The organism is Frigoribacterium sp. ME-P-080 (genome assembly GCF_030209595.1).
In the GTDB taxonomy this organism is placed as follows: Bacteria; Actinomycetota; Actinomycetes; order Actinomycetales; family Microbacteriaceae; genus Frigoribacterium.
In genome coordinates, this window is record NZ_JARVRR010000002.1 from 568,764 (window position 1) to 625,171 (window position 56,408).

Consider the following 56,408-nt stretch of genomic DNA (forward strand, 5'->3'; position numbering starts at 1 on the left):
CGTCGTCGACGACGCCCTGCGCGTGACGACCCTGCCCGACGAACCCACCCACCTCGTGGCGAACCTGCCGTACAACGTCAGCGTGCCGGTGCTCCTGCACTTCCTCGAGCACTTCGGCGGGCTCGAGCACGGGCTCGTCATGGTGCAGTCCGAGGTCGGTCTGCGCCTGGCCGCCGAGCCCGGCTCGAAGGTCTACGGCGGCCCGAGCATCAAGGCGGCGTGGTACGGCGAGTTCCGGGCCGCGGGCCAGGTCAGCCGCCAGGTGTTCTGGCCCGTGCCGAACGTCGACAGCATCCTCGTCGCGTTCGACCGCAAGCCGGCCCGCGGCAGCGAGCTCGAGCGTCGGGCGACCTTCGCCCTCGTCGATGCCGCGTTCCAGCAGCGACGCAAGATGCTGCGCCAGTCGCTGTCCTCCCTCTACGGGTCGTCCGCCGCCGCCTCCGAGGCCCTCGAGCGTGCCGGACTCGCCCCGACCCAGCGGGGAGAGCAGCTCACCGTCGACGACTTCCTCGCCGTGGCCCGGGTCAGCGACGTCGACGCCCTCGCCGGGGCGTCCGTCGCCGCCGTGCTGCACGCCGACGAGGGCGAGGCCGGCTGAGCCGTGCCCCGACGCAAGAACGGCCCCGACGGCGCGCCGTCCGGCAGGGCCAGGGGCAGGGACGGTGGCGGTGACGAGCGCGGGCACGGTGAGCAGCGGCTCAGTGACGCCCGGCTCGGGTCGGGCACCGGACGCGGTGCGGCCGAGTGGTTCGCACGGCTCGACGCCGCGGGGGCGGCGCGACTGTCCCACGAGCAGATCTCGCGCCTCCTGGTCGACGAGTTCGAGGTCGTGCCGTGGTGGGCCGAAGGGATCACGGTGCGCTACGAACAAGAACGCGGCGTCGAGCCGCCGGGGCGTCAGCCCGACGGCAGCTACGCGGTCACCGTCGGCCGCAGCCTGAGGGGTGCACCGCTCGAACTGTTCGACCTCGCCGTCGACCGGTTCGCCCGGTACGCCGGCGGTCCGCCCGAGGTCGTCGCCCGGTCCGCGACGCGTCCGACCGCCGACTGGACCCTCGCGCACGGGGACACGCTGCGCCTCCAGGTGGTGTCGACCGCCGGTCCGAAGTGCTCGGTGTCGTTGACGCAGGGCAGCCTGCGCCTGCCCGAACGGGCGCAGCCCGTGAAAGAGGGGTTGACGCGGGCGTTCGGCGTCATGAGTGATCGCCAGAACTGACTAGGTTGGACGCATGACGTCCGTGGCCGCCCCGACCGTGGTCCACACGCGTGCGCCGGGCAAGATCAACGTCTTCCTCGCCGTCGGTGACCTGCAGGACGACGGTTACCACGACCTCGCGACCGCCTACCAGGCCGTCTCCCTCTACGAGGACGTGCGCGCGCGTCGCGCCGACGACTTCACGGTCAGCGTCACGGGTGGCCCGTCCATCGACGTGTCGGGCGTGCCGACCGACGGGTCCAACCTGGCGATCAAGGCCGCCCGCCTGCTGGCCGAGACGACCGGCTACACGGGCGGCGTCGCCCTGACCGTCGACAAGGCGGTGCCCGTGGCCGGCGGCATGGGGGGCGGATCGGCCGACGCCGCCGCGACGCTGCTCGCGTGCGACACGCTCTGGGGAACCGGCGTCGGTCGTGACGAACTCCTGCGGCTCTCGGCCCGACTCGGTGCCGACGTCCCGTTCGCCTTCGCCGGGGGCACCGCGATCGGTACCGGTCGCGGCGACGAGCTCAGCCCGGCCCTGGCGAAGGGGCAGTTCCAGTGGGTCCTGGCCGTGGCCGACGTCGGCCTCTCGACGCCGCGCGTCTACGACGAACTCGACGCGCACCGTCTGCGGCACCAGGGCGAGATCCGCTCGGTGCGGCACCCCGTCGTCGACGCCGGCGTCCTGCAGGCACTCCGGGCGGGCGACCCGGGCATGCTCGCGGACGCCATGCACAACGACCTCCAGGCGCCCGCCCTGCACCTCCAGCCGGGCCTGGCCGACGTCCTCGAGCTCGGTGAGGGCAACGGGGCCCTCGCGGGCATCGTGTCGGGCTCCGGCCCGACGGTGGCGTTCCTCGCACCCGACCTCGACGGCGCTCTCGAGCTGCAGATCGCGCTGAGCGCAGCCCGTCTCACGGTCGTCCGCGCCACGGGCCCGGTCCACGGCGCCCGCGTCGTCACCGACTAGGCCCGGGCCCCAGGGCGTCGCCGAGCCCCCCCCGCGCGCGCAGGGGGGCTCGGCGACGCCCCGGGGTCTCGCGGGCTCAGCGCTCGTACTTGAGCACGTTCGTGCGGGTGAGGTGCCACTCGTCGGCGACGTGGAAGCCCTTGGCGGCGAGGTTCGCGGTGACCCGGGGCCTCCAGTCCTGCTTGTCGCTCGTGATCAGCCAGACGACGTCGAGGTCGTCGGTGCGGTCGATGACGTCCTCGAGCGGGTGCTGGACCTCCCACAGCCCGCCGGTCTCGGCCGCGGGGGTCTCGAGCGTGAAGTCCGACATCCCTTCGAACGCCGCGGGGTACGTGTTCTCGATGATGCGCGACGTGGCCTTCGGGTGTCGACGCACGGGGCCGAAGACGACGCCCTCGGCCGTCCCGGCCGGTTCGAGGGCCCGTTGCTCGCTGACGAGGTCGGCGACCTGGTTCCACGCGGCCGAGTCCTTCGCCTCGGGCTGACGCTGACGTTCGTAGGTCGGGGCGGTGAGCACCACGGCGACCAGCAGGACGAGGGCGATCACCCGCCGCCAAGGGATGGCGGCCACGGCGACGGCCATCATGATCGCGACGGCCGGGGTGCCGAAGGTCAGGTAGCGGGGCGAGTAGAGCGGCTCGGTCACGAGCGAGACGCCCACGAGGCCGACGGTGGGCACGATCATCCAGGGCAGGACGACCTCGGCCAGTCCCCGGGCACGGGGCACGAGACCGGCGACCACGACGACCAGGCTGGCGAGCACCAGCATCCAGCCGAAGACGGCGAAACGGTCGTTCTGGTAGAACCACTGCGTCGTCAGCACCTGGTCGATCGTCGCGAAGCTCGGCCGGTCGAGCCAGCCGACCTGGCCGCTCTGCTCGGACGTGAAGTACACGACGGGCAGGCTCGCGAGTCCGGCGACGGCCGCACCGGCGAACCAGCCGAGGAACGAACCGCGTGCTCCGTGCGGTGCGCCGACGAGCGGGGTCGACGCCACGGCGTCCTGCGACGTCGCCACCGACCCCGAGGAGGCGCGGAGCCGGCGCTCGCGTCGCCACTGCACCAGCATGGTGACGCCGTGCCCCACCACGACGAAGGCGACGTACAGGAAGAAGAGAACCGAGACGACGGCGAGCACGGCGTAGGCGACCCACCAGCGGACGGCCGAGGCCCGGGTGCGGGTCTCGCCGACCTGGGCGGTCCGGCGCGAGGCGGTGACGAGGACGAGGGTCAGGGCGACGGCGAACATCGCCGAGAAGGCGTACGAACGGCCCTCGCCGCCCATCCAGGTCACGCGGGGGATCAGGCAGAACAGCAGGCCCGCCACGACGGCCGTCCGGCGGTCGGCCAGGGTGCGGGCGAGCACGACCGTGAACGCGGCGGCGAGCCCCGTGACGATCGTGCTGGGCACCCGGAGCGAGATCGGCGAGTACGGGAAGACGTCGAACCACAGGTGCATGAACGCGTAGTACGTGGCGTGCACCAGGTCGACGGTCTGGACCATCTGCCAGAGCTGGCCCCAGCTGCGCGTCGCCGAGATGACCGTCGCGGCCTCGTCGTACCAGACGGACGGCACCCAGAGGAAGGCGCCCGACAGCAACGCGGCGAGCAGGCCGACGAGCACGGCGTCGAGATGACGCCAGTGCCGGAGGCGCGTGAGGGCTGTGCTGCGGCCGGTCCCGGGCGTCGTGGATACAGTGGGCGCGGTCGATCGACCGTCGGCCGGATGCAGGAGGTTCGTCATGTCGTCTCTTCCCCCTCTCGGAGGATCTCGCGTGCGACACGGGGGTGACGCGCGCGGGGCGGCCGTGCACGACGGTGGCGTGCACGGTGCCGGCGTGCGCGACGGTGGACACGGCGGCGACCCCGTCGAGGGCGAACGCTACTCGCGAAGCGTGCGCCTGCCGGGGTTCGGTCTGGGCTCCCAGGGGCGCCTGGCGGCGTCGAGGGTGCTGGTGGTCGGGGCCGGCGGGCTGGGCGCGCCGGTCATCCAATATCTCGCAGCCTCGGGTGTGGGAACCCTGGGAATCGTCGACGACGACGCCGTCGATCTGTCGAACCTACAACGGCAGGTGCTCTTCCGCCCCGACCAGCTGGGCTTCCCGAAGGCCCGCGCCGCCGCCGACTGGGTGCGTGCCGCCAACCCGGACGTGACCGTCGTCGCCCACCCCGTCCGACTGAGCGACCGCACCGCCGACCTGCTCGACGACTACGACCTCGTGGTGGACGGCAGCGACTCGTTCGACACCTGCTACCTGGTGGCCGACGCCGCGGCCGAGCGCGGTCTACCGGTCGTCTGGGGCAGCGTCAACCGCTGGGACGGACAGTTCAGCGTCTTCTGGGACGACGCCCCGGACGCCCGGGCGGTCGACTACCGCGACCTGCACCCTGCCCCGCCCGCCTCGGGCTGGGACGAGTCCTGCGCCGACGTCGGCGTGCTGGGGCCGCTGTGCGGGACGGTGGGCGCGGGCATGGCCGGAGAGGTCGTCAAGCTGCTGACCGGTCTCGGCGATCCGCTGCTCGGCCGGGTCGTGACCGTCGACGCCCTGGGCGGCACCTGGCGGGAGAGCCGGTTGGCCCGCGCCCCGCACCGGGCCGAGGCCCGGGCGACGGTGAACGACGCGCGCCGCGCCTCCTCGTCCTCGGCCTCCGAGGCGCAGGCGACCACCGCCGACGCGCCCCCGGCCCGTGGTCGCCGCGTCGGCCCCGACGTCGACGCGGCCGAGCTGACGACCCTGCTCGGGGCGCGAGCGACGGGCGACGCCGACTTCACGCTGCTCGACGTGCGCGAGGTCGACGAGCACGACTTCGCCCACATCTCCGGTGACGTGCAGGCTCCCGGGTACGGCACGCGCACCCGCCAGCGGCCCGAGCTCGATCCGGCGCAGCGGGTGGTCGTCTACTGCGCCCGAGGGCCGCGGGCCCGCGCCGCGGCCGACCTGCTGGCGGGCGAGGGCTTCGACGTGTCGGTGCTGCACGGCGGCATGCTCGGGTGGCAGCTCGCGCAGGGGGCACCCACGCGGCCGTAGGCGGGCGTTCAGCCGCCGGCGAACGGCGGCATGACGTCGATGACCGCGCCGTCGGGGACGAGCTGCTCGCGGTCCCGCGTGGTCAGGCCGTCGACGAGGAACGAGCAGCGCAGCAGCACGTCGCGGAAGTCCGCGGCCGACACGCCCTCGACCGGGCGGACCTCGGTGAGCAGGCGCCCGATGGTCGGGCGTTCGCCCGCGGGCACCTCGACGCGCTGGTCGTCGCGGCCCACGGCGGTGCGGGCGGCGGCGAAGAACCGCAGCGTCGACGAGACGGGGGCCGGGGTGGCTCCGTCGACGGTGGGGGCGGGGTTCGTGGTCGTCATCTCAGCCTCCGATGGCGCTCATGGTGCGTTCCGGCTGCACGAAGTCCGGGTCGTCGATGCCGTGGCCCGAGGGCTTGGCCCACATGGCACCGCGCCAGGCGTCGGCCAGTTCGAGGTCGCTCGCCCCGCTGCGCAGCAGGTCGCGCAGGCCGGTCTCGCCGCCGCTGAAGAGGCAGCTGCGGATGCCGCCCTCGGCGGTCATCCGGGTGCGCCGGCAGTCGGCGCAGAACGGTTCGCTGACCGAGGCGATGATGCCGACCCGCCCGGCCAGTCCGGCGTCGTCGCCGCGGCCGACGGCGTCGAACAGCTCGGCGGGTGCTCCGTCGCGCTCGACGTCGGCGGGGCTGAGGTCGAAGCGCGTCGCGATCAGCGAGTGGATGTCGCGTGACGTGACGAAGGAGGCGCGGTCCCAGCTGCGGTCGGCGTCCAACGGCATCTGCTCGATGAACCGCAGCTCGTGGCCGCCGCGCAGCGCCCAGGCGAGCAGGTCGGGCGCCTCGTGGTCGTTGATGCCGGGCAGCAGGACGGCGTTGATCTTGACCGGGGTGAGGCCGGCCGCCGCCGCGGCGTCGACGCCGGCGAGCACCTTGTCGAGGAACGGACGACGCGAGACCTTCATGAACGTCTCGGCGTGCAGCGAGTCGAGCGACACGTTGACCCGGTCGAGCCCGGCGTCGGCCAGGGCCTGGGCGCGGTGCGCCAGGCCGATGGCGTTCGTCGTCAGCGACACCTCGGGCCGCGGGTCGATCGCGGCGACCCGTCGCACGATGTCGATGAGGTCGGCACGCAGCAGTGGCTCGCCCCCGGTGAACCGCACCTGCCGGACGCCGAGGTCGCGCACGCCGATGCCGACCAGGCGCACGATCTCGTCGGCGTCGAGCGCCTGTTCACGGGGGAGGGCCGGCAGGCCCTCGGCCGGCATGCAGTAGGTGCAGCGCAGGTTGCACTTGTCGGTCAGCGAGACCCGCAGGTCGGTCGCGGTCCGACCGAAGCGGTCGAGCAGTCCCGGAGCGGCGTCGCTCGACGGCCGCGCGGGCAGCAGGTCGTCGGCGGGGGCCCGGCCGGGCATGGTGGGCAGTCCGAGCGAGACGGTCATCCGTCGAGGTTAAGCCCGCGGGGCCGAACGTGGGGTGTCCATGGGAGGCGACCCGCGCCTCCTTTCGCTCCGCCGTGCACGACGCCCCGCCCCGCAGGCTCGTCCGGGGCCACTCGCTGCGGCTGCGCGACCGCGCATTCGGAACTAGGCTCGCGTCCATGACGCAGATACGGATCAAGGACGCGGCGGCGTTCCTCGGCGTGAGTGACGACACCGTGCGACGCTGGATCGACCTCGGCCTGCTCGAGAGCGAGAAAGACGATGCCGGGCGCGGCGTGGTCGACGGGCTCGCGCTCGCGACGCTCGCCCGGAAGAACGCCGTGCTGCCCGCCGACCCGTCCGAGGTGGGGCGGTCGGCACGCAACCGCCTGGTGGGCGTCGTGACCGAGATCACCGCCGACCGGGTCATGGCCCAGGTCGAGCTGCAGTGCGGCCCCCACCGCATCGTCTCGCTGATGAGCAGCGAAGCCGTCCGAGAGCTGGGCCTCGAACCCGGTTCGGTGGCCATCGCGGTCGTGAAGGCCACGACGGTCATCATCGAGACGCCCGGCGGGAAGGCCTGACCATGAGACGGACCCCCCGCGTCGTCACGGCGCTCGTCGGAGCCCTCGCGGTGGCGACGGCCCTCGCCCTGACGGGGTGCTCGGGCGCGACCGTCGACACGGCGACCAGCGCGACACCGACGGCCTCCGACCCGACCCTCGAGGGGTCGATCACCGTCTACGCCGCCGCCTCGTTGACGACGACGTTCACCGAGCTCGCCGACGAGTTCGAGAAGGCGAACCCGGGCACGACCGTCGACCTGACCTTCGCGGGCTCGTCCGACCTGGTGACGCAGATCACCGAGGGAGCCCCGGCCGACGTCTTCGCCTCGGCCGACGAGAAGAACATGGCGAAGCTGACCGACGCCGGACTCGTCGACCCGTCGGCCTCGGAGGACTTCGCCACGAACGTCCTCACCATCGCCGTGCCGCCGTCGAACCCCGCCGACGTCACGGGCTTCGCCGACCTCGGTAAGTCCGACGTGACGACCGTGGTCTGCGCGGCCCAGGTGCCCTGCGGTGCGGCGACGGTCGCGGTCGAGCGGGCCACCGGCGTCACGATCTCGCCGGTCAGCGAGGAGTCCTCGGTCACCGACGTGCTGGGCAAGGTCACCTCGGGGGAGGCCGACGCCGGGCTGGTCTACGTCACGGACGTCGAGGCCGCCGGCAACAGCGTGACAGGCATCGAGTTCCCCGAGGCCGACCAGGCCGTCAACACCTATCCCATCGCCCCTGTGGCCGACACGGCGAACCCGGCGGTGGCCGAGGCGTTCGTCGCCTTCGTCACCGGCGAGGTCGGGCAGGGCGTGCTGCGGGACGCCGGCTTCGGCGCGCCGTGACGCCCGCCCCGCACCGTGCCTACGCCGGCGTCCCGGTGTGGATCGCGGTCGTCGCGGCCCTGGGGGCGGCCTTCGTCCTGCTGCCCCTCGTCGCCATGGTGTCGAGGGTCGACTGGGCCGAGTTCGTGCCGCTGGTCACCTCCGAGTCGTCGGTCGCCGCGTTCTGGCTCAGCCTGCGCACGTCGGTCACGGCGACCCTCCTCTGCGTCGTGCTCGGCGTCCCGATGGCGGTCGTGCTGGCCCGCACCGGGTTCCGGGGCCAAAGGGTGCTGCGGTCGCTCGTGCTGCTGCCGTTGGTGCTCCCGCCCGTCGTCGGAGGCATCGCGTTGCTCTACACCTTCGGGCGCCGCGGCCTGCTCGGTCAGGCGTTCGACGCGCTCGGCGTGACGATCGCGTTCTCGACCACGGCGGTCGTGCTGGCCCAGACCTTCGTCGCCCTGCCCTTCCTGGTGCTGAGCCTCGAGGGCGCCCTCCGCACGGTGGGCACGCGCTACGAGGCCGTCGCGGCGACCCTGGGTGCCCGGCCCACGACCGTGCTGCGGCGGGTCACGCTGCCGCTCGTGCTGCCCGCCCTCGTCTCGGGCGCCGTGTTGTCGTTCGCGCGGGCCCTCGGCGAGTTCGGCGCGACGCTGACCTTCGCGGGCTCCTTGCAGGGCGTCACGCGGACCCTTCCGCTCGAGATCTACCTGCAACGCGAGACCGATCCCGACGCCGCCGTGGCGCTGTCGCTCGTGCTCGTCCTCGTGGCGGTCGTCGTCGTCGCCCTGGCCCATCGGGCGGGCGGGCCGTCCGGCGTCGCCACCCGGAGGCGCGGGTCGTGACGCTCGAGTTCGCGGCGGTCGTCGAGGACCGCGGCTTCGACGTCGAGCTGGAGGTGGCCGACGGAGAGACGGTGGCCGTCCTCGGCCCGAACGGGGCCGGCAAGTCGACGCTGCTGTCCCTGGTCGCCGGCCTCCTGCGACCCGACCACGGCACGGCCCGCCTGGGCGACCGCGTGCTGTTCGACGTCGACGGCCGCGGGCGCGGACCCTCGCTGCGCCCGCACGAGCGCGGCGTCTCGATGCTCGCCCAGGACGCCCTGCTCTTCCCGCACCTCAGTGCGCTCGACAACGTCGCCTTCGGCCCGCGCAGCACCGGGGTGCCTCGACGCGAGGCCGGCCGCCGAGCCCGCGACTGGCTCGACCGGGTCGACGCCACGGGGCTCGCCGAGCGGCGTCCGGCGCAGCTCTCGGGTGGACAGGCGCAGCGGATCGCCGTCGCCCGTGCCCTGGCCGCCGACCCCTGCCTGTTGCTGCTCGACGAGCCGATGGCGGCTCTCGACGTGTCGGTCGCGCCCGCCCTGCGACGGACCCTGCGCGACGTCCTCGCCGACCGCACGGCGGTGATCGTTACGCACGACGTCCTCGACGCCTACACGCTGGCCGACCGGGTCGTCGTGCTCGACGGCGGCCGGGTCGTCGACGCCGGCCCCACGCGCGCCGTCCTCGACCGTCCGACCACGCCGTTCGCCGCGGGGCTCGCGGGGCTCGACCTGCTGACCGGCACGGCCCGCGGGGGAGGCGTCCGGTTGGAGGACGGCACCCTGCTGACCGCCCGGTCCGCCGACGGGCTCCCGGCGGGCGCCGCGGCCGCGGTGGCCGTGCGGCCGAGCGCCGTGCGCGTGACGACCGGTACCCCCTCGGGTCCGACGTCGTCCGAGAACGTCCTCGACGTCGTCGTCACGGACCTCGAACCCCGCGGGGACGTCGTCCGGATCCGGGCCGGCGACGTGTCGGCCGACGTCCCGCCCGGCGTGGTCGCCGGCCTCGACCTCGTGCCGGGCAGCGTCGTCCGGTTCTCCTTCGACGCCGGAGACGCCGTCGCCTACCTGGTCTGAGCGGGCCCGGGGCTCGACGAGGGGGCGGACCGTCGGCGGCCGACGACCCGACGCAACCGGTCGACGTCGCCCCCGACGGCGTCGAGCAACCGGTCCGTGAACCCGGGGCCGGCCCGCCAGAGCGTCACGAGCAGGATGACGAGCACGGCCGAGGCGAGCGACGCCCGCTGCAGCGCCATGCCCGGCTCGAGCTGGCGCACGAGCAGCGCGAGCGGGATCGCCAGCCACTCGACCCGCCCGGTCAGCGCGACGAACGGCACCAGCAGCAGGGCGTACCAGGGGTAGCGGGGGCTCACCGCCACGAGCGTCACGCCGATCATCACGAGCTGGCCGAGCCACGGGTCGTGAGCCGGGGTCTTCACCCACACGAGCACCGCCGTGACACCGACGATCAGCACGGCGACCGGTGTCGTCCACGCGTCCGGCATGAAGGCCGACAGGAACACGAAGCGCGAGCCGTCCTCGTAGCCCTCTTCGGTCAGGTAGCCCGGCAGGTACCCGAGCACGCCCCACCCGGTCATCGCGACGTAGGGCACGTAGAGCACGGCGAAGGTGACGACGGAGGCGCTGATCACCTTCCAGGGCTGCCCGCGCAGCAGGGCGGGTGCCGCGATCACCGGGATCAACTTGGTCGCGATGGCGGCCCCGAGGGCGATGCCGCCGCGGAAGCGCCGACCGGTGGCGACGAGCAACGACGCGGCGACCACGAGCACGGCACCCAGGAGGTCGACGTGCGAGTTCGTGACGCCCTCGCCGACCACGAGCGGGCACCAGCCCCACAGCGCGGCCCAGCGGGGGTCGAGACCCCGCCGGCACAGGGTCGCCAGCAGGGCGACGGTCGTGCCCAGCACGAGCACGAAGCCCATCGCCTGCAGCGGGAAGAACCCGGCGTCGGGGCCGACCACGGCGGACACCGCCCAGAAGTACAGTTCGGCCATCGGCGGGTAGATGGTCGGCACGTCGGGCCGGTTGATCAGCGTGCAGACGACGTCGCCCGTCTGGCTGTCGTAGGCACGGTGGACCTGGCGGTCGGGTTCGCCGCAGCGCTCGCCGATCGTGCCGTCGTCGCGGGTGAACGGCGTCGACTCGGGGAAGATCCAGGCCGGCCGCAGGTCGCGCAGCTCGCCCGCGTCGGGCGTGTACTCGTACGGCGAGACGCCGGCGGTCTGCACGATGCCGTCCCAGGCGTAGCGCGCCGGGTCGGTGCTCGTGTTGGGCACGCCGGTCAGGCCCGCCCCGCCGACCAGGGCCGTGCCCGCCACGACGAGAGCGGTGACGTGGCGCACGGGCACCCGGCGCAGCAGCAGGACCGCCAGGGCGAACAACGCCCAGCACACGGCGGTCCAGACGACGAAGTCGGTCCGCAGGTCTTTCATGAGGAATCCGACGTTCACGACGCCCCAGGCGATCGCCCCGGCCAATCCGAGGACGGCCACGGCCGCGAACACAGTACGCACGCCCCCAGTCTGGCCGAATCGGCCCTGGGAGTCGTGCACATCGGAGATGATGAGCCACATGAGACGACCGACACCATGAGGCGCCTGCTGTACGAGGCGCGCCGCGCCGCCTCGTCGCCGAACCGCAACGCCCGGTCGGCGACCGTCTTCGGTCGCCTCCTCGGCGCCGCGTTCGTCATCTGCCTGCTGACCGGGCTCTACAGCCACTTCCTGCAGGAGCCGCTCGACGGGATGCGGTTCCCGACGAGTCCCGTCTGGCTCTACCAGGTGAGCCAGGGCGTCCACATCACCGCGGGCATCGCCTGCATCCCCCTGCTGCTGGTCAAGCTGCACTCGGTGTTCCCGCAGCTCTTCCAGCACCCGCCGATCAAGCACCCGGTCGACGTGCTCGAGCGCGCCTCCATCGCCCTGTTCGTGGCGACGTCGATCCTCCAGCTCGTCACCGGCCTGCTGAACACGTACCAGTACTACCCGTGGCCGTTCCCGTTCAAGCAGGTGCACTTCGCCCTGTCGTTCGTCATCATCGGCTCGCTCGCGATCCACATCGCCGTCAAGCTGCCGCTCATCACCCGCTACTGGCGGGCGCGGGACAGCTACGACGCCGAGGGGCGCTTCGTAGAGCCGTCGTCCGAGCTCGACGAGGCCCGCGCCGCGTTCGTGGCCGAGAGCGAGGCGACCGCCGAGCTCGCCCGGTTCCGTGCCGTGCGCGACGCCGACGGGACGCGACGCGACCGTGATCCGCACGCCGCGCCTCCTGCGCCCGCCCGCGGCCTCACCGGACGCGTCCTCCGCTGGATCGACTCCGCACACGAGGTCGACCGCGAACCGGGCCGCGCCCGGGTGTCCCGCCGCGGCTTCTTCACCGCCGCCGGCGTCGCCACCGGGGGAGTCGTCGCGCTCACGGCCGGGCAGTCCTTCGCCCCGCTGTCACCGCTCAACGCCTTCGGCCCGCGGCAGCGCGGGCTCGGCCCGAACGACCTGCCGATCAACCGCACGGCCGCCGCCGCCCGGGTGCTCGAGACGGCCATGGACCCCGACTGGCGGCTCGACGTCCTGGTGGGCGGCGTCGCGACCTCGTTCACGCTCGACGCGCTGCGCGGGTTCGACGGGGCCGACGAACGCCTGCCGATCGCCTGCGTCGAGGGCTGGAGCCAGACCGGCTCCTGGCGCGGCGTCCGCCTCGTCGACCTGCTGGCGGCTGCCGGCGCCCCGACCGACCAGCGCCTCCGGCTCACCAGCCTCGAAGAGAAGGGTGGCTACCGCGTGACCGAGATGGGCCCCGAGTACGCCTCCGACCCGCGCACCCTGGTCGCCCTCGAGCTGAACGGCGAGCCGCTCAGCATCGACCACGGCTACCCGGCGCGCATGATCGCCCCGGGCCGACCCGGCGTGTTGCAGACCAAGTGGCTCAGCTCGATCGAGGTGCTCTCGTGAGCGCCCGGGTGCCCTCGGCCGCGTCGAGTGCAGGAGGCGCGGGCACGTCGCGCACCGTCCGCGTCGTGCGCGGGGTGCTGATCGCCCTCGGCGTGGCCCTCGTCGGCCTCGGCGGCTGGGTGCTCACCGACACCGTCTCCCCGAACCGGTACGGCGGACTGCTGCTCTGGCTGGCCGGTTCGGTCGTCGTGCACGACGCCGTGCTCGCCCCCGTGGTCGCCGCGGTCTCGCTGCTCGTGCGGCGGACCGGTCGCCGCGTCCGGCCCGCGGTCCTCTGGATCGTGCAGGGCGCGGTCGTCGTCGGGGTGATCTTCTCGCTCGTCGTCGTGCCCGAGATCGTGGCGAAGGCGAAGGGGCCGAAGAACGACACCGTGCTGCCGTTCGATTACGGTCTCCGCCTGGCCGTGCTGTGGCTCGTCATCGCGGCGCTGACGGCCGCTGTGGTCGCGCTCTACCTGGCGCGCAGGCGGCAGAAGGTGCGTCCGTCGACGGACCAGGTCTGAGCGACCCGCAGGCCCGCGCGTCGGGCGTGGCGGTGCAGGGCCTCGCGGCCGACCTCCGCCCAGGGGAAGGTCGCGCTGGCGTGACCCTGGTCGTCGACCACGTGGGCCTCGTAGCTGTCGTCGAGCGACGCCTCGGGGGCGGTCTCGACGACGACCGAACCGGTCGCGGTGAGGATCTCGGCGCAGCGGGTCAGCAGCGCCGTCGGGTCGCCGCCGATGCCGACGTTGCCGTCCAGCAGCAGCGCGAGGTTCCACTGGCCCTCGCGGGGCAGCGGGTCGAAGACCGACCCGCCGGCCACGGGCAGACCGGCCTCGCGGGCCATCGCGACGGCCGTGGGCGAGACGTCCAGACCCAGGACGGTCAGGCCGCGGTCCACGGCGGCGCGCACCATGCGGGCCGGCCCGCAGCCGATGTCGAGCACGGGGCCGGTCTCGCCGTCGAGGGTGGTGAGGTCGGCCGCGTCGGCGTCGGCGCTCCAGCGCGCGACGTCGAACGCCTCGTCGTCGCCGGCCTCGGGGGGCGACGCCGGGCGTCCGGCACCGCCGGCCGCGCGGACGAGTTGCAGGAGCCCCTCGTGACGCAGGGCGCGCGCGTACGGCTCCGCGCCTCCTGATCCGAAGGTGGCGGGCTGTTCGGGGGCGATGGTCATGAGGTGACCCCTTCGGTGGCGGGATCGGTCGTGCGGGCGACGCCGTTCGTGGTGGTGGTCGTGGGGTGCGCCTCGGCGTGCCGCAGGGCGGCGGCGAAGCGGCTGTGAGGCGCGCTGGCCGCGACGAGGCGGGCGTCGTCGATCGTGTCGACGTCGACGAGCTCGGGCAGCATGCGCACGGTCAGGCCGGCGTCGGCGAGTCGGCGGAGCTGGTGCGCACCCGTGTCGTCACGCGACATCGGCACGCCGCGCAGCAGGTCTCCGGTCGGCCGGGAGAGTCCCAGGGCCCAGAAACCGCCGTCGTTGGCCGGGCCGAACCAGGCGTCGACGTCGTCGGTCCACGCGTCGAAGACGGGGGCGAGGGCCTCGACCGTGACCTGGGGGGTGTCCATGCCGATCAGCACGGTCTTCCCGTCGACCTCGTCGAAGAGGGCGCCGAGGCGTGCGTCGAGGTCGCCACCGATCTGAGGGATCACATCGAAGTCTTCGGAGCCGACGGGCCTGCGGTTGCCGTCGAACAACAACACGCGACGCGTGGCGGGCAGCCGACGGACGACGTCGAGGGTGTCCTGGATCGCGGCGGCCGCGACGTCGGCGGCCTGCTCGAGGCTGAGCGGGGGGTGCAGGCGCGTCTTGACCTTGCCCGGGATCGTCTCCTTCGCGATCACCACGAGGGTCGTCATCGGCCGACCTCCCTCAGGAGTCGGGACATGTCCTTGATCGCGACGGACGTGCCGCGGATGGTGCCGGTCACCTTGCTGCGGCCGACCCGGGGCGAGTAGGGCGCGTCCTGTTCGACGATCCGCCAGCCGGCCTCGCTCGCGCGCAGCACCATCTCGAGCGGGTAGCCGCTGCGGCGGTCCTTCAGGTCGAGGTCGAGCAGTGCCCGGCGCCGCGCGACGCGCATGGGGCCGAGGTCGTGCAGGGCGACGCCGCTGGCCCGCCGCATGAGGTGCGAGAGGGCGAGGTTGGCGATGCGGGCGTGCACCGGCCAGGCGCCCCGGGTCGTCGGGCGCCGGCGGCCGAGGACGAGATCGGCGTCACCGGCCATCACGGGGGCGGCGAGGGCGACGAGGTCGGCGGGGTCCATCGACGCGTCGGCGTCGCAGAACGCGACGTAGTCGGCCGTGGCGGCCTCGAGACCGGCGTGGGCGGCGCTGCCGAAGCCGCGCCGCGCCTCCTGCACCACGGTCGCGCCGTGCTCGGCGGCGACGCGGGCGGAGTCGTCGGTCGAGCCGTTGTCGACGACGATGGCGTGCCAGCCCTCGGGCATGCGGCCGAGCACCCAGGGCAACGCGCCTTCTTCGTCGAGACAGGGAAGCACGACGTCGACTCGGGGGCTACTCATCCTCTCGACTGTACGGATGCGATCCCATGAAGGTGATGGGAGCGGGCGGTGCGCACCCGAACGGGGGGCGGCCCCGCCCGCCTAGCGGACGACCGCGGCGCGCAGCGGGGCCGAGGCGAACTCGTGCATGCCCTGCTCGAAGGTCACGCTCGGTCGCCAGCCCAGCTCGCCCTGCAGCCGCGCCGACGACGCCGTCACGTGCCGCACGTCGCCCGCGCGGTACTCGCCGGTGACGACGGGCGTCGGTCCGCCGGCCTCGCGCGCCAGGGCCTCCGCCATCTCGCCGATCGTGTGCACCGTTCCGCTGCCGACGTTGAACGCGCGGAACGTGTCGGCCGGCTGGTTCGCGGTCCACTCGAGGGCCGCGAGGTTGGCGGACGCGATGTCGCGGACGTGGACGAAGTCGCGACGCTGGGCGCCGTCCTCGAACACGCGCGGGGCCTCACCGCGTTCGAGGGCGGAGCGGAAGAGCGAGGCCACGCCGGCGTAGGGCGTGTTCTGCGGCATGCCCGGGCCGTAGACGTTGTGGTAGCGCAGGGCGGCGGCCCGACCGCCGGTGCTGCGCGCCCACGAGGTCGACAGGTGCTCCTGCGTCAGCTTCGTGATGGCGTAGACGTTGCGGGGGTCGAGCGGGGCCTCCTCGCCGATCAGCTGCGGCTCGAGCAGTTCACCCGCCTCGTCACGCGGGTCGAAGACGCCCGCGTCGAGGTCGGCGATGCGGCGGGGTGCCGGGCGTTCGGTCGCACCGGTCGAGGTGCGGTAGCTGCCCTCGCCGTAGACGACCATCGACGAGGCGACGACGAGGCGGTCGACGCCGGCGCGGTCCATCGCCGCGAGCACGACGGCCGTGCCGAGCTCGTTCGACGAGACGTAGTCGGGCGCGTCCTGGAAGTCCACGCCGAGCCCGACCTTGGCCGCCTGGTGACAGACCGCGTCGACGCCCGCGAGTGCCCGGTCGACGGTCTCGGCGTCCCGCACGTCGCCGTGCACGAAGTCGACGCGCGGGTCGACGGTCGGCTCGCCGCCGTGCACGTCGGGCCGCAGGGAGTCGAGCACGCGCACGCGCCAGCCGCGGTCGAGCGCGAGGTCGACGATCGCCGACCCGATGAAGCCGGCCCCACCGGTGACGAGCAGCAGGCCCGGGCCGTCGGTGGACGAGGAGGCGCCGGTCGCGCTCACCGCGCGGCCTTCCGATCCGAGACGGGCCGGGCGAGCACCTCGGCCACCGCCCCGGGCGGCATGAGCTCGCGGGGCGAGTAGTCGCCGGGCATCGCGGCGACGATCGACTCGATGGCCGCGACGATGCGCGGTTGGGCGGCCGCGAGCCGTTCGAAGACGAGCGAGGCGCTCACGGCGTCGGCATCGGGTGCGTCGCCCTCGGCCGGGGCCAGGCCGGCGTCGCTGTCGGTCACGTACGAGAGGTTGACGGCTCCCATGCCGAGTTCGAGGGTGAGCGGGATCTCGGGGTACATCGTCATGTTGACCGTGTGCGCGCCCGCGGCCCGGAACCACAGCGACTCGGCCCGGGTCGAGAACCGCGGCCCCTGGATCACCACGCAGGTGCCGGTCGGGGAGAACGGCTCACCCTGCGCCTCGAGGGCCGCGATCGCCGCGGTCCGGAGCACGGGGTCGAACGGGTCGGCGGCGATCAGGTGCTGAACCTGCCCCTCGACGTCGAAGAACGTGTCGCGTCGTCCCCAGGTGCGGTCGATGAACTGGTCGGTCACGACCATGGTGCCGGGGGCGACGTCGGGGCTGACCCCGCCGACCGCCGACGACGACACGATGGCCTTCGCGCCGAGCGACGCCAGTGCCCACACGTTCGCCCGGTAGTCGATCAGGTGCGGCGCCACCGCGTGGCCCGCGCCGTGCCGGGTGAGGAAGGCCACGCGCTTGCCGCCCAACTCGCCGATCGTCACCTCGCTCGAGGTCGGGCCGTAGGGCGTCTCGACGACGTGCCGGGTCGCCTCGCCCTCGGCGAAGAGCGAGTACAGCCCCGATCCGCCGATGACGGCGACGTCGACGGGCGGCGGCCCCGAGGAGGCGCGGGTGGGCTGGGGGACGTCGGGCTCGGTCGCGGGGTCGGTCACCCCCGATACGCTACTGACGATCGCCCGAGAGGAACCGCGTGCGCACCATCGAGACCCACCTCGCCGAGGTCACGGCCGTCGTCGAGGCGGCCGTGCGGGCCCGTCCGGTCGACGCGTTGGTGGTGAGCCCCGAGGCGCTCGCCTCGCGCTCCGACCGGTACCGCGACCGCGTCCTCGCCGCCGACGTCGTCGCCCCGATCGACCTGCCGCCCTTCGCCAACTCGCAGATGGACGGCTACGCCGTCTCGACCGCCGGGCTCGACCCGGACGCGCCCACCAGCCTCCGGGTCGCGGCGCGCATCCCCGCCGGGCGGGCCGCCCCCGACCTGGTCTCCGGCGCCGCGGCCCCGATCATGACCGGCGCGGCCGTCCCCGCCGGTGCCGACGCGATCGTGCCCATCGAGAAGGTCTCGCCGGACGCCTTCCCTCCCGTGGGCGTCGAGGCCGTCGTCGAGGTGCCGCCGGGCGTCGCCGCCGGGGCCTTCGTCCGCGCCGCGGGCAGCGACGTCGCCGCGGGTTCCGTGCTCTTCGCGGCCGGGACGCGACTGACGCCCGCGCGGTGGGGCGTGCTCGCCGCCTCCGGGATCGACGCGGTCGAGGTACGGAGCCGCCCGCGCCTCCTGCTGGTGTCGACCGGCGAAGAGCTCGCCGCACCCGGTGCCCCGCTCGGGCCCGGCCAGATCCACGACGCGAACGGCGTCGCCCTGGCCGCGGGGCTCGCCGAGGTCGGCGTCGTCGTCACCTCCGCCCGGGTGACCGACGACGCGGCCGCCCTGCTCGCCGTCGTCGCCCGCCACGCCGACGAGGTCGACCTCGTGCTCACGAGCGGCGGGGTCAGCGCGGGTGCCTACGAGGTCGTCCGCGACGCCTTCGAGGGTGCCGGCGTCACGTTCGGTCCGGTCGCCATGCAACCGGGCGGGCCGCAGGGCTGGGGGACGATCCGCGTGCACGACCGAGAGCTGCCCGTCGTCTGCTTCCCCGGCAACCCCGTCAGCTCGCTCGTGTCGTTCGAGGCCTTCCTGCGCCCCGCCCTGCAGGGCGTCACCGGCGTCGGCCTGCCCCGACGGCGATGGACCGTGCCGATGGCGCACCCCGTGGACTCGCCGGTCGGCAAGCACCAGCTGCGTCGCGGCCGGGTCGACGTCGACGGGCGCGCCCACCTCGTCGGCGGGCCGAGCTCGCACCTGCTCGCCGCCCACGCCGAGGCCACCGTGCTCGTCTCGATCCCCGTCGGGGTCGACCGCGTCGACGCGGACGACCGGGTCGAGGTCTGGGCGCTCGACGACCCCGCCCCCCACGAGAAGGCCGACCGATGACCCCGACCCCGCCCGACGTGCCGCCGACCGACGCCCCGACCGACGCCCCGCTCTCGCACGTGCGCGAGGACGGCACCGCGCACATGGTCGACGTGACCGGCAAGTCCGAGACGAAGCGGATCGCCACCGCCCAGGCCGTGCTGACCACCCGGCCCGACGTCGTCGCGCGACTGGTCGACGGATCGCTGCCCAAGGGCGAGGCCCTCGGCACGGCCCGCATCGCCGGCATCCTGGCGGCCAAGCAGACGCCGACGCTCATCCCGCTGTGCCACCCGCTGCCGCTCGGCGCGATCACCGTCGACTTCGAGACCACGGAGGCGCAGGTCACCGTGATCGCCCGCGTCTCGACCCGGGGCGTCACCGGGGTCGAGATGGAAGCCCTGACCGCGGCGTCCGTCGCGGCCCTGACCCTCTTCGACATGATCAAGGCGGTCGACGCGCTCGCCGTGATCGGCGAGATCAAGGTGCTCGACAAGCAGGGCGGCAAGTCGGGGGACTGGTCGCGATGAGCGGCGCCCCGCACGAGACGGCCGACGTGACCGCGCCCGGCGTGACCGCGCCCGGCGTGACCGCGCCCGACGAGACCGCGCGCCGTCGGGCCGTCGTCGTCGTGGCGTCCACCCGGGCCGCCGCCGGCACCGCCGACGACACGACCGGGCCGGTCATCCGCGACTGGTTCGTCGCGCGGGGGTGGCTGGTCGAGGGGCCCGTCGTCGTGGCCGACGGCGAACCGGTCGGCGCGGTGCTCGAGGCCGCCCTCGAGTGGGGCGTCGACGCCGTCGTCACCACCGGCGGCACCGGGGTGTCGCCGACCGACGCGACGCCCGAGATGACCCTGCCGCTGCTCGACCGCGAACTGCCCGGCATCGCCGAAGAACTCCGGCGCAGGGGTGCGGCCTCGACGCCCCTGGCCGTCCTCTCCCGGGGGCTCGCGGGCGTGGCCGGCGGCACCTTCGTCGTCAACCTGCCCGGCTCGCGCGGCGGGGTGCGCGACGGGCTCGCGGTCCTCGAGGACGTCCTCGACCACGTGGTCGACCAGTTGCACGGGGTCGACCACGCCCAGAACCGCCATCCCAGTCCCGAGGGGGCCGCATGACCACCGACGATCCGACCCTCCTGCCCGGCGGCGCCTCCGCCGGGGCGCCCGCCGCGCCTCCCGCCTCCGAGCGCGTGCTGCTCGCCCGCGTCGTCGACGTGACCGTGTCGGTGGCCGAGTGCTCCGCGCTCGTGACGAGCCGCGCCTCCGGGGCGGTCGTGACGTTCGAGGGCGTCGTCCGCGACCACGACGAGGGGCGGGGGGTCGAGGCGCTGCACTACGAGGCGCATCCGACGGCGACCGAGGTGATCCACGAGGTCGCGGTCGCCGTGGCCGAGGCGCACCCCGAGGTCGCGATCGCGGTCGAGCACCGCTACGGCGACCTCGTCGTGGGCGACGTCGCGCTGGCCTGCGCGGTGGCGTCGGCCCACCGCGCCGAGGCGTTCGCGGCCTGCGCCGCGCTCGTCGACGAGGTCAAGGCCCGCACCCCGATCTGGAAGCGCCAGGAGTTCACCGACGGCTCGGACGAGTGGGTGGCGTCGCTGGGCTGACCCCGGTCGCGCACCGTCGAGTCGGCCGCCCGGCCCGGGCCGTCTACGCTTCTGTGGTGGCTCATCTACTCGGCGCAGAAAACCTCCGTCTCGAATTCCCGACCAAGGTCGTCCTCGACGGGGTGACCCTCGGCATCGACGAGGGCTCCCGCATCGGTGTCGTCGGCCGCAACGGTGACGGCAAGTCGACGCTCATGTCGGTGCTCGCGGGTCGGCTCGAACCCGACGACGGTCGTGTCACGACCCGTCGCGGCCTGACCATCGGCATGCTCGACCAGCGCGACGTCCTGCCCGAGGGCGCCACGGTCGGCAGCCTGATCGTCGGCGACCGCGACGAGCACGAATGGGCCGGCGACGCGCGCATCCGCGACGTCATCTCGGGCCTCGCCACCGACATCCCGTGGGAGGCGCGGGTCGAGGACCTCTCCGGAGGTCAGCGTCGACGCGTGGCCCTCGCGACCCTGCTCGTCGGCGACTGGGACGTCCTGTTCCTCGACGAGCCCACCAACCACCTCGACGTCGAGGGCGTCGCCTGGCTGGCGCAGCACCTCTCGCGTCGCTGGTCGACGAACTCGGGCGCCCTCGTGGTCGTGACCCACGACCGGTGGTTCCTCGACGAGGTCTCGACCGACACCTGGGAGGTCCACGACGGCATCGTCGAACCCTTCGAGGGCGGCTACGCGGCCTACGTGCTCCAGCGCGTCGAGCGGGACCGCATGGCGTCCGCCTCCGAGGCCAAGCGCCAGAACCTCATGCGCAAAGAGCTCGCCTGGCTCCGTCGCGGGGCCCCGGCGCGCTCGACCAAGCCCAAGTTCCGCATCGACGCGGCCAACGAACTGATCGCCGACGAGCCGCCCGTGCGTGACGCCGTCCAGCTGTCGCAGATGGCGACCGCTCGCCTCGGCAAGGACGTCGTCGACCTCGTCGAGGTCGGCGTCTCGTTCGGCGACAAGCGCGTGCTGCAGGACGTCGAGTGGCGCATCGCGCCGGGGGAGCGCACCGGCGTGCTCGGCGTGAACGGTGCCGGCAAGTCGACGCTGCTGAAGGTCGTCACCGGGGCCATCGCCCCCACCGAGGGGCGCGTCAAACAGGGCAAGACGGTCAAGTTCGCGATCCTCGACCAGCAGCTCGCCGACCTCCACGAGGTCGCGCACGAGCGGGTGAACGACGTCATCGGCCGGCAGCGCACCTCGTACGTCACCGGGGGCAAAGAGATGACGCCCGGGCAGCTGCTCGAGCGCCTCGGCTTCACCAGCGCCCAGCTGCAGACCCCCATCAAAGACCTGTCCGGTGGCCAGAAGCGCCGCCTGCAGTTCCTGTTGATCCTGCTGAACGAGCCGAACGTGCTCATCCTCGACGAGCCCACCAACGACCTCGACACCGACATGCTCGCCGCGATGGAGGACCTGCTCGACGGTTGGCCCGGCACCCTGCTCGTCGTCTCGCACGACCGGTACCTGCTCGAGCGCGTCACCGACCAGCAGTACGCCGTGCTCGAGGGCCGCTTCCGGCACCTGCCCGGGGGCGTCGACCAGTACCTGCAGCTGCGTCGCGAGGCGACCCAGAACCAAGGAGGCGCGACCGACCGCCCGACGGCCGTCCAGGGGGCCTCGGCGTCCGTCGCGGCCTCGGCCGCCGCCTCCGGCCTGTCGGGAGCCGAGAAGCGCAACGCCGAGAAAGAGCTCGGATCGATCGACCGCAAGCTCGCGAAGGCCTCGGGCGAGCGCGAGACCCTGCTGGCCCAGTTCGCCTCGTTCGACCAGTCCGACTTCGACGGCCTGGCCGCGTTGCAGGCGAAGCTGACGGCGCTCGACCACAAGACGGGCGAGCTCGAGGTGCGCTGGCTCGAGCTGAGCGAGTTGCTGGCGTAGCGAGCGGGCGAGCGGGCGAGCGGGCCGGCGTGCTCCGCCGGTCGACCCGACTCAGTCGCCGAGCGTGAGGCTCAGCGTCCGCAGCAGGTCGGTCAGCCGGCGGCGGTCGTCGTCGCTGAGGTCGCTGAGCAGGGCGTCCTCGGCCGTGACGAGACGTTCGATCGCGGCGTCGACCGCGCGCCGTCCGTCGCCCGTCATCGTGACCAGGATGCCCCGGCCGTCGTTCGGGTCGGTGCGGCGTTCGACCAGGCCGCGGGCCACGAGCCGGTCGATGCGGTTGGTCATCGCGCCGCTCGAGACGAGGGTCTGCTGCAGCAGCGTCTTGGGGCTCAGCTGGTAGGGGTCGCCGGCCCGACGCAGCGCCGAGAGCACGTCGAACTCCCACGACTCGAGGTCGCTGGCGGTGAACGCCTCGCGACGGGCGCGATCGAGGTGCTTCGACAGCCGCCCGACGCGCGAGAGCACCTGGAGCGGCGCGAAGTCGAGGTCGGGTCGCTCGTGGCGCCACGCCTCGACGATGCGGTCGACCTCGTCCTGCTCGGGCATCCGCCCATCATGCCCGAGGCCGTCGTCGGGTGCGGGAGGCGCGGTGCGGCCCGGCGGGCCCGTCGCCCCGCGCGGGCACCTCGGTCGAGTCGTGGTCTGGCAGAATGGACCGGCGCGCACGCGCGGTCCGCCATGGTGTAACGGCAGCACGACAGCCTTTGGAGCTGTTAGGTCTAGGTTCGAATCCTGGTGGCGGAGCCCCGAGCGTCGCAGGTCGCGGTCGGCTCGTCGGGTCCGTCCCGCCCCGACCGCGGGCGCCCCGGCGTCCATCCGACGACGAGGACTCCAGCCATGTCGAAGACCGATCCCACGCCATCCCTCGTCCGGGCCGTCCTGCTCGGCGTCCTCAGCGGGTCGCGCTCGGCGACGCCGCTCGCCGTCCTGGCCCTGAACCACGACGCCCAGGAGGCGCGGGGCCCCTGGCAGCGCTGGCGCCTGTTCCGCTCACCCCTCGGCCGCGGTGCCCTGGTGGCCGCGGGCGTCGGTGAGCTCGTCGGCGACAAGCTGCCGGCCACGCCGAGCCGGGTCGGTGCCGGCCCGCTGTTCGGTCGCGCGGTCTCCGGCGCCGTCGCGGGGATCGCGATGGCAGGCACCGGCCGTCGGGGCACCCCCGTGGCCGCAGCGCTCGCCGGGGCGTCCGGCGCCTTCGTCGGCAGCTGGCTCTTCTACCGGGCACGGAAGGCCGTCGTCGAGAAGACCGGGTTGCCCGACGTCGCCGTCGCGCTCGTCGAGGACGCCGTCGCGGTCTCGGGCTCGGTCGCCGTCGTCCGCTCCCGCTGACTCCTCCCCACCTCGTCTCGGCGTCGGCGGCGTCCCCACGCCGGGCGGGTGACCCGTGGTCGGGCGGCCTCCCGTGGGAGGATCGGCGGTGATCACGCGCCACCCCTCACCAAGGAGCACCATGCCCGAACGCCAGCTCGCCGTCGTCGTCCTCGCCGCAGGGCAGGGCACCCGCATGAAGTCCTCGACCCCGAAGGTCCTGCACCGCCTGGCGGGGCTGCCGCTGATCCAGCACGTGCTCGAGAGCGCCGGCGCGCTCCGGCCCGACCACCTCGTCGCCGTGGTGCGGCACGAGCGCGACCTGGTCGTCGCGAGCGTGCTCGACACCGCCCCGCACGCGCTCGTCGTCGATCAGGACGACGTGCCCGGCACCGGTCGAGCCGTCGAACAAGCGGTGGAGGCGCTGCCCGCCGAGTTCACCGGCGACGTCGTGGTCGTCAGCGCCGACGTGCCCTTCCTCGACCACGCGACGCTCACCGCCCTGCTCGACCAGCACCGTGCCGCCTCCGCCTCGGCGACGCTGCTGAGTGCCGTGCTGCCCGACGCCACCGGCTACGGGCGGGTCGTCCGCCGCGAGTCGGGCGACGTCGACCGCATCGTCGAGCACAAGGACGCCACCGACGACGAGCGGGCCGTGCGCGAGATCAACTCGGGCACCTACGTCTTCACCGTCGCCGCCCTGCGCACCCACCTGCCGCGCATCGGGTCGGCCAACGCGCAGAACGAGAAGTACGTCACCGACATGGTCGGCCTGCTCACCGGTGCCGGCGAGGTCGTCGCAGCACGGGCGATCGACGAGACGTGGCGCCTCGAGGGCATCAACGACCGCGTGCAGCTCGCCGCCGCGGCCCGTCGGCTGAACGACCGCATCGTCGAGCACTGGCAGCGCGAAGGCGTCTCGATCGTCGACCCGCAGACCACCTGGATCGACCGCGACGTCTCCCTCAGCCCCGACGTCGAACTGCTGCCGGGCACCCAGCTCCGCGGCGCGACCTACATCGCCCCGGGCGCGGTCGTCGGCCCCGACACCACCCTCGTCGACACCGAGGTGGGCGAGGGGGCGACCGTCAAGCGCACGGACGCGACGCTCGCCGTCATCGGTGCCCGCGCCTCCGTCGGGCCGTTCGCGTACCTGCGTCCCAACACGCTCCTGTCCGCCGACGGCAAGATCGGCACCTTCGTCGAGACCAAGAACGTGCAGATCGGCGCCGGGTCGAAGGTGCCCCACCTCAGCTACGTGGGCGACACCGAGGTGGGCGAGGGGTCGAACATCGGCGCCGGCACCATCACGGCCAACTACGACGGCGTGGACAAGCACCGCACCGAGGTCGGGTCGCACGTCCGCACCGGGTCGCACAACGTCTTCGTCGCCCCCGTTAGGATTGGCGACGGAGCGTACACAGGCGCCGGAACGATCGTCCGCAAAGACGTGCCGGCCGGTGCCCTGGCCTTGAGCATCGCTCCACAGCGCAATGCGAGCGGATGGGTCGAGGCGAACCGCCCCGGCTCGGCGGCTGCCGAGGCCGCCGCTCGCGCCGAACGAACGACCGACTGAACCCGGTCGGGTTGGCCCCTCGGGGCCGGAGAGCGAGTGACGTGTCCGGAATCAAGATCACCGGCGAGAACCGACTCGTTCTGATCTCGGGGCGTGCGCACCCCGAACTGGCCAACCAGATCGCCGCCGAGCTCGGCAGCGAGCTGATCCCGACCGACGCCCGCACCTTCGCCAACGGCGAGCTCTACGCCCGCTTCGACGAGAGCGTCCGTGGCTCGGACGCCTTCGTCATCCAGTCCCACTCGGCGCCGATCAACGAGTGGCTGATGGAACAGCTGATCATGGTCGACGCCCTGAAGCGGGCCTCGGCGAAGCGCATCACCGTCGTGGCGCCGTTCTACCCGTACGCCCGGCAAGACAAGAAGGGCCGGGGTCGCGAGCCGATCTCCGCCCGGCTCGTCGCCGACCTCTTCAAGGCGGCCGGAGCGCACCGCATCATGAGCGTCGACCTGCACGCCCCGCAGATCCAGGGCTTCTTCGACGGCCCGGTCGACCACCTCTTCGCCATGCCCGTGCTGCTCGAGCACTTCCGCGCCAAGCTCGACAACACCACCCTGACGGTGGTCTCGCCCGACATGGGGCGCGTCCGCGTCGCCGACATCTGGAGCGAGAAGCTCGACGCCCCCCTCGCGATCATCCACAAGCGCCGTGACCCGTTGGTGCCGAACCAGGTCACCGTCCACGAGATCGTCGGCGACGTCTCGGGTCGCGTGTGCCTGCTGGTCGACGACCTGATCGACACCGGTCGCACCATCGTCAAGGCCGCCGAGGCGCTCAAGGCCAACGGCGCGATCGGCGTCGTGGTCGCCGCGACCCACGCGGTCTTCAGCGACCCCGCCCCCGAGATCCTCAACAGCGAGTTCATCGACTCGGTCGTCGTCACCGACACCCTGCCGCTCACCGAGCACCAGAAGTTCGACAAGCTCGAGATCCTGCCCATCGCCCCGCTGATCGCCCGGGCGATCCACGAGGTCTTCGACAACGGTTCGGTCACCTCGATGTTCGACGGCGCCGCCTAGCCCCCGCCCGACACCTCCCGTCGCCTCGGCGCACGGAGTCGACCGGCCCGACCCGCCTGGCCCCGACCGCCCGGTTCGCCTGGCCCCGACCGGCCCGGCCGCTCGGCCCCGACCGCTCGGCTCGCCTGGCTCCGACCGCTCGGCTCGCCTGGCCCCGACCGGCCCGGCCGCTCGGACCCGACGGCCCGGCCGCTCGGCCCCGACCGGCCCGGCCTGTTCGTCCGATGTCGGCAACTCCGGAGTCCGGCTGCGCCGCGCCTCCTGCCCGCCGTTCCGGCGGTCGTTGTCCTGACTTGCCGACGGGGACCTGCTCGACCCCACCCGGCCGCTCGGCCCCGACCGGCCCGGCTTGCTCGTCCGATGTCGGCAACTCCGAAGTTCGGCTGTGCTGCGCCTCCTGCGGGCCGTTTCGACGGACGTTCTCCCGAATTGGCCACGCGGGCGGCGTGGGGCCTGGCTGCGTGCGGCCCGGCCCGCCTGGTCCGCGACCTGCCCGCGCGAAGTCGGCAACTCCGGAGTCCGGCTGCGCCGCGCGTCCTGCGCGCCGTCTTGGCGGTCGTTCTCCTGACTTGCCGACGTGGGTCTGCTCGACCCGCCCGGCCCGTGCCGCCTGGGTCACCCGATCGGCAGGCCACGGCCCGGCCCGAGCGGCCCGCCTGGCCCGCGACCTGCCCGTGCGAAGTCGACAACTCAGGAGTTCGGCTGCGCCGCGCCTCCAGAGGGCCGATTCGGCGGCCGTTCTCCTGAGTTGTCTACGTCGACGTCGGAAGCTCCGAGATCCGCTGCGGCGGAACGACGAACGGGCGTGCCTGATGCCGCCCGCCGCAGCGGCACCGCATCGACGGGCACGCCCGTCAGGACGCAGGAGGCGCGGTGAGCGCCCCTGCACCCGTCAGTGGGTCGACGGCTCCGTCTCGATCTCGGACCGGTCGCCCGACCAGAGGGTGTGGAACGTACCCTCCTCGTCGACGCGCTGATAGGTGTGTGCCCCGAAGAAGTCCCGCTGCCCCTGGATGAGGGAGGCAGGCAGGCGTTCGGAGGCGAGCGAGTCGTAGTACGACAGGGCCGAGGCGAACCCGGGCACGGGGATGCCCGAGAGGGCGGCCTTGGCCACGATGCGGCGCCAGGCCTCTTCGCCGTCCCGGACGGCCGCGGCGAAGTAGTCGTCCTCGAGCAGGGTCGCGATCGACGCGTCCTTCTCGTAGGCGTCGACGATGCGGTTGAGGAACTGTGCCCGGATGATGCAGCCGCCGCGCCAGATCTTGGCGATGGCGCCCTTGTCGATGTCCCAGTCGTACTCGTCGGCACCGGCGATGATGGCGTCGAAGCCCTGGGCGTAGGCGACGATCTTCGAGGCGTAGAGCGCCTTCTGCACGTCGTCCTCGAAGCCGTCGCCGGCCTCCTGGATCTCGGGCCGTCCCTGCAGGGTCTTCTGCACGGCCGAGCGCTGGGCGGGCTTCGACGACACGGCGCGGGCGAAGACGGCCTCGGCGATCCCGCCGACCGGCACACCCAACCCGACGCTGTTCTGCACGGTCCAGACGCCCGTGCCCTTGGAGCCGGCCTGGTCGACGATCGAGTCGACGAGCGGGCCGCCCGTCTTGGCGTCCGTCTGGCGGAGCACCTCGGCCGTGATCTCGATCAGGTACGACTCGAGCTCGCCCGTGTTCCACTCCTCGAAGACCGAGGCGATGGCGGCGGGCTCGTGGCCGCCCACCCGGCGCAGCAGGTCGTACGACTCGGCGATGAGCTGCATGTCGGCGTATTCGATGCCGTTGTGGATCATCTTGACGAAGTGGCCCGCGCCGTCGGCCCCGACGTGCGTGACGCAGGGCTCGCCCTCGGCCACCGCGGCGATCGACGCCAGGATCGGGCCGAGCGTCTCGTAGGCCTCCTTCGAGCCGCCGGGCATGATGGACGGCCCCTTCAGGGCGCCTTCCTCGCCGCCCGAGATGCCGGCGCCCACGAAGTTCAGTCCGCGCTCCTTGAGGGCGGCCTCTCGTCGGCGGGTGTCCTGGAAGTTCGCGTTGCCGCCGTCGACGATGATGTCGCCCTCGTCGAACACGTCGGCGAGCTGGCTGATGACGGCGTCGGTGCCGCGACCGGCCTGCACCATGACGATCGCGGTGCGCGGCTTCTGCAGGGATGCGGCGAAGTCCTCGATCGACTTCGAGGCGATGAACCCGGCGTCACCGTGCTCGTCCATGAGGGTGTCGGTGCGCTCAGGGGAGCGGTTGTAGACGGCGACCGTGTTGCCCTCGCGACTGGCGAGGTTGCGCGCCAGGTTCGAGCCCATGACGGCCAGGCCGACGACTCCGATGTTCGCCTGGGCGGTGGACTGCGATGCTGCTCCGTGTTCGGTCACGGTGCCTCCTTCTCGGTCGGTGGTGTTCGCAGACTATGCCTCGGTGCCGAGCGTCCGACAGGCTCCGTCCGTACCCCTCCACGGCGGCTCGCCTAGGGTTGACGCAACCGTTTCCCCGATCGAAGGCCGTCCGTGACCGATCAGCCCCACCCCGCTCCCTTCCCGCCCGTCGTCGTGATGGGGGTCTCCGGATCGGGCAAGTCGACCGTGGGCGAGCTGTTGGCCGAGACCCTCGGCGTCCCGTTCGTCGACGCCGACGACCTGCACCCCGAGGCCAACCGGCTCAAGATGGCCGCCGGGCAGCCGCTCGACGACGACGACCGGTGGCCGTGGCTCCGCATCGTCGCCGACCGCATCGCCGCGGCGGGCGACGACTCGGTGGTCGTCGCCTGCTCGTCGCTGAAGAAGGCGTACCGCGACGTCCTGCGGGAAGGCGACCCGCGCCTCCGGTTCGTGCACCTGACCGGCGTGCGCGACCTCGTCGCCCGACGTCAGCGCGAGCGCAAGGGGCACTTCATGCCGGCCGGCCTGATGGAGTCGCAGTTCGCCACCCTCGAGCCGCTGACCGACGACGAGGCCGGTTTCGAGGTCGACGTGGAGCCCGGTCCCGACGACGTCGTGGCGGCCGTGACGGCCCACCTCGGGGCCGTGCGACGAGGCGAGCTCGGGCACTGACGAGCCCGACTCGGGCGCTGAGGGGGCGCCCTCGCGGACGGACGAGCCGAGGAGGCGCGGGTTGGCGACACGCCCGGCCGACGTGTAGCCTTGGCAGCTGAACCTCGGCGAGGGGTGCTCCGGCACCCGTGATCGACGCGGTAGGCAGGCGCTCGGTGCTCACGCACCACTCGTGCAGCGGTGATCGTCCTTCGGGCGGCACCCCTCGGGTTGCGGGTCCTTCCTCACGCGATTCGCGTTCGAGTTGACACCGACCACACACCCCCGGGCCGTCACGGCCCCTGCAAGGAGACGACATGTCCGACCAGAACAACCTCAGCGCCCTCGTGCGCACCAGCTTCGGCAAGGGCGCGGCCCGCAAGATCCGTGCCAAGGACCAGATCCCCGCGGTCATCTACGGCCACGGCACCGACCCCCAGCACGTCACGCTGCCCGGTCACGAGACCATGCTGATCACGCGTCGTGCCAACGCCGTCATCACGCTCGACATCGAGGGCACGAACCAGCTCGCCCTCGTCAAGGACATCCAGCGCGACCCGGTCAAGCAGACCATCGAGCACATCGACCTCATCGTCGTCCGCCAGGGCGAGAAGGTCACCGTCGAGGTGCCCGTGCACGTCGAGGGCGAGTCGGCTCCCGGCACGATCCACGTCGTCGAGCTCAACGCCGTCGAGCTCGAGGTCGAGGCCACGCACATCCCGCAGAACGTCGTCGTCTCGATCGAGGGCCTCGAAGAGGGCGCCCAGATCTCGGCCGCCGACCTCGTGCTGCCCAAGGGCGCGACCCTGGTCAGCGAGCCCGAGACCCTCGTGCTCGCCGTCTCGGTGCCCCAGCTCGACCTGACGACCGACGCGGTCTCCGACGAGGACGGCGAGGCCGCCGAGGCCGAGGGCGACGTCGAGTCCATCGAGGACGAAGAGCGCTCCGAGTAACACGACGCAGCTCGAACACCCTGCCGGCGCAGACCCACTGAGAGAACGACGACCACGACGATGGCACTCGACGACCAGTGGCTCGTGGTCGGGCTCGGCAACCCCGGGCCCGGCTACGCCGGCAACAGGCACAACGTGGGGCAGATGGTCCTGGCCGAACTGGCCGACCGACTCTCCACCGGGTTCAAGAACCACCGCACGAACGCGACGGTCGCCGAGGGGCGCACCGCTCCCGGCGGCCCTCGCTTCGTGCTGGCCAGGCCCGCGACCTTCATGAACGTCTCGGGCGGGCCGACGCAGGCACTGTTGAAGTACCACGACCTCGACGTGTCGCGGCTCATCGTCGTCCACGACGAGCTCGACATCGACTTCGACGTCGTCCGGCTGAAGCACGGTGGCGGCCACGGCGGCCACAACGGCATCCGCGACATCATCGCCGCCACGGGGTCGAACGAGTTCACCCGGGTTCGGGTCGGCATCGGCCGTCCGCCCGGCAGGCAGCCAGCCGCCGACTTCGTCCTCAAGGACTTCTCCTCCACCGAACGCAAAGAACTTCCGTTCCTGGTCGCCGACGCGGCCGACGCGGTCGAGATGATCGCCACCGACGGACTGACCGCGGCGCAGCTGAAGTTCCACACCGCGAAGAGCTGACGCGTCCCGAGCCCGACCGACCACGGACGTGGTCGAGTCGCGGACCGCGACGAGCGGACCGGTCCCGCCGGTGACCGGCCTCCGGTCACCTCCCGGTGTCGCCGACAGCGAACCCCGACCGCGGTGTCGGTGGTGCCGCGTAACATCGTGCGGGTGATACTCGCGGGCTTGATCCAGGCGCTCTCGCGCGCCTCCACGTTCTCTGCCGCCCTCGACCGGGCCGCACGCAGCACCGATTTCTCCGTCGTCGACGGCCTCCGCGTTCCCCTGCTGGCCGGTCTGCTCGACCGTCGCGAGGGTCCGCAGGCGATGCTGGTCGTCACGGCCACGGGTCGGGAGTCCGAGGCGGTGCGGGGGTCGCTCACCAGCTACCTGCCCGAGGCCGAGGTCATCGAGTTCCCCGCGTGGGAGACCCTGCCCCACGAACGTCTCAGCCCCAGCGCCGAGACGGTCGGCAAGCGGATCCACGCCCTGCGGCGTCTCGCCACCTGGCGGCAGGAAGCTGCCGAGGCGCCGGGTTCCGTCCGCCCCATCGTCGTCGTCGCCGGTGTGCGCGCCGCCCTCCAGCCGCTCAGCGACAACCTCGTCGAGCTCGAGCCCGTGCGGCTCACCGTGGGCGAGCGCGGCCACGACCTCTCGGGCATCGCCGTCCATCTCGTCGACCTGGCGTACGCCCGGGTCGACATGGTCACCCGCCGTGGCGAGTTCGCCGTCCGCGGCGGCATCCTCGACGTGTTCCCGCCCACGGCCGAACACCCGGTGCGCGTCGACTTCTTCGGCGACGAGGTCGACCAGATCCGTCGGTTCTCCGTGGCCGACCAGCGAAGCCTGGACGGCGAGGTCACGTCGGTCGAGCTGCCGCCGAGTCGCGAGATGCTGCTCACCGAGGCGGTCCGTCAACGGGCTCGCGAGATGCAGCACGAGTTCCCCAGCCTCTCGCAGATGCTCGCGAAGATCGCCGAGGGCATCCCGGTCGAGGGCATGGAGAGCCTGGCACCGGCGCTGGTGCACCGGCTGGTGCCGGTGACCCACTACCTGCCGGCCGGCGCCTCCATCGTCGTCCTCTCGCCCGAGCGGGTCGTGTCGCGCGCCCAGAGCCTGGCCGAGACCAACCGCGAGTTCCTGTCGGCCGCCTGGAACGCCGCGACGGCCGGTGCCGACGCGCCCATCGACCTCGACTCGGGTGACTTCCTCACCCTCCGCGACCTGCGTGACGCGGCGGGCGACCGGTCCTGGTTCACGATGAGCGGCTTCGACTCGGGCGAGGTCCTGTCCGACGACGAGGCGGTCGCGGCGGCCGGCGACTACGTCCGCGTGGACGCGGCCGTCGTCCCGAGCTTCAGCGGGCACGCCGAGGGGGCGCTCGAGCACGTCGTCGAGCGCGTGCGCGACGGCTGGTCCGTCGTCGTCACGGCCCGCGGCACGGGGCTCGTCGAGCGGGCCCGAGACGTCCTCGCCGAACGTGAGGTCGCCGCTCGCCTCGAGGAGAGCCTCCCCGAGACCCTCGAACCCGGCGTCGTCCACCTCGTGGCCGGTGGTGTCGAGGCCGGTTTCGAACTGATGGAGTCCAAGATCGCCGTCCTCGGCGAGTCCGACTTCTACGGCCGTTCGGCCAACTACGACTCGCGTCAGGTCAAGAAGCTCGCGACCCGACGCAAGAACGTCGTCGATCCCCTCCAGCTCAAGCCGGGCGACGTCGTCGTGCACTCGACCCACGGCATCGGCAAGTTCCTCGAGCTCACCAGCCGCGAGGTGTCGAGCGGTGGCAAGAACGCCGTCAAGCACTCTCGCGAGTACCTCGTGCTCGAGTACGCGCCCTCGAAGCGCGGTTACCCCGGCGACAAGCTCTACGTCCCGACCGACCAGCTCGACCTGCTCAGCCGCTACGTGGGTGGCGAGGCCCCGACGCTCAGCAAGATGGGCGGCGGGGACTGGGCGGCCGCCAAGGGCAAGGCGCGCAAGGCCGTCCGCGACATCGCTGTCGAGTTGGTCAAGCTCTACTCGGCCCGCATGGCGAGCAAGGGCCACGCGTTCCCGCCCGACACCCCGTGGCAGCGCGAGCTCGAAGAGGCGTTCCCGTTCGCCGAGACCCCCGACCAGCTCACGACCATCGACGAGATCAAGGCCGACATGGAGCGCCCGATCCCGATGGACCGCCTGCTCTCGGGCGACGTCGGCTACGGCAAGACCGAGGTCGCCGTCCGAGCGGCGTTCAAGGCCATCCAGGACGGCAAGCAGGTCGTCATGCTCGTCCCGACGACCCTGCTCGTGAAACAGCACTTCGACACCTTCAGCGATCGCTTCGCCGGGTTCCCCGTGCACCTCCGGAGCCTCAGCCGGTTCCAGTCGGCGAAAGAGTCCAAAGAGACGATCGCCGGGCTCGGCGATGGCACCGTCGACATGGTCATCGGTACTCATCGACTGTTGAGCGAGGGCATCTCGTACAAGGACGTCGGCCTCGTCATCATCGACGAAGAGCAGCGTTTCGGCGTCGAACACAAGGACGCCCTGAAGAAGCTCAAGACCAACGTCGACATCCTGGCCATGTCGGCGACCCCGATCCCGCGGTCGCTCGAGATGGCCGTCACGGGCATCCGCGAGATGTCGACCCTGGCCACCCCGCCCGAGGACCGCCACCCGATCCTCACCTTCGTGGGCCCCGAGAGCGACCGGCAGAAAGCCGCCGCGATCCGGCGCGAGCTGCTGCGCGAGGGCCAGGTGTTCTACGTGCACAACCGCGTGTCGAGCATCAACCGCATCGCGGCGCAGATCGCCGAGCTCGTGCCCGAGGCCCGCGTCGCCGTCGCCCACGGCCAGATGGCCGAGTCGACGCTCGAGCAGGTGATGGTCGATTTCTGGGAGCGCAAGTTCGACGTCCTCGTGTCGACCACCATCATCGAGACCGGTCTCGACATCGCCAACGCCAACACGTTGATCATCGACCGGGCCGACAAGTACGGTCTGAGCCAGCTGCACCAGCTGCGTGGGCGGGTGGGTCGAGGCCGGGAGCGCGGCTACGCGTACTTCCTCTACGACGCCGACAAGCCGCTCAGCGAGACCGCACAAGACCGGCTCGAGACGATCGCCGCCAACAACGAGCTCGGTGCGGGCATGCAGGTCGCCTTGAAAGACCTCGAGATCCGTGGGGCCGGCAACCTGCTCGGCGGAGAGCAGTCGGGGCACATCGCCGGGGTCGGTTTCGACCTCTACCTCCGCATGATCGGTGAGGCCGTCAGTTCCTTCCGCGGGGACGTCGCCGAGGGGCAGACCGAACTCCGGCTCGAACTCCCGGTCGACGCCCACGTCCCCGAAGAGTACGTCGAGAGCGAGCGGCTGCGCCTCGAGGCCTACCAGAAGCTCTCGACGGCCAGCTCGCCCACCTCCACCGACGACCAGATCGACTCGGTGCTCGACGAACTCACCGACCGTTACGGTGAGCCCCCGGCACCCGTGCTGGCGCTGATCGAGGTCTCCCGCCTGCGTCGGGCGGCCCAGAAGGCCGGCCTCAGCGAGGTCGTGGTCATGGGCAGCAACCTGCGGGTCTCGGGCGTCGACCTGCCCGACAGCATGCAGGTCCGTCTGCAGCGGATGTACCCGGGTGCGCGGTGGTTTGCACAGACGAACGCCGTCAGCGTGCCCCTGCCGCGAGCCCACGGGCAGGCACCGAGCGACGACGAGTTGATCGTCTGGGTCGAGCAGCTGCTGTCGGCGATCTACGCGGCCCCGGTCGCGCGTCCGGCGACCGACACGGCCGCGGCGAGCTGACCGTGTCGGGTCGCCCGGACGGAGCCCACGACGAGGAGGCGCGGGTCGCCTCCGAACCCGGGGCGGGCGCTCGGCTCGACGAGCTCGTCCGCGTGGTCGACGCCCTCCTCGCCGACGAGGGCGGATGCGCCTGGAACCGTGCGCAGACCCCACGGTCCCTGGTGACCTACCTCGTCGAAGAGACCTACGAGCTCGTCGAGGCGATCGAGGACGGCACCTCGGACGACGTCCGGGAGGAGCTCGGGGACGTGCTGTACCAGGTGGTCCTGCACGGGGCCCTCGCCGCCCGCGCCTCCTCGGGGTCGTTCGACCTCGCCGACGTCGTGCGTGACGTCGCCGAGAAGACCGTGCGGCGTCACCCCCACGTGTTCGGGGCCGACCGGGCCGACGACGTCGACGAGATCGTCCAACTCTGGTCGGCGGCGAAGGCCGGCGAGAAGTCGCAGCGGACGAGTGCCTACGACGGCGTCCCCGTCGGGCAGCCCGCTCTCGCCCGCGCCCAGAAGCTCGATGCGCGACGGGCTGCCGCAGGTGGCGTCCGCCCCGAGCCCGATCGGGCACCGACCACGACGTCGGGCACGGAGGTGACGGGCACGGAGGTGACGGGCACGGAGGTGACGGGCACGGTGGCGACGGACGCCCGGGCCGAGTCGCGCGAACTCGCGTGGGGCCGAGCATTGCTCGCGCAGGTCGACGAGGCCACCGATCGGGGCATGGACGCCGAGCGCGCGCTTCGGGCCGCCGTGCGCGAGCGCGAGATGCTGCTTCGGCGAGACGAGGCCGAACCGGCCGGAGGCGGGCAGCTCGAGGGCGGCCAGGCGGAAGACGAGCAGCCCCAAGGCGGGCAACCCGGGGGCGTCCAGGCCGGAGGCGGCACGATCGAGGGCCGTCCCGTCGAGCAGGTGCCCCCTCAACCCGAATGAGGGGGCACCTCGGCGTCGCCCGCTCAACCCGAATGAGTGGCGAGGCCGGCGCTCGTCCACCAGAGGGTCGGCCCGAGGGGCAGCGACCCGGTGGGGTCCGAGTGGTGTCCTCAATGTAGAGGATGTGTGTTGACATGTCAAAAGACGACATGTCGGTCCACTCGGCGTCCCGCCCGGGGTGCTCGGGGGGGCCTCGCGGGTGCCGGTCGACCGACCGGTCGGCCACGACAGACGTCTGTTATGGTCCACTACGACGACGGCGACCGCGCAGGGCGAGTACGACTCGTCGGCACGAAGGAGCGGCACCATGCCTCGCAAGCCTGATCCCACCCGCAAGCCCGAGCTCCTCGGCCAGATCCTCGAGCACCTCCGGGGTCGCTCCCTCGCCACCGTGTCGTTCCGCACCCTGGCCGAGGCCCTGGGGGTCAGCACGTACGTCTTCGTCTACCACTTCGGCAACCGGGCTGAGCTCATCGCCGAGATCGTCCGCGCGGTCGTCGCCCGCAACGACGCCTTGCTGTCGGTCGCGGTCTCCGAGCTCGACCGCGAGGCCTTCGGCAAGCACCTGGCCAAGGTCTGGCACGAGGTCACCACCGAGCGGGGCCGAGACCTGCACCGCCTCGAGCTCGAGGCGGCCCTGCTCGAGACCGTGGCGGGCGAGGTCGGCGGCACCGCTCGCGGGGCGGTCGGACGGTGGGTCGACCACGTGGCGGGCTGGGTCTCGGCGAACGGGGTCGCGCCGGCCGAGGCCAAGGTCGCGGCGCGGGTCTTCGTCGATGCGTTGTTCGGCCTGCAGTACGACGCCATCGTCTCGGGGGACGGACGTCGTGCGTCCGCAGCGTACAAGCATGCCGTCGAGACCCTCGTCTCGCGCGTTCCTCAGCACTGACCCTGCTCGCCGTCGGCCTCGGGGTGGGTGGAACCTGATGGTGTCGGCGGGCGTCGGGTCGGGCTGAACCGGGCCGAGCGCTCAGCGCCCGGCCCGGCCAGGGCCCTCACCGCAGGGAAGGGAGGGCCGAGTGGTGTGACCGACACGCAACCCGATTCGCGCCGACCACCCGAGAAAACCATAACGTAGAATGTGACATGCCTGCAAGTCGGTGCCGACGTCAGGGGTGCGGCGTCTCTGGGATGATGTCCTCATGCCGACCCCCGTCAACCCGCCGCGCGGTATGCGCGACCACCTGCCCGCCGACAAGAGGCGCCGCGAGGGCGTGCTCTCGGTCATCCGAGGCGTCTACCGCTCCTACGGCTTCGACGAGATCGAGACGCCCGTGGTCGAAGAGAGCTCGCGCCTCCATTCCGGGCTCGGGGGAGACAACGAGAAGCAGGTCTTCGCCGTCCTCCGGCGGGGCCTCGACCTCGACGACCTGCGATCGGCCGAGAGCGTGCTCGGACTCGCCGACCTCGGACTCCGCTTCGACCTGACGGTGCCGCTCGCGCGCTTCTACGCGTCGCACCGAGCCGAGCTGCCGACGGTCTTCCGCTCCGTGCAGATCGCCCCGGTGTGGCGGGCCGAGCGTCCGCAGAAGGGCCGCTACCGCCAGTTCGTCCAGTGCGACATCGACGTCCTGGGAGAGGCCGGGCCGCTGGCCGAGATCGAACTGATCCAGGCCACGACCGCCGTTCTCGACGCCCTCGGCCTCACCGGCACGACGATCCGCGTGAACGACCGCCGCATCCTGCTGGCGATGCTCGCCCACTGGGCGGTACCCGAGGCGCTGACCGACCAGGCGCTGATCGTCGTCGACAAACTCGACAAGATCGGCGTCGACGGCGTCGTCGCCGAACTCGCCGACCTCGGCGTCACCACGCCGGGTCTCGGCGAGGCGCTCACCCAGCTGGCCGGCGCCTCCTGGGCCACCGGTGAGGCCACGGACGTCCCGTGGCTCGACCGTGCGGCGTTCACCGACCTCGTCGCGCTGCGCGAGGCGCTGCCGGGCTCCACCCTCGAGTTCGATCCGACCCTGGTCCGCGGCATGGGGTACTACACGGGCACGATCTTCGAGATCGCCCACCCGGACGTGCCCTATTCCCTCGGCGGCGGCGGTCGCTACGACGGCATGATCGGCCGCTTCCTGGGCAGCGACGTGCCCGCGGCCGGTTTCTCCCTCGGCTTCGAACGCCTCGTCGACCTCGTGACCCTCGAGACCGACGGCGACGAGGGGCTCGCGGTGGTCTACGACAAGAAGGTCGAACCGGTCGAGCTGCTCGCCCTGCAGCGCGCGTTGCTGGCGGGCGGCGAACGGCGCGTGCGCCTCGAGAAGAAGGCCAAGAACTTCACCAACCAGCTCGACGGACTGGCGGCGGTGGGGTTCGGCCGCTTCGTCACCGTGCGCGGGGGCGAGTCGGCCGCCGACCTCGAGGTCCGCACGATCGGCTGACCGATGCCGACGGCTCCTCGCCACGAACCAGGGCAGGAGGCGCGGCTAAGCTGGGCCGCGGACCTCGCGTCCCCAGACGAACGACTACTAAGGAGCTCTCCAGTGGCAGCAATCGACGCCGTAGGCGCCCGCGAAATCCTCGACTCGCGGGGCAACCCCACCGTCGAGGTCGAGGTCTTGCTCGAGGACGGCACGGTGTCGCGTGCGGCCGTCCCCTCGGGTGCATCGACCGGGGCCTTCGAGGCCTACGAGCTCCGTGACGGCGACAAGAGCCGTTACCTCGGCAAGGGCGTGCTCAAGGCCGTCGCCGCCGTGATCGACGAGATCGGCCCCGAGGTCGAGGGGCTCGACGCCACCGACCAGCGCCTGATCGACCAGGCCATGATCGAACTCGACGGCACCGACAACAAGAAGCGTCTCGGCGCGAACGCCATCCTCGGCGTCTCGCTGGCCGTGGCCCGGGCGGCGGCCGACTCGGCCGACCTGCCCCTCTTCCGCTACCTCGGCGGGCCGAACGCGCACACGCTGCCCGTCCCCATGCTCAACGTCATCAACGGCGGTTCGCACGCCGACAGCAACGTCGACATCCAGGAGTTCATGATCCTGCCGGTCGGCGCGTCCTCGTTCGCCGAGGCGCTGCAGTGGGGTGCCGAGACGTACCACGCCCTCAAGAGCGAGCTCAAGGCCAAGGGCCTCTCGACCGGTCTGGGCGACGAAGGTGGCTTCGCGCCGAACCTCGACAGCAACCGCGCCGCGCTCGACCTGCTCGTCGAGGCCATCACCAAGGCCGGCTTCACCCCGGGCAAGGACCTCGCCCTGGGTCTCGACGTGGCCTCGAGCGAGTTCTACGCGGACGGCAGCTACACCTTCGAGGGCGAGAAGCGCGACTCGGCCTTCCTCGCGAACTACTACGCCGACCTCGTCGCGTCGTACCCCCTCGTCACCATCGAGGACCCGCTCGACGAGGACGACTGGGAGGGCTGGGCCCACCTGACGAGCGAGATCGGCTCGAAGACGCAGATCGTCGGCGACGACCTGTTCGTCACGAACCCCGAGCGACTCGCCAAGGGCATCAAGGCCGGAGCTGCCAACTCGATCCTCGTGAAGGTCAACCAGATCGGCACGCTGACCGAATCGCTCGACGCCGTCGCGCTCGCCCAGCGCAGCGGCTACACGACGGTCCTCTCGCACCGTTCGGGTGAGACCGAGGACACCACGATCGCCGACCTCGCCGTCGCGACCGACGCCGGCCAGATCAAGACCGGTGCCCCCGCCCGCAGCGAGCGCGTGGCGAAGTACAACCAGCTCCTCCGCATCGAGGAAGAGCTCGGCGACGCCGCGGTCTACGCCGGGTACAGCGCTTTCCCGCGCTTCTCCGCCTGACGCGACCCGCGCCTCCTCGGGGCCCGTCCTGCTCGTGCGGGGCGGGCCTCCGTCGTTCCCCAGAGACGTCCTTTAGGCTCGTCCCATGCCCCGTGAGACCGCGAACCGCCGTGTGCCGGTGACCCTGCCGACCGGCGAGACGCCGACGGGCCACTGGCTGCGGTCGATCCGGTTCTCGGGGTTCAGCGTGCTCATGCTGGTCATCCTGGTCATGTTCGTCGTCATCCTCGCGCCCTCGCTGCGCACCCTGGTGCAGCAGCAGCAACAGATCGCGGCCCTCCAGGACGACGTCCGGCAGCAAGAGCAGTCCGTCGACGAGTTGAAAGAAGACGTCGCGCGATGGAGCGATCCGGCGTACATCGAGGCCCAGGCACGCGACCGCCTGCTCTACGTCTACCCGGGTGAGTACAGCTACCTCGTGATGGGCGACGACGCGGCCCAGGCGCCCGGCACGGCTCCGGGCACCGGCACGTCGATCAGCGACTCGCTCCAGACGCCCCAGGTCGACTGGGTGGCGGCGATGACGGCCTCGGTGCTCGACGCCGGGCTGAGCGACGAGCCCGCGACCGAACTCGTCGCCCCCGACATCAGCGGCAGCCAGGTGCCCGCCCCGACCTCCGAGCAGACAGGTGGCACGCCGTGACCACGCCCCCCTTCGACCCCGTGACCGACCACGACGTCCGTGTCGTGACCGCCCAGCTCGGGCGGCCCGCGCGCGACGTCATCGGCATCGCCGCGCGCTGCGTCTGCGGCGCACCCACCGTCGTGGCGACGAAACCGCGGCTGACCGACGGCACGCCCTTCCCCACGCTCTACTACTTGTGCCACCCCGGTGCCACGGCTGCCGTGTCGACCCTCGAGGCCACCGGGGTGATGGCCGAGTTCACCGAGCTCCTCGAGTCCGACCCCGAGTTGCGAAGCCGATACCACGCCGCGCACGAGGCGTACCTGGCCGACCGCGAGGGCATCGAGCACGTGGACGAGATCGACCACGTCACGGCGGGTGGCATGCCCGAGCGGGTCAAGTGCCTGCACGCCCTCGTCGGTCACTCGCTGGCGGCCGGGCCGGGGGTCAACCCCTTCGGCGACCTCGCCCTCGAGCGGGCGTCGTGGAGTCCCGACGTGTGCCGGTGCCCCGACTTCCTGGCCGACGACCAGCAGGCCGCCGCCTCGCCCGAGATCGGTGGGGGAGCCTGACGCGCGTGCGCCGTTCCGGGGGGTTCGTGGTGGCGATCGTGCTGGGGGCCCTCGTCGCTGCCGTCGTGCCGGCGTCGGCCGCATCGGCCGACCAGGTCCGCGATGCCGAGTACTGGCTCGCCGACTACGGCATCCAGCGGGCGTGGCAGACCACACGGGGGGCGGGGACGACCGTGGCCGTGATCGACACCGGCGTCGATTCGTCGGTGCGTGAACTCCAGGGCGTCGTCGTCGGCGGCACCGACGTGTCGGGGCTCGGCTCGGCCGACGGTCAGACGCCCGTCGGCGACGACCCGAACCACGGCACGCTGGTCGGATCGATGGTCGCCGGCCGTGGCACCGGGTCCGGCGACGGCGTGATCGGCGTCGCGCCCGAGGCCGACCTGCTCTCGGTGTCGGTGGGCTTCGGCTCGTCGGCGGTGGACTCCGACGACCAGATCGCCCGGGCGGTGCGCTGGGCGGTCGACGCCGGGGCGGACGTCATCAACATGTCCCTGACCCGCAACACGCTCGACTGGCCGACCAGCTGGGACGACGCCTTCCTCTACGCCATGCAGCACGACGTCGTCGTCGTCGCGGCGGCCGGCAACCGCGGCAGCGGCACGACCGAGGTCGGCGCGCCCGCGACCATGCCGGGCGTCCTCACCGTCGCCGGTGTGGATCGCCAGGGCACGGCGAGCTTCGACGCGTCGAGCCAGGGCATCACGATCGGTGTGGCCGCCCCGAGCGAGGACCTCGTGGGTGTCGGTCCCGGTGACGTCCACTACAGCTGGAGCGGCACGAGCGGTGCCACGCCCCTCGTGGCGGGCATCGTCGCCCTCGTGCGCAGTGCCCATCCCGAGCTCGACGCCGACGACGTCATCAACCGCGTCGTCGCGACGGCCACGCCGAAGGGCGCCACGACACCCGACCCGCTGTACGGGCACGGCCTCGTCGACGCGGCCGCGGCCGTCACGGCCTCGGTGCCGACGGTCGCCGAGAACCCCATGGGCGACCTGGCCGAGTGGATCCGGGTGCACCGGCGGGCGGACGTGCCGGCGCCGTCGGCGCAGGCGACGAACCCGACCGTCGAGGCCCCCGTGCCGACACCGGTGACCGATCCGGGTCAGCCGTTGGCGGTCCTGCTGCCCACGGTCGAGACCATGAGGTCGACGGGCATCCCGTTGATCGTCCTCACGGTCTTCGGGGGAGCGGCCGTCCTCGTCGCCGTCGGGGCGGTCCGCCAGTTCAGGCGTGCGCGGCGCTCGGGGTAAGGTCGTCTGCGACACCCCCACCTCAAGGAGACATTCGCCGTGCCCAAAATCCTGATCGTCGGCGGCGGCTACGCCGGTTTCTACACTGCCTGGAAGCTCGAGAAGTGGTTGCGCGCGGGTGAGGCCGAGGTCACGATCGTCGACCCGCTGCCCTACATGACGTACCAGCCGTTCCTGCCCGAGGTCGCCGCCGGGTCGATCGAGCCGCGCCACGCGGTCGTCGCCCTCCGACGCCACCTCAAGAAGACGAACGTCGTCACGGCCAAGGTCACCGGCGTGGACCACGCCTCGAAGACCGCCACGATCACGCCCGAGGTGGGCGACGCGTGGACGATGCAGTACGACCAGATCGTGATGACGGCCGGCGCCGTGTCCCGCACCTTCCCGATCCCGGGCGTCGCCGACGAGGCCATCGGCCTCAAGACCATCGAAGAGGCCGCCGCGATCCGCGACAAGGTGCTCACGAACTTCCAGAAGGCCGCCAACCTGCCGGCCGGTCCCGAGCGCGACCGCCTGCTCACGGTCGTCGTGGTCGGCGGTGGCTTCGCCGGCATCGAGGTCTTCGCCGAGCTGCGCAGCTTCGCCAGCGACCTGCTCAAGAACTACCCCGACCTCACCATCGACGACACGCACTTCCACCTCGTCGAGGCGATGGGCCGCATCATGCCCGAGGTCTCGCTCGAGACGAGCCACTGGGTGCTCAAGAACCTCGCCGAACGCGCCGCGACGGTCCACCTCGACACGCAGCTGCAGTCTGCGGTCGGCGGGAAGATCGAACTGTCCACGGGCGAGTCGTTCGAGTCCGACCTCATCGTCTGGACGGCCGGCGTCATGGCCAACCCGATGGTCCGCGGCACCGACTTCCCGCTCGAACAGCGCGGACGCATCACCGTCAAGGCCGACCTGCGCATCGTCGACGGTGAGACCGTCGTTCCCGACGCCTGGGCCTGTGGTGACGTCGCCGCCACACCCGACCTCACCGGGAAGGGCGTGGGCGGCTTCTGCGTGCCGAACGCCCAGCACGCCGTCCGCATGGGCAAGCGTCTCGCGAAGAACATCGTCGCCTCGCTCCGCGGAGAAGGACTCGTCGACTACAAGCACGAGAACCTCGGAGCCGTCGCCGGCCTGGGGCTCAACGTCGGCGTCTTCCAGAGCGGCAAGTTCGCCATGAAGGGCTTCCCGGCCTGGGCCGCCCACCGCGGGTACCACGGCATGGCGATGCCCTCCTTCGAGCGCAAGTTCCGCGTCGTCGGCGGTTGGTGGAACAACTTCTGGTTGGGACGCGACATCGTCTCGCTCGACAACCGTGAGCGTCCCCGGGCGGCCTTCGAAGAGTTCGCCTCGCGTCCCAAGGCGGCCGTCGAGACGCCCGCCGAGGCTCCCGCGCCCGCATCCGTCGGTGCCGGCCAGCCCGCCGGCGAGGCGGGGCCCGCGTACGCGAACCCGGTCGAGGACGACGGAACGGCCAAGAAGGGCACGGCCGAGGTCGGCGAGGCAGCGACCGGTGCTCCTCGCAAGGCGCCCGCGCGCAAGCCCGCCGCCAAGTAGGAGATCACCGGCGAGACCGCGGTGACCGACGGGGTGCCCGCCTCCGAGTGACCCTCGAGTACGTCCGAGACGCCCGCCCGCTGCCTGCAGCGTGGCGGGCGTCCGCTTCTCGTAGGCTGGTCGCTCGGGCCCCCGTAGCCCAATCGGCAGAGGCAGGCGACTTAAAATCGCTTCAGTCAGGGTTCGAGTCCCTGCGGGGGCACGTGCCGCCCCTCCCTGCCAGGTCACGTGCCGCCCGAGGTGGCGAGGTGGCGTCTGCCCCGGCGCTCGGTGCCGATCGCGGCCGGGCCCCTACGGAACGCAAGCGCCTCGCTGTCGACCCCGCCGCGCCTCCTGCTCTCGCGTAGGCCCCGCCCCCTCGCCCGCGCCTCCTGCTCTCGCCCCCGCCTCCTGCTCGCGCCTAGGCCCCTCGCCCTCGCCCGCGCCTCCAGCTCTTGCCCGCGCCTCCTGCTCTCGCGTGGGCCCCAGCCCGCGCGCCCGCTCGTCCGCTCCCACCCCGTAGCCCCGCCAGCTCTGCCAGCCAGAGCGCCCGGCCGCCCGGTTGCCCGCACCGCGCGAGCATCGTCGGCAACTCAGGAGATCGGCGTGCTCCGGGGCACGTCGCGCGCGTTCCGGCGTCGTTCTCCTGAGTTGCCGACTTCACGCGTCCGGCCGGCGGTCGCGTCCGCCGTATGGCCGCATCGCCTCGGCCCCTGTCGCGCGCCGTCCGCCCGCGTGTTCCGCTCCGCCGCGCTCTGCCCCGCTCCGCCCTGTCCCTGCCCTGCTCCGTCTGCCCTGCCTAGCCCTGCCCTGCTCTACGTCGACAACTCAGGAGATCGGAGGATCGGCAGGCCGGTTCCGTCCGTTCGTGCGTCGGTTTCCTGAATTGCCGACGACGCCGACGGTGACGACGGCGGCAGGCAATGCGGCAAGACCGGGACCACCGGCAGCCCGACGGCCTGGCAGCCGTCCGCGCGACATCCGCCGCCCCGACCGCCGCAGCCCCGACCGCCGTCGCGTGGACCGCAGTCGGGACGGCCGGCGACGGAGGCGCGTCAGGTCAGGCGTCGTCGGTGTCGATCTCGACGAACGACGTCCAGAGCCAGGCCGCGACGCAGAGGCCCGCGGTCACGGCGGCGGCCACGACCGCGCCTCCGATCGGGAAGGACGACGAGCCGCCCGTGAGCACGGCGGCGGCCGCCGTGACGCCGACGACCGTGAGCGCCACGTGCAGCGGGCGCGACCAGGCCCAGAGGCGTCGACCCGGCAGGGAGCCCACCGGCACGAGCGCGAGCACGAGCGATCCGAGCCCGGTCAGGCAGACCGTCGCGCTCGTCTCGAGGGCCAGCTCGGTGATGAACCCACCGGTGGCGGGGAGGGCGCCGTGGACGGCCCAGGCTCCGGCCGACACGACCACCAGGGCGGCGACCTGGAGGAGCGCGAGCAGCCCTGCCTCGCGATCGCCCACCTCGCCGGTCCGGCCGTGGTGCGCCTCCGACCGGGGCGCTGCGGCGAGGTTCCCGACGAGCACCACCCCGAGCACGAGGGGCGGGTCCAGGCCGAGCGACCGCGTCACCGCGCAGGCGACGACGGCGACGAGGAGGAGGCGCGGTGACATGCGGATGCGCGTCTCGCGGTCCGGGGAACGCCCCATCACCAGGGTGGGGACGACGACCGCGAGCACGTTGACCAGGGCGACTCCGACGACGATCCCGGCGAACAGGCGTGCGTAGCGGACCTCGTCGTCGAGGCCGGCCGCCAGCCCGACCACGGCGGCTCCGGCCGCGATGGTCAGCACGGCGGCGAGGCGCGGGTCGAGTGTGGCGGTCGAGAACGAGGTCGGGAGTTCCCGACGACGGTTCCGGCCGGTGAGCCGCGGGGCGCGCGGCGCGAGGCGACCTCGCATCGCCGTGGCCAGCAGACGTGCCGGGGCGACGACGAGCAGCACGAACGCGGCTGCGAGGCCGAGAGCGATCAACCATCCCGACCCGGTCATCGTCCGGCCGAGGGACGGCATGTCGCGACCGAACGTCGTCGCGGCCGCCCAGGAGTCCGCCGTCGGTGTGGAGGCTTCGGGTGGTACCTCGCCGACGCCACCGGGAGCGCCTCCCGGCCCGTCACCGGGCCCCGGGGCTCCGGGCGCCCCGGGAGACGGCTCGGAGGGGACGGCGCCCCCGGACGCGCCGGGCGCCGCCGTCGGTGCCGGAGCGGCCGAGGACGAAGGAGGCGCGGGCTGCGCGGCCGACGACGTCACCGTGATCGAGATGCCCGCGCTGGGCGGCCCGACGTTCACCGACGGGTCGATCTGGGCGGCCTGGACCACGTGCTCGCCATCGGCGAGGGCGGCATCGGACGACGTGCAGGCCCATGCGCCGCCGGAGACCGTGGCCTGGCAGGCGGGGGTGCTGTCGACGTAGGCGGTGACGGTCGCGCCGTCTTCTCCCGTCCCCGAGAAGGTGAGCGGTTGCGAGGCGACCCGTTCGCCGGCCCGGGGCGAGAGCACGGCCGGCGGGGCGGGTGGGTCGCGGTCGATCGTGACGGTGACGCCGGTGGAGAGGGAGGACCGGGGCACGGCGGGAACGGAGTCCGAGGACTGGGACGCCGTGACCGTGTACCGGCCGGTCGGCCAGGTCGCCGACGGGAGCACGGCCGACCAGGCCCCGGCGTCGTCGGCCGTCGCCGAGACCGGTGCCGCGCCCCCGCCGACGGTGATGCGGGCACCGGGGAAAGCGGTGCCCGCGACCTTGCCACCGACGGCGGGTCCTCCCTGGACCGTGGGCGGGCCGAGCACCGAGAACGGAGCGCTGACGGCGTCGTCGACCACGGCGGCATTCGTCACGTCTCGGACCGTGAGGGTCTGGTCGGCACCGTCCTCCAGCGTCACCGGGCACGACCAGGGGACGCCGGCCGGGTCACCGGTGGGCAGGATGACCTCGCAGAGGGCTCGACTGGGGACGCGGGGGTCGAGCACCCTCACGGTGGCTCCGGGCGTGCCGGTCCCGCCGACCACGACGGCGTTCACGTCCCGGTCTCCGACGTCGCCGATCGTGGGTGCGACCGGACCGGGAGGGGACTGGCCGAGCGACGGGCCGGGTGCGGGAGTACCCGACGGGCTGCCCGCGGCGAGCGCGCCGACTCCGCCCGTCAGGGCGAGCGAGAGACCCAGCACGACCGTCGCGAGGGTCGAGGCGACACGTCGTCCGTGTCGCGGCTCGACCACGAGCCGTCCGTCGACGGGGGTCGACGGACGCGGGGGACGCAGGGTCGGCGGCTCGAACACTGTCACCCATTCAGCACGTTCGCGGGGTACAAGTCAATCCGTTGTGCGGGGGAGTCGTGCGGGGGAGATGCCCGGTCGGGCCCTCCTCGGGAGTCTGCTTCGAGATCACCCGACGGGCAGGGACCCCACATGCAGCGCATTTATAGTGTCCAACGGACTCCCGACGACCCGACCCCGGTCGCGGGCGACCATCCGGCGCCCGCCGTCATCGGTCCACCACCTAGGAGTGACACGTCATGCAACCGGCCACGATCGGCATCTTGGTAGCAGCAGGGATCATCGTCCTGCTCGCGGTCATCATCGGCATCTACCTCTGGGCCACCTACAACTCGTTGGTGACCCTGAAGGTGCGCGTCGACGAGGCGTGGAGCGACATCACGATCCAGCTCAAACGCCGGGCCGACCTGATCCCCAACATCATCGAGGCGGTCAAGGGATACGCCTCGCACGAATCGTCCGTCTTCCAGAACGTGACGGCGGCCCGTGCCGAGACCATCGGAGCGGGCACACCGGCCGAGGCGTCGGCTGCCGAAGGGCACATGCAGACCGCCCTGAAGAGCATCTTCGCCGTGGCCGAGGCCTACCCGCAGCTCCAGGCGAGCCAGAACTTCCTGCAGTTGCAGTCCGAGCTGGTCGACACCGAGGACAAGATCCAAGCCGCGCGCCGCTTCTACAACGGCGGCGTCCGCGAGTTCAACACCAAGAACCGCGTCTTCCCCAACTCCCTCTTCGCGAAGCGGCTCGGCTTCAGCGAGCGGGACTTCTTCGAAGTCTCCGAGCCGTCGGCGATCGCCGAACCGCCGCGCGTCCAGTTCTGATCCAGCCCGAGTCGTCCTCGACACCGTGTACTCCGCGATCTCGCGCAACAAGCGCAACACCGTCTTCATCGTCCTGATCTTCCTGGTGATCGTCGGGGCCCTCGGGTTCGCCGCGAGCGCCATCTGGAACAACGGGTCGATCGGTTTCCTGGTTCTCGGTGGTGCCGCGGTGTACGCCGTGATCCAGTACTTCGCGGCCAGCGGGCAGGCGCTCTCGATGAGCAACGCCCAGCAGGTCGACGGTGTGACGGCTCCGCGGTTGTACCGCACGGTCGAGAACCTCAGCATCACGATGGGCATGCCGATGCCCAAGGTCTACGTCGTGGTCGATCCGGCCCCCAACGCCTTCGCCACGGGCCGCGACCCGGAACACGCCGTGGTCGCCGCCACGACCGGCCTGCTCGAGATCATGGACGACAGCGAGCTCCAGGGCGTCATGGCTCACGAGCTCGGTCACGTGAAGAACTACGACATCCGTGTGTCGACCATGGTGTTCGGCCTCGTCGTGGCCGTGGGCTTCCTGGCCGACATCCTGTTGCGCATGTCGTTCTTCAGCGCGTTGTCAGGGGGGAACCGCAACTCGAACAACAACGGTGGGGGCGGCGGGAACCCCGTCTTCCTGGTGCTCGGTCTGGTGGCCATGATCATCGCCCCTCTCGCCGCAGCAGGTGTCCAGGCGGCCGTCTCGCGTCAGCGCGAGTACCTCGCCGATGCCACCGGGGCGTTGACGACGCGGTACCCCGAGGGTCTCGCCCGAGCCCTCGAGAAGCTCGGTGCCCAGGGGCGGCCCATGCGGCAGCAGAACACCTCGATGTCGCACCTCTGGATCAGCGATCCGATGAAGCCCGGCGTGATGGACCGACTCTTCAGCACGCACCCTCCGCTCGCCGATCGCATCCAGCGGCTGCGACAGAACGCCGGGACCTTCTAACCGAGGGGGTCGGCCGGGCCGGCCGCGTCGGCCCGGCCGGTCAGCACCGTGCGGAGTCGGCCCGCCAGGTCGCCCCGATCGAGCACCTCGACGGCGTCCAGTCCCTGCCAGGCGGCCGCCCGGCGCAGCGTCGTCACGAGCCGCTCGACGTCGACGGGGAGGTCGCGCTCAAGCCATGCCGCCTGCACCCGCAGGACGCCCGCCTGACGATCGCTCTTGAGGTCGACCCGCCCCACCAGCTGGTCGTCCTGCAGGACGGGGAGGACGTAGTAGCCGTGCACGCGTTTCTCGCGCGGGGTGTAGATCTCGATGCGGTAGCGGAAGTCGAAGAGGCGTTCCGCCCGGGGCCGGTGCCAGACGACGGGGTCGAACGGTGACAGCACGGCGTCGGCCTCGAGCCGACGGGGTACGCGGGCGTCACGGTGCAGCCACGCGGTCGCACCCCAACCCGCCACGTCCACGGGTTCGACGACACCGTCGTCGTGGAGCTCGCGCAGGGCGGGTACGACGTCGGCGGCCTTGAGGCGGAAGTAGTCGGCGAGGTCGGCGGCCGTCGCGACCCCGGAGGCGCGGGCCGCGTGGGCGACGAGGCGCCGGTGGGCCTCGTGACGGTCGACGTCGACGGCCAGGACCTCGGCCGACAGCACCTGTTCGGGCAGCGCGTAGACGCGCTCGAACCGACGGCGACCGGCACTGACCAGGGCGCCCGTGCGGAACAGCGACTCGAGGCCGCGCTTCACGTCACCCCACCCCCACCACGGGCCCGTCCGGTCGGGCTGGGGGAAGAGGGCGGCGTCGGCCTCGACCAGGCTGGCCGGCAGCGGCCCCTTGTCGCGGATCTCGTCGAGCAGCCAGCGTTCCATGCGCGGACTCGTCGACAGCCACGAGGAGGCGTCCCCCCGCCATTTCGCGTCGTAGTCGCGCATGCGCCACCGCAACAGGGGCCAGGTCGACACCGGGACGATGGCGGCCTCGTGGGCCCAGTACTCGACGTACCGCCCACGGGGAGCGAAGGTGAGGCGGTCGAGGGTCGCGCGGTCGTACGCGCCCAGTCGTGCGAACGCGGGCAGGTAGTGGCTGCGCTCGAACACGTTCACCGAGTCGATCTGCAGCAGGCCGAGGCGATCGACGAGGCCGTTCAGCTGCCGCGTCCCCGGGCGGGCAGGGCCGTCGACGGGCCTCCCGAAGCCCTGCGCCGCCAAGGCGACGCGACGGGCCTGGGCGGGGGAGAGCTGCTGACGGGGCACGCGGACGACTGTAGCGACGGCCACCGACGCGCGCCGCGCCTCCTGGTGTCGCCTGGTCCTCGTCGACACATGCGTGCACCGGCATGTGGAGGGGTAGGTGACCGGCCCCGCAGGGCCATAAACTGACGCGATGATCTGGCGGAACCGCCCCACGCGCGGCGACGAGGTGCAGGGCGACGTCACGACCGGTCGCGCGGCCGGTGTCGTCGCCGATCCGTCGGTGCCGCGGGGCATGGTCATCGCCGGGGCCTGGTCCTGGCGCATCCTGGTGATCGTGGCCGTGGCCGGCGTCGTCATCTGGTCGATCACCCAGCTGCGGGTCATCGTCATCCCCTTCTTGGTGGCCCTGCTGATCTCTGCGCTGCTCGTCCCGCTCTCGGGGTGGCTGCAGCGGCACCGCTGGCCCAAGTGGTTGGCGGTCGTGTCCGTCCTGGTGGGGTTCCTCGTCGTGGTCTCGGGCCTCGTCGTCCTGGTCGTCCTCCAGATCGTCGACGGCTGGCCCTCGTTGCGTGATCGCTCGATCGCCTCCTACGGCGACTTCAAGGACTTCCTGCTCACCTCGCCGTTGCACCTCACCGAGGCGCAGATCAACGGGTACGTGTCCGACGCGGTGGCGGCCGTCCAGCAAGACAGTCAGCCGCTCGTGCGCGGTGCGCTCTCGGTCGGGTCGACCGCGGGTCACGTCGCTGCCGGGCTCGTGCTGGGGCTCTTCGCGACGATCTTCGTGCTCGTCGGCGGGGCCGAGATCTGGCGGTGGGTCGTCCGGCTCTTCCCCCGGGCCTCGCACCCGGCGATCGACGGGGCGGGCCGCGCGGGCTGGCTCACCCTGACCAACTTCGTCAAGGTGCAGATCTTCGTCGCGTTCGTCGACGCCGTGGGCATCGGGTTGGGGGCGCTCTTCCTCGGCCTGCCCCTGGTGGCACCGATCGCCATCGCGGTCTTCCTCGGGTCGTTCGTGCCCGTCGTGGGCGCCGTCGCGACCGGAGCCGTCGCCGTCGTCATCGCCCTCGTCTACAACGGCTGGGTCGTGGCCCTGCTCATGCTCGCCGTGGTGATCCTCGTGCAGCAGATCGAGGGGCACCTGTTGCAGCCGTTCGTCATGGGCAGTGCCGTCAAGGTGCACCCGTTGGCCGTCGTCTTCGCCGTCGCGGCCGGCACCCTGGTCGCCGGGATCCCCGGCGCCCTCTTCGCGGTCCCGTTCGTGGCCGTGCTGAACGTCATGATCACCTACGTCGCGAGGGGTACGTGGCGAGAGAAGCCGCGACCCGTCGAGCACGACGTCACGCAGCCCGGAGGCCTCACCGATGTCTGAACGCACCCTGGCCGGTCCCACCCTCGTCGAGATCGAGGAGGCGCGCGACCGCGTCTCGCAGGTCGTCCGCGTCACCCCGATGGAGACCTCGCAGTACCTCGCCGAGGTGCTCGGTTCGCGGGTGCACCTCAAGTGCGAGAACCTGCAGCGCACCGGGTCGTACAAGATCCGAGGCGCCTACAACCGCCTGACCCAGCTGAGCGACGACGAGAAGGCGCGCGGGGTCGTCGCCGCGTCGGCCGGCAACCACGCTCAGGGTGTCGCCCTGGCGGCCCGTGAACTCGGCATCGTGGCCACGATCTTCATGCCCGTCGGCGTGGCCCTGCCCAAGTTGCAGGCGACCCGGCACTACGGCGCCGACGTCGTCCTCCGGGGGCACACGGTCGAGCAGTCGCTGCGAGCCGCACAAGAGTTCGCCGACACGACCGGCGCCGTCTTCATTCCCCCGTTCGACCACGCCGACGTCGTGGCGGGCCAGGGCACGCTGGGGCTCGAGATCCTCGAACAGGTGCCCGACGTCGACACCGTGATCGTGCCCGTTGGCGGAGGTGGGCTGGCGGCCGGCGTCGCCAGCGCCCTGAAGCAGAGCGCGGCACGCACCGGGCGCGACGTCCGCATCATCGGCGTGCAGGCGGCCAACGCCGCCCCGTACGCCGTCTCGATGAAACTCGGCGTGCGGACCGACATCGACGCCCAGCCCACGATCGCCGACGGCATCGCCGTGGCGAAACCCGGCGTGCTCAACTTCGAGATCATCCGCGACACGGTCGACGAGATCGTCACGGTCAGCGACGACGACACGGCCCGGGCGATGCTCGTGCTGCTCGAGCGCGCGAAGCTCGTCGTCGAGGCCGCGGGTGCCGTGGGCATCGCCGCGATCCTCACCGAGCAGGTGCGTGACCTCGGCACGACCGTGGTGATCCTCAGCGGCGGCAACATCGACCCGCTGATGATGGAGCGCGTGATCGGTCGCGGCCTCGCGGCCGCCGCCCGCTACGTCAAGCTGCGCATCGGCATGCCCGACCGCCCCGGCCAGCTGACCCGCGTCAGCGAGGTGCTGTCCGACGCCAACGCGAACGTGGTCGAGGTGCTGCACACCCGCCACGGTCGCGGGCTCCAGATCAGCGAGGTCGAACTCGAGCTCAGCGTCGAGACGCGCGGGCCGGACCACGTCGAAGAGGTCCTGCAACGGCTCCGCGACGCCGGGTACGAGCCCAACGTCGACTTCTGAGCCGACTCCGCGAGACGTGCCCCGCGCCTCCTGACGGCACCGTGTCCCCGTCGGCAACTCAGGAGAACGGCCGTCCGCGGGCGCAGGACTGCCGCGGACGACGCCGCATTCCGGAGTTGCCGACACCCCGTCGAGGGTCCGGGCCCTCGTGGCCGGGACGACGAAGGCCCCCGCTCCGTTCGAGCGGGGGCCTTCGGCGTCGGACCTACGGCTGGTAGGTCTCGACGTTCGTGATCGACACCGAGATGTCCTTGCCGTTCGGGGCGGTGTAGCTGGTCGTCGTGCCGACCTTCAGCCCGTTGATGGCCTGGCCGAGCGGGCTGGTCTCGCTGTAGACCGAGAGGTCGCTGCCGGCGGCGATGATCTCGCGGTTGCCGAGCAGGAACGTGCTCTCGTCGCCGGCGATGGTCGCCGTGACGACGGTGCCGGGGCCGACGATGCCGTCGGCGGCCGTCGAGTCACCGACCGTCGCGTGCTTCAGCAGGTTGATCAGCGTACGGATGCGCGCCTCCATCTTGCCCTGCTCGTCCTTGGCGGCGTGGTAGCCGCCGTTCTCCTTCAGGTCGCCCTCTTCGCGGGCGGCTTCGATGCGTGACGCGATCTCGCGACGTCCCTCGCCGCTGAGGGTGTCGAGCTCGGCCTGCAGACGGTCGCGGGCGTCCGTCGTGAGCCAGGTGGTCTCGTTGTCAGTGCTCATGGTGTCTCCGTTTCGTGCGGCGGCCGAACCCGGTCGGGCGACTCGAGCCGAGGAGGCGCGGTGCCGGGAGCCGGGGCGAGGTCGCCCACCGAAAAAAGGAGACCGGCCGAGTGGCCGGTCTCGTCGTGCGATTCCGAGCAGTCTAGGGAAGCCAGCACCGGTAGATCAAGCCCGTGACCGCCCGTTCCGACGTCGCGAGCGAGGTCGTGTAGGTCACCGAACGGCGCTCCGAGGCGGGCAGGTGGACGATCTTCCAGCCGACGACCGCGAAGCCGCTGTTCTGGGCTTCGACCGCACAGTCGACCGCCTCGCCCGTGTCCGCGGTGACCGTGTACTGGACCTCGACGGCCCGGTCGGAGGTGACCTGGTAGCCCACGTCGGCGGATTCGAGCTGGGACGAGGTCCCGTCGAAGGCGGCGAAGACGACCCACGCCGCGAAGACGACGACGAAGGCGACGGCGACGGACAGGCCCACGACGAGGCGCCTGCGCCGACCCCGCGGTGAACGCCCGTACCGTGCGTCGAGGCGCGACGAGGGCGAGGTGACACGGGGCGTGGACGTCACGCGGATCTCCGTCCGATTAAGCTGTCCCCAGGGTAGCAACGTCTGCCCGGCACACATTGCGAGGAAGAATTGACCCTGCGCCTGCTGGCGGTCCACGCCCACCCCGACGACGAGTCCAGCAAGGGCTCGGCGACCTACGCCTACTACCGCAGCCTCGGCGTCGACGTCCTCGTCGTCAGCTGCACCGGCGGCGAGCAGGGGTCGATCCTCAACGAGCAGCTCGAGGCCCGAGCTCACGCCGAGCGCGACATCGCGGGCCTGCGCGTGCACGAGATGGCGGCCGCCCAGGCGGCGATGGGCATCGACCACCTGTGGCTCGGCTACGCCGACTCGGGCCTGCCGGCCGAGGGCGAGTCGGTCGCGGTCAACTCGTTCTCCACCATCCCGCTCGAGATCAGCGCCGAGCCGCTCGTCGCGATCATCCGTCGGTTCAAGCCGCAGGTGCTGGTGACCTACGACGAGAACGGCGGGTACCCGCACCCCGACCACATCCGCACGCACGAGATCTCGATGGCGGCCTACCGCGACGCCTCCGACCCCGAGCGCTACCCGGCGACCGGCGACGCGTGGCAGATCGACAAGGTCTACTACGACCGCATGTTCAGTGCCGGACGCATCGGCGCGATGATCACCCACCTGCGCGAGAGCGACCCCGAGTCGCCCCTCATCGAGTCGTTGACCGAGATGCTGGCCCGCTTCAGCGACCGGCCCGACCTGGCCACGACCCGCGTGCCGGTCTCCGACTTCTTCCCCGTGCGCGACGCCGCCCTTCGGTCGCACGCCAGCCAGGTGCCGCTCGACAGCGCGTTCTTCTTCTGGCCCCACGACCTCCAGGTCGCCGCCTGGCCCACCGAGGACTTCCAGCTCGTCGAGTCGAACGTCGGGTCCGACCTGCCCGAGGTCGACCTCTTCGCCGGGGTCGTCGACCCCGACACCGGTCTCGTGGGGGTGCAGCGATGAGCGTGCTCTCCGAATCGGTGGTCGCGGTCACGGCCCGTCTGCTGGCGCAGCCGCAGACCCCCGACCCGACGCTGCCGCCGTCGACCATCCCCGACGAGGCCGTCACGCCCGGCGTCTGGGGTTTCGTCGCCATCGCGTTCGTCGCCGTCGCGACGGTGTTGATCGTCGTCGACATGACCCGTCGGGTCCGACGCACCCGGTACCGGGGCGAGGTGCGCGAGCGCATCCAGGCCGAGCGTGACGAGGCGACCCTGGCGGCCGCGGCACTCGACGACGAGGAACTCCCCGGAGACGCCGATCGGCGGGCTCGCCCCGTCGAGGGCGACCTCGACGACGACGGCGACCGCAGGAGGCGCGAGCGCGACTCGTGACCGACGCGACCGGTGCCGGGGTGGCGACCCGGGCCTCCTCGGCTCGGGCGACCTCGCGCTAGAAGGTCGGCGGGTCCAGGGCCACGAGCAGGATGCCCGTCCAGTGGCAGAGGTACGCCAGCACCGTCATGGTGTGGAACAGCTCGTGGAATCCGAAGTGCCCCGGGACGGGGTTCGGCCTCTTGATGCCGTAGAACACGGCACCGGCGATGTAGAGCGCGCCGCCGACCAGCACGAGCACCATCATCGCGACGTTCGCCTCGAGCAGGTCGACGATGAAGCCCAGGGCGCCGACGCCCAGCAGGACGTAGAGCGGCACGTACAACCACCGCGGCGCGTTCAGGAAGAACACCCGGAAGAGGATGCCCAACACGGCGCCCGTCCAGACGAGCACGAGCAGCGTGACGCCCTTCGACGGCGGCAGGGCGATGACCGCGATCGGCGTGTAGGTGCCGGCGATCAGCAGGAAGATGTTGGCGTGGTCGAGCCGCTTGAGGAAGCGTTTCGCGTTCGGGCTCCACGGGAAGCGGTGGTAGGTCGCCGAGATGCCGAAGAGCAGGAGCGACGTGGTCATGAAGACCGCACAGGCCCAGGTCGCCGCCACGCCCTGCGCCAGGACGACGAGCACCACGCCGGTCGCGATCGCGACCGGGAAGGTGGCCGCATGGATCCAGCCGCGCCAACTCGGTTTGCGCTCGATGCCGGGGTAGGCGAGGGCGTCGTCGAGCAACGGCAGGTTCGGGATGTCGTCCCCGTCTGCCCGGTCGGCTCCGTCGGCCCCGTCGACCTCGTCGGCCCGGAGGCTCGCGCGCTCTCCGTCGGTGTGGCTGCTCATGGGGCCGAGCCTAGGGGAGCGCCCGAGGAGGCGGGCTGAGAATCCTCGGCTCTGTGGACGGCCCGCCGTGGGCTACCGTAGCCCTGTGAAAAAGCGCCGTCCCTCTCCCCTCGCCAGGGGAGTCCTGTACGGCCTCTACCAGAACCGCATCCGCCGAAGCCTCGACGGTCAAGAGCTGCCGCACCACGTCGCCATGATCGTCGACGGCAACCGGCGCTGGGCCAAGCAGCGCATGCTCGAGACCGCTGCCCACGGGCACCGCGCGGGTGCCGCGAAGATCAGCGAGTTCCTCACCTGGTGCGACGACCTCGGCATCAAGGTGGTCACGCTGTACCTCCTCTCCGCCGACAACCTCGGCAACCGACAGTCCGACGAGTTGACCGAGCTCTTCGGCATCATCGGCGACGTCGCCGACGAGCTCTCGCGTCAGCGGGACTGGCGCGTGCAGCACGTCGGCGCGACCGACGACCTGCCGCCGGCGCTCTGCTCGGCCCTCCGCGAGGCCCAGGCCCGGACCGCCGACAAGACGGGGCTGCACGTGAACCTCGCCGTCGGCTACGGCGGGCGCCGTGAGATCGCCGACGCCATGCGCAGCATCGTGCGGGCGCACGACGCCGCGGGGGGCACTCTCGACGCCCTGGCCGAGGTGCTCACCCCCGAGCTCATCGCCGACCACCTCTACACCGGCGGCCAACCCGACCCCGACCTCGTGATCCGCACGTCGGGCGAGCAACGCTTGAGCGACTTCATGCTGTGGCAGAGCGCCCACAGCGAGTTCTACTTCGTCGAGGCCTTCTACCCCGACCTGCGCGAGGTCGACTTCCTCCGGGCCGTGCGCGACTTCGCCCTTCGGCACCGGCGCTACGGCAGCTGACGCCCGAGCGGCCGCCGACGCACTGACGGGGCTGGTGTCGGCAACTCCGGAATCCGGCTGCGCCGCGCCTCCTGAGGGGGTTCTGGTGTGTCGTTCTCCTGAGTTGCCGGCTGTGCGCGCGGTGACGGGGCTGGTGTCGGTGACTCCGGAATCCGGCTGCGCCGCGCCTCCTGGTGGGGTTCTGGTGTGCCGTTCTCCTG

53 protein-coding genes, 2 tRNA genes and 1 pseudogene (1 of these 56 only partly in view) are annotated in these 56,408 nt (G+C 72.2%); 40 read left to right on the forward strand and 16 right to left on the reverse strand.

The window, feature by feature from the left end:
• The 3 genes in view from rsmA to QRN23_RS04175 are tightly spaced (at most 13 nt apart) and all read left to right on the forward strand, a layout consistent with a single transcriptional unit that may run on beyond the window.
• Positions 1-598, forward strand: the 3' portion of a protein-coding gene (gene rsmA / locus QRN23_RS04165) for a 16S rRNA (adenine(1518)-N(6)/adenine(1519)-N(6))-dimethyltransferase RsmA (RefSeq protein ID WP_056048901.1). The gene continues 305 nt to the left of window position 1, outside the view; the window shows 598 of its 903 coding nt (coding positions 306-903); the start codon falls outside the window, past its left edge; the stop codon is at positions 596-598.
• Between the two features lie 3 nt (positions 599-601).
• Complete coding sequence (locus QRN23_RS04170) at positions 602-1,216, forward strand: hypothetical protein (RefSeq protein ID WP_285062684.1); 615 nt, start codon at positions 602-604, stop codon at positions 1,214-1,216.
• Between the two features lie 13 nt (positions 1,217-1,229).
• Positions 1,230-2,168 (forward strand): 4-(cytidine 5'-diphospho)-2-C-methyl-D-erythritol kinase, encoded by a 939-nt coding sequence (locus QRN23_RS04175; protein ID WP_159827195.1) that lies wholly within the window; start codon positions 1,230-1,232, stop codon positions 2,166-2,168.
• Between the two features lie 76 nt (positions 2,169-2,244).
• On the opposite strand, the gene QRN23_RS04180 is transcribed toward QRN23_RS04175, so the two are convergent.
• The gene (locus QRN23_RS04180; RefSeq protein ID WP_285062687.1) at positions 2,245-3,912 is read right to left on the reverse strand and encodes a glycosyltransferase family 39 protein; all 1,668 of its coding nucleotides are present in this window, start codon (positions 3,910-3,912) and stop codon (positions 2,245-2,247) included.
• Between the two features lie 31 nt (positions 3,913-3,943).
• On the opposite strand from QRN23_RS04180, the gene QRN23_RS04185 reads away from it, so the two are divergent.
• Positions 3,944-5,197, forward strand: a complete 1,254-nt coding sequence (locus tag QRN23_RS04185; RefSeq protein WP_236557035.1) for a ThiF family adenylyltransferase — start codon at positions 3,944-3,946, stop codon at positions 5,195-5,197.
• Positions 5,198-5,205: 8 nt separating this feature from the next.
• Here QRN23_RS04185 and QRN23_RS04190 read toward each other — a convergent pair whose 3' ends face one another.
• Both QRN23_RS04190 and moaA read right to left on the reverse strand, forming a co-directional pair.
• Positions 5,206-5,523: a MoaD/ThiS family protein gene (locus tag QRN23_RS04190; RefSeq protein ID WP_192122795.1), complete on the reverse strand. Its 318-nt coding sequence runs from the start codon at positions 5,521-5,523 to the stop codon at positions 5,206-5,208.
• Position 5,524: 1 nt separating this feature from the next.
• Complete coding sequence (gene moaA, locus QRN23_RS04195) at positions 5,525-6,619, reverse strand: GTP 3',8-cyclase MoaA (RefSeq protein ID WP_123571616.1); 1,095 nt, start codon at positions 6,617-6,619, stop codon at positions 5,525-5,527.
• Positions 6,620-6,777: 158 nt separating this feature from the next.
• Here moaA and QRN23_RS04200 point away from each other — a divergent pair, with 158 nt between their 5' ends.
• From QRN23_RS04200 to QRN23_RS04215, 4 genes are read left to right on the forward strand one after another with little or no spacing between them, the layout of a single operon-like run.
• Complete coding sequence (locus tag QRN23_RS04200) at positions 6,778-7,182, forward strand: TOBE domain-containing protein (RefSeq protein ID WP_056048887.1); 405 nt, start codon at positions 6,778-6,780, stop codon at positions 7,180-7,182.
• A gap of 2 nt (positions 7,183-7,184) precedes the next feature.
• Complete coding sequence (gene modA, locus QRN23_RS04205) at positions 7,185-8,000, forward strand: molybdate ABC transporter substrate-binding protein (RefSeq protein ID WP_285062689.1); 816 nt, start codon at positions 7,185-7,187, stop codon at positions 7,998-8,000.
• Positions 7,997-8,821 carry an ABC transporter permease gene (locus QRN23_RS04210; RefSeq protein ID WP_056048879.1) on the forward strand — a complete coding sequence of 275 codons (825 nt, stop codon included), beginning with the start codon at positions 7,997-7,999 and terminating at the stop codon, positions 8,819-8,821. Before modA ends, QRN23_RS04210 begins: the two co-directional genes overlap by 4 nt.
• Positions 8,818-9,876, forward strand: a complete 1,059-nt coding sequence (locus QRN23_RS04215) for a sulfate/molybdate ABC transporter ATP-binding protein (protein WP_285062690.1) — start codon at positions 8,818-8,820, stop codon at positions 9,874-9,876. The genes QRN23_RS04210 and QRN23_RS04215 overlap by 4 nt, the downstream gene beginning before the upstream one ends.
• Here QRN23_RS04215 and QRN23_RS04220 read toward each other — a convergent pair.
• Positions 9,864-11,333, reverse strand: a complete 1,470-nt coding sequence (locus tag QRN23_RS04220; RefSeq protein WP_285062691.1) for a glycosyltransferase 87 family protein — start codon at positions 11,331-11,333, stop codon at positions 9,864-9,866. The two genes, QRN23_RS04215 and QRN23_RS04220, sit on opposite strands and share 13 nt — an antisense overlap.
• A gap of 75 nt (positions 11,334-11,408) precedes the next feature.
• On the opposite strand from QRN23_RS04220, the gene QRN23_RS04225 reads away from it, so the two are divergent.
• Positions 11,409-12,767 carry a molybdopterin-dependent oxidoreductase gene (locus QRN23_RS04225; RefSeq protein WP_056048872.1) on the forward strand — a complete coding sequence of 453 codons (1,359 nt, stop codon included), beginning with the start codon at positions 11,409-11,411 and terminating at the stop codon, positions 12,765-12,767.
• On the forward strand, positions 12,764-13,270 hold the full coding sequence (locus QRN23_RS04230; protein WP_192122793.1) for a hypothetical protein: 507 nt from the start codon (positions 12,764-12,766) through the stop codon (positions 13,268-13,270). Before QRN23_RS04225 ends, QRN23_RS04230 begins: the two co-directional genes overlap by 4 nt.
• Here QRN23_RS04230 and QRN23_RS04235 read toward each other — a convergent pair.
• From QRN23_RS04235 to QRN23_RS04255, 5 genes are all read right to left on the reverse strand, one after another.
• The gene (locus QRN23_RS04235) at positions 13,219-13,920 is read right to left on the reverse strand and encodes a class I SAM-dependent methyltransferase (RefSeq protein WP_159827177.1); all 702 of its coding nucleotides are present in this window, start codon (positions 13,918-13,920) and stop codon (positions 13,219-13,221) included. The genes QRN23_RS04230 and QRN23_RS04235 overlap by 52 nt on opposite strands.
• Positions 13,917-14,603 carry a TIGR04282 family arsenosugar biosynthesis glycosyltransferase gene (locus tag QRN23_RS04240; RefSeq protein ID WP_285062692.1) on the reverse strand — a complete coding sequence of 229 codons (687 nt, stop codon included), beginning with the start codon at positions 14,601-14,603 and terminating at the stop codon, positions 13,917-13,919. The genes QRN23_RS04235 and QRN23_RS04240 overlap by 4 nt, the downstream gene beginning before the upstream one ends.
• Complete coding sequence (locus QRN23_RS04245; protein WP_285062693.1) at positions 14,600-15,268, reverse strand: glycosyltransferase family 2 protein; 669 nt, start codon at positions 15,266-15,268, stop codon at positions 14,600-14,602. Before QRN23_RS04245 ends, QRN23_RS04240 begins: the two co-directional genes overlap by 4 nt.
• A gap of 81 nt (positions 15,269-15,349) precedes the next feature.
• Positions 15,350-16,447, reverse strand: a complete 1,098-nt coding sequence (locus QRN23_RS04250; RefSeq protein WP_285062694.1) for an NAD-dependent epimerase/dehydratase family protein — start codon at positions 16,445-16,447, stop codon at positions 15,350-15,352.
• A complete protein-coding gene (locus QRN23_RS04255; protein ID WP_200413436.1) occupies positions 16,444-17,358 on the reverse strand; it encodes an MTAP family purine nucleoside phosphorylase in 915 nt (304 codons plus the stop codon). The genes QRN23_RS04250 and QRN23_RS04255 overlap by 4 nt, the downstream gene beginning before the upstream one ends.
• A gap of 38 nt (positions 17,359-17,396) precedes the next feature.
• On the opposite strand from QRN23_RS04255, the gene QRN23_RS04260 reads away from it, so the two are divergent.
• From QRN23_RS04260 to QRN23_RS04280, 6 genes and pseudogenes are all read left to right on the forward strand, one after another.
• Positions 17,397-18,674: a molybdopterin molybdotransferase MoeA gene (locus tag QRN23_RS04260; protein WP_192122791.1), complete on the forward strand. Its 1,278-nt coding sequence runs from the start codon at positions 17,397-17,399 to the stop codon at positions 18,672-18,674.
• A complete protein-coding gene (moaC, locus tag QRN23_RS04265; protein ID WP_056048856.1) occupies positions 18,671-19,183 on the forward strand; it encodes a cyclic pyranopterin monophosphate synthase MoaC in 513 nt (170 codons plus the stop codon). The genes QRN23_RS04260 and moaC overlap by 4 nt, the downstream gene beginning before the upstream one ends.
• The gene (locus tag QRN23_RS04270) at positions 19,180-19,770 is read left to right on the forward strand and encodes a MogA/MoaB family molybdenum cofactor biosynthesis protein (RefSeq protein WP_192122790.1); all 591 of its coding nucleotides are present in this window, start codon (positions 19,180-19,182) and stop codon (positions 19,768-19,770) included. The genes moaC and QRN23_RS04270 overlap by 4 nt, the downstream gene beginning before the upstream one ends.
• Positions 19,767-20,261 carry a molybdenum cofactor biosynthesis protein MoaE gene (locus QRN23_RS04275; RefSeq protein WP_082460591.1) on the forward strand — a complete coding sequence of 165 codons (495 nt, stop codon included), beginning with the start codon at positions 19,767-19,769 and terminating at the stop codon, positions 20,259-20,261. The genes QRN23_RS04270 and QRN23_RS04275 overlap by 4 nt, the downstream gene beginning before the upstream one ends.
• Before the next feature lie 122 nt (positions 20,262-20,383).
• A pseudogene (locus QRN23_RS15505) lies at positions 20,384-20,786 on the forward strand (ATP-binding cassette domain-containing protein); the annotation flags it as partial.
• Positions 20,787-20,797: 11 nt separating this feature from the next.
• Positions 20,798-22,132: an ABC-F family ATP-binding cassette domain-containing protein gene (locus QRN23_RS04280; protein ID WP_402752482.1), complete on the forward strand. Its 1,335-nt coding sequence runs from the start codon at positions 20,798-20,800 to the stop codon at positions 22,130-22,132.
• Between the two features lie 51 nt (positions 22,133-22,183).
• On the opposite strand, the gene QRN23_RS04285 is transcribed toward QRN23_RS04280, so the two are convergent.
• A complete protein-coding gene (locus QRN23_RS04285) occupies positions 22,184-22,678 on the reverse strand; it encodes a MarR family winged helix-turn-helix transcriptional regulator (protein WP_123571605.1) in 495 nt (164 codons plus the stop codon).
• A gap of 126 nt (positions 22,679-22,804) precedes the next feature.
• On the opposite strand from QRN23_RS04285, the gene QRN23_RS04290 reads away from it, so the two are divergent.
• From QRN23_RS04290 to QRN23_RS04305, 4 genes are all read left to right on the forward strand, one after another.
• Positions 22,805-22,876 (forward strand) — tRNA-Gln (locus QRN23_RS04290).
• Between the two features lie 93 nt (positions 22,877-22,969).
• Positions 22,970-23,458, forward strand: a complete 489-nt coding sequence (locus QRN23_RS04295; RefSeq protein ID WP_285062697.1) for a DUF4126 family protein — start codon at positions 22,970-22,972, stop codon at positions 23,456-23,458.
• Between the two features lie 121 nt (positions 23,459-23,579).
• Positions 23,580-25,013 (forward strand): bifunctional UDP-N-acetylglucosamine diphosphorylase/glucosamine-1-phosphate N-acetyltransferase GlmU, encoded by a 1,434-nt coding sequence (glmU, locus tag QRN23_RS04300; protein ID WP_056048847.1) that lies wholly within the window; start codon positions 23,580-23,582, stop codon positions 25,011-25,013.
• 41 nt (positions 25,014-25,054) lie between these two features.
• A complete protein-coding gene (locus tag QRN23_RS04305; RefSeq protein ID WP_056048844.1) occupies positions 25,055-26,032 on the forward strand; it encodes a ribose-phosphate diphosphokinase in 978 nt (325 codons plus the stop codon).
• Positions 26,033-26,924: 892 nt separating this feature from the next.
• Here the strand turns inward: QRN23_RS04305 and gnd are convergent.
• Positions 26,925-28,328 (reverse strand): NADP-dependent phosphogluconate dehydrogenase, encoded by a 1,404-nt coding sequence (gnd, locus tag QRN23_RS04310; protein ID WP_123571738.1) that lies wholly within the window; start codon positions 28,326-28,328, stop codon positions 26,925-26,927.
• Between the two features lie 201 nt (positions 28,329-28,529).
• On the opposite strand from gnd, the gene QRN23_RS04315 reads away from it, so the two are divergent.
• The 13 genes from QRN23_RS04315 to QRN23_RS04375 all read left to right on the forward strand — a co-directional run bounded on the left by QRN23_RS04315 (position 28,530) and on the right by QRN23_RS04375 (position 43,310).
• Positions 28,530-29,072, forward strand: coding sequence for a gluconokinase (locus QRN23_RS04315; RefSeq protein WP_236557034.1), 543 nt, complete (start codon positions 28,530-28,532; stop codon positions 29,070-29,072).
• Between the two features lie 296 nt (positions 29,073-29,368).
• Entirely contained in the window at positions 29,369-30,004 is a 636-nt protein-coding gene (locus tag QRN23_RS04320; protein ID WP_056048841.1) for a 50S ribosomal protein L25/general stress protein Ctc, read from the forward strand.
• 60 nt (positions 30,005-30,064) lie between these two features.
• Positions 30,065-30,655, forward strand: a complete 591-nt coding sequence (gene pth, locus QRN23_RS04325; RefSeq protein ID WP_285062699.1) for an aminoacyl-tRNA hydrolase — start codon at positions 30,065-30,067, stop codon at positions 30,653-30,655.
• 153 nt (positions 30,656-30,808) lie between these two features.
• Positions 30,809-34,420, forward strand: a complete 3,612-nt coding sequence (gene mfd / locus QRN23_RS04330; protein WP_285062701.1) for a transcription-repair coupling factor — start codon at positions 30,809-30,811, stop codon at positions 34,418-34,420.
• Between the two features lie 2 nt (positions 34,421-34,422).
• Positions 34,423-35,343, forward strand: coding sequence for a MazG nucleotide pyrophosphohydrolase domain-containing protein (locus QRN23_RS04335; protein WP_285062702.1), 921 nt, complete (start codon positions 34,423-34,425; stop codon positions 35,341-35,343).
• Positions 35,344-35,650: 307 nt separating this feature from the next.
• Positions 35,651-36,232, forward strand: a complete 582-nt coding sequence (locus QRN23_RS04340) for a TetR/AcrR family transcriptional regulator (RefSeq protein WP_056048830.1) — start codon at positions 35,651-35,653, stop codon at positions 36,230-36,232.
• Positions 36,233-36,485: 253 nt separating this feature from the next.
• On the forward strand, positions 36,486-37,727 hold the full coding sequence (hisS, locus tag QRN23_RS04345; RefSeq protein ID WP_285062705.1) for a histidine--tRNA ligase: 1,242 nt from the start codon (positions 36,486-36,488) through the stop codon (positions 37,725-37,727).
• A gap of 102 nt (positions 37,728-37,829) precedes the next feature.
• Positions 37,830-39,110 (forward strand): phosphopyruvate hydratase, encoded by a 1,281-nt coding sequence (eno, locus tag QRN23_RS04350; protein WP_056048826.1) that lies wholly within the window; start codon positions 37,830-37,832, stop codon positions 39,108-39,110.
• A gap of 85 nt (positions 39,111-39,195) precedes the next feature.
• A complete protein-coding gene (locus QRN23_RS04355; RefSeq protein ID WP_285062708.1) occupies positions 39,196-39,753 on the forward strand; it encodes an FtsB family cell division protein in 558 nt (185 codons plus the stop codon).
• A complete protein-coding gene (locus tag QRN23_RS04360; protein WP_056048820.1) occupies positions 39,750-40,307 on the forward strand; it encodes a DUF501 domain-containing protein in 558 nt (185 codons plus the stop codon). The genes QRN23_RS04355 and QRN23_RS04360 overlap by 4 nt, the downstream gene beginning before the upstream one ends.
• 5 nt (positions 40,308-40,312) lie before the next feature.
• Positions 40,313-41,560, forward strand: a complete 1,248-nt coding sequence (locus QRN23_RS04365) for a S8 family serine peptidase (RefSeq protein ID WP_056048819.1) — start codon at positions 40,313-40,315, stop codon at positions 41,558-41,560.
• A 39-nt stretch (positions 41,561-41,599) separates the two neighbouring features.
• Positions 41,600-43,108 carry an NAD(P)/FAD-dependent oxidoreductase gene (locus tag QRN23_RS04370; RefSeq protein WP_159827141.1) on the forward strand — a complete coding sequence of 503 codons (1,509 nt, stop codon included), beginning with the start codon at positions 41,600-41,602 and terminating at the stop codon, positions 43,106-43,108.
• 128 nt (positions 43,109-43,236) lie between these two features.
• Positions 43,237-43,310, forward strand: a tRNA-Leu gene (locus QRN23_RS04375).
• Positions 43,311-44,147: 837 nt separating this feature from the next.
• On the opposite strand, the gene QRN23_RS04380 is transcribed toward QRN23_RS04375, so the two are convergent.
• The gene (locus tag QRN23_RS04380; RefSeq protein ID WP_285062711.1) at positions 44,148-46,373 is read right to left on the reverse strand and encodes an Ig-like domain-containing protein; all 2,226 of its coding nucleotides are present in this window, start codon (positions 46,371-46,373) and stop codon (positions 44,148-44,150) included.
• A 230-nt stretch (positions 46,374-46,603) separates the two neighbouring features.
• Here QRN23_RS04380 and QRN23_RS04385 point away from each other — a divergent pair, with 230 nt between their 5' ends.
• Positions 46,604-47,185: a LemA family protein gene (locus QRN23_RS04385; protein ID WP_043597810.1), complete on the forward strand. Its 582-nt coding sequence runs from the start codon at positions 46,604-46,606 to the stop codon at positions 47,183-47,185.
• A gap of 25 nt (positions 47,186-47,210) precedes the next feature.
• On the forward strand, positions 47,211-48,116 hold the full coding sequence (locus QRN23_RS04390; RefSeq protein ID WP_056048814.1) for a M48 family metalloprotease: 906 nt from the start codon (positions 47,211-47,213) through the stop codon (positions 48,114-48,116).
• On the opposite strand, the gene QRN23_RS04395 is transcribed toward QRN23_RS04390, so the two are convergent.
• Positions 48,113-49,363 (reverse strand): winged helix-turn-helix domain-containing protein, encoded by a 1,251-nt coding sequence (locus QRN23_RS04395; RefSeq protein ID WP_285062712.1) that lies wholly within the window; start codon positions 49,361-49,363, stop codon positions 48,113-48,115. The two genes, QRN23_RS04390 and QRN23_RS04395, sit on opposite strands and share 4 nt — an antisense overlap.
• 130 nt (positions 49,364-49,493) lie before the next feature.
• Here QRN23_RS04395 and QRN23_RS04400 point away from each other — a divergent pair, with 130 nt between their 5' ends.
• Together QRN23_RS04400 and ilvA are read left to right on the forward strand one after the other, a co-directional pair.
• Positions 49,494-50,675 (forward strand): AI-2E family transporter, encoded by a 1,182-nt coding sequence (locus QRN23_RS04400; protein WP_192122782.1) that lies wholly within the window; start codon positions 49,494-49,496, stop codon positions 50,673-50,675.
• A complete protein-coding gene (gene ilvA, locus QRN23_RS04405) occupies positions 50,668-51,906 on the forward strand; it encodes a threonine ammonia-lyase (protein ID WP_056048808.1) in 1,239 nt (412 codons plus the stop codon). Before QRN23_RS04400 ends, ilvA begins: the two co-directional genes overlap by 8 nt.
• A 205-nt stretch (positions 51,907-52,111) precedes the next feature.
• On the opposite strand, the gene greA is transcribed toward ilvA, so the two are convergent.
• Both greA and QRN23_RS04415 read right to left on the reverse strand, forming a co-directional pair.
• Positions 52,112-52,603, reverse strand: a complete 492-nt coding sequence (gene greA / locus QRN23_RS04410; protein WP_056048805.1) for a transcription elongation factor GreA — start codon at positions 52,601-52,603, stop codon at positions 52,112-52,114.
• 142 nt (positions 52,604-52,745) lie between these two features.
• Entirely contained in the window at positions 52,746-53,225 is a 480-nt protein-coding gene (locus QRN23_RS04415; RefSeq protein WP_082460587.1) for a DUF4307 domain-containing protein, read from the reverse strand.
• Between the two features lie 12 nt (positions 53,226-53,237).
• On the opposite strand from QRN23_RS04415, the gene mca reads away from it, so the two are divergent.
• Both mca and QRN23_RS04425 read left to right on the forward strand, forming a co-directional pair.
• A complete protein-coding gene (mca, locus tag QRN23_RS04420) occupies positions 53,238-54,128 on the forward strand; it encodes a mycothiol conjugate amidase Mca (protein WP_192122780.1) in 891 nt (296 codons plus the stop codon).
• Positions 54,125-54,499, forward strand: a complete 375-nt coding sequence (locus QRN23_RS04425; RefSeq protein WP_277959139.1) for a hypothetical protein — start codon at positions 54,125-54,127, stop codon at positions 54,497-54,499. Before mca ends, QRN23_RS04425 begins: the two co-directional genes overlap by 4 nt.
• A 58-nt stretch (positions 54,500-54,557) precedes the next feature.
• On the opposite strand, the gene trhA is transcribed toward QRN23_RS04425, so the two are convergent.
• Positions 54,558-55,334, reverse strand: a complete 777-nt coding sequence (trhA, locus tag QRN23_RS04430; protein WP_277959140.1) for a PAQR family membrane homeostasis protein TrhA — start codon at positions 55,332-55,334, stop codon at positions 54,558-54,560.
• 85 nt (positions 55,335-55,419) lie between these two features.
• Here trhA and QRN23_RS04435 point away from each other — a divergent pair, with 85 nt between their 5' ends.
• Entirely contained in the window at positions 55,420-56,208 is a 789-nt protein-coding gene (locus tag QRN23_RS04435) for an isoprenyl transferase (RefSeq protein WP_043597826.1), read from the forward strand.
• Positions 56,209-56,408 lie beyond the last annotated feature (200 nt).

What these genes read in the sequence shown, in the direction of transcription:
- QRN23_RS04175 (WP_159827195.1), top strand. Translation starts at nt 1,230, where the DNA reads ATGACGTCCGTGGCCGCCCCGACCGTGGTCCACACGCGTGCGCCGGGC.
- QRN23_RS04180 (WP_285062687.1), bottom strand. Translation starts at nt 3,912, where the DNA reads ATGACGAACCTCCTGCATCCGGCCGACGGTCGATCGACCGCGCCCACT.
- QRN23_RS04190 (WP_192122795.1), bottom strand. Translation starts at nt 5,523, where the DNA reads ATGACGACCACGAACCCCGCCCCCACCGTCGACGGAGCCACCCCGGCC.
- moaA (WP_123571616.1), bottom strand. Translation starts at nt 6,619, where the DNA reads ATGACCGTCTCGCTCGGACTGCCCACCATGCCCGGCCGGGCCCCCGCC.
- QRN23_RS04200 (WP_056048887.1), top strand. Translation starts at nt 6,778, where the DNA reads ATGACGCAGATACGGATCAAGGACGCGGCGGCGTTCCTCGGCGTGAGT.
- modA (WP_285062689.1), top strand. Translation starts at nt 7,185, where the DNA reads ATGAGACGGACCCCCCGCGTCGTCACGGCGCTCGTCGGAGCCCTCGCG.
- QRN23_RS04225 (WP_056048872.1), top strand. Translation starts at nt 11,409, where the DNA reads ATGAGGCGCCTGCTGTACGAGGCGCGCCGCGCCGCCTCGTCGCCGAAC.
- QRN23_RS04235 (WP_159827177.1), bottom strand. Translation starts at nt 13,920, where the DNA reads ATGACCATCGCCCCCGAACAGCCCGCCACCTTCGGATCAGGAGGCGCG.
- QRN23_RS04240 (WP_285062692.1), bottom strand. Translation starts at nt 14,603, where the DNA reads ATGACGACCCTCGTGGTGATCGCGAAGGAGACGATCCCGGGCAAGGTC.
- QRN23_RS04245 (WP_285062693.1), bottom strand. Translation starts at nt 15,268, where the DNA reads ATGAGTAGCCCCCGAGTCGACGTCGTGCTTCCCTGTCTCGACGAAGAA.
- moaC (WP_056048856.1), top strand. Translation starts at nt 18,671, where the DNA reads ATGACCCCGACCCCGCCCGACGTGCCGCCGACCGACGCCCCGACCGAC.
- QRN23_RS04270 (WP_192122790.1), top strand. Translation starts at nt 19,180, where the DNA reads ATGAGCGGCGCCCCGCACGAGACGGCCGACGTGACCGCGCCCGGCGTG.
- QRN23_RS04275 (WP_082460591.1), top strand. Translation starts at nt 19,767, where the DNA reads ATGACCACCGACGATCCGACCCTCCTGCCCGGCGGCGCCTCCGCCGGG.
- QRN23_RS04285 (WP_123571605.1), bottom strand. Translation starts at nt 22,678, where the DNA reads ATGCCCGAGCAGGACGAGGTCGACCGCATCGTCGAGGCGTGGCGCCAC.
- QRN23_RS04295 (WP_285062697.1), top strand. Translation starts at nt 22,970, where the DNA reads ATGTCGAAGACCGATCCCACGCCATCCCTCGTCCGGGCCGTCCTGCTC.
- glmU (WP_056048847.1), top strand. Translation starts at nt 23,580, where the DNA reads ATGCCCGAACGCCAGCTCGCCGTCGTCGTCCTCGCCGCAGGGCAGGGC.
- gnd (WP_123571738.1), bottom strand. Translation starts at nt 28,328, where the DNA reads ATGGGCTCGAACCTGGCGCGCAACCTCGCCAGTCGCGAGGGCAACACG.
- QRN23_RS04320 (WP_056048841.1), top strand. Translation starts at nt 29,369, where the DNA reads ATGTCCGACCAGAACAACCTCAGCGCCCTCGTGCGCACCAGCTTCGGC.
- pth (WP_285062699.1), top strand. Translation starts at nt 30,065, where the DNA reads ATGGCACTCGACGACCAGTGGCTCGTGGTCGGGCTCGGCAACCCCGGG.
- QRN23_RS04340 (WP_056048830.1), top strand. Translation starts at nt 35,651, where the DNA reads ATGCCTCGCAAGCCTGATCCCACCCGCAAGCCCGAGCTCCTCGGCCAG.
- hisS (WP_285062705.1), top strand. Translation starts at nt 36,486, where the DNA reads ATGCCGACCCCCGTCAACCCGCCGCGCGGTATGCGCGACCACCTGCCC.
- QRN23_RS04355 (WP_285062708.1), top strand. Translation starts at nt 39,196, where the DNA reads ATGCCCCGTGAGACCGCGAACCGCCGTGTGCCGGTGACCCTGCCGACC.
- QRN23_RS04385 (WP_043597810.1), top strand. Translation starts at nt 46,604, where the DNA reads ATGCAACCGGCCACGATCGGCATCTTGGTAGCAGCAGGGATCATCGTC.
- QRN23_RS04400 (WP_192122782.1), top strand. Translation starts at nt 49,494, where the DNA reads ATGATCTGGCGGAACCGCCCCACGCGCGGCGACGAGGTGCAGGGCGAC.
- ilvA (WP_056048808.1), top strand. Translation starts at nt 50,668, where the DNA reads ATGTCTGAACGCACCCTGGCCGGTCCCACCCTCGTCGAGATCGAGGAG.
- greA (WP_056048805.1), bottom strand. Translation starts at nt 52,603, where the DNA reads ATGAGCACTGACAACGAGACCACCTGGCTCACGACGGACGCCCGCGAC.
- QRN23_RS04415 (WP_082460587.1), bottom strand. Translation starts at nt 53,225, where the DNA reads ATGTGTGCCGGGCAGACGTTGCTACCCTGGGGACAGCTTAATCGGACG.
- QRN23_RS04425 (WP_277959139.1), top strand. Translation starts at nt 54,125, where the DNA reads ATGAGCGTGCTCTCCGAATCGGTGGTCGCGGTCACGGCCCGTCTGCTG.
- trhA (WP_277959140.1), bottom strand. Translation starts at nt 55,334, where the DNA reads ATGAGCAGCCACACCGACGGAGAGCGCGCGAGCCTCCGGGCCGACGAG.